The following is a 57,671-nucleotide window of genomic DNA, read 5'->3' as shown; positions in this document are numbered from 1 at the left end:
ATTCATACCGTAAGTATGATCCCAATGCCAATGAGTAATAGCTACATAATCAGGTAATCTTAAATTTAACTTTTCTATAGAATTATTGAATTTTTCAACATGATTTTTCGAGTTTCCTGCATCCACCATTAAGGAGTACTTATCTCCTTTAATATATCCAATTAACGCTCTATCTGTTTCTTTATCATTTTCAAGAAAATAAATTCTATCTGTAACTTTTGTTAAAGTCATAAAATACACCGCCTTTATTAATATAAAATTAAAAGATCCCCCATAGATGAACAATATCATCTATGGGGGATCTTGTTTGTATAAACACCTTTTACTATATTCAAATTTAACTTAATACACAATATATATTTATCCATATTGTAATGATAGTATAAATAAACATATATATTTTTTATATGCATGTACTTATAGTTATTTTATTTTTATATAAAAGAGTTTAATGGATGATATTATTCTTAAAATGCATCATTAACTAAAGCTCCATGATGGAACTTTAAAAGCATTTCAAACTATTTACTTTTATTAATAGTTTAGTTAAGAACAACTAAAATCATCTCTTCAAATCTCCTTTTCCTATAACTATAATTTTATTTAAGTATATAATTTATTATTCTTGTCGTCAACAAATTTTTCCTTATACAATAAAATATAATGATGATATAAAACTTTTAGTCCAAGTTGAACTATATTTAGTAATTAAAAAGAAAAAAGCACGGTTTATAAATTATCCTGTATATATCATTTCGTACTATCATCTAATAAATGTAAAGACTGCTGACTAAATATCAACAGTCCTTATATTTTATCTTAAGCAATTTCTGTTTTAGAATGAGTATCTTCTACGTCAAAACTTACATCCTGTAAGTTAACAACCTTTGTTTTATGTTTCTTTTTATAGCTAAACCATAAACCAAAGAATATTGGCAATCCTATATAAGATGCTATTATTCCATTCCAGTCAATTTTGGTAGCTTCAAAGTAACTAATACCTTGTCCTAAAATAACTATTATGCATAATACTAGCGCTATTATCGGACCAAGCGGGAATAGCTTTGCTTTATAAACAAGCTTATTTAAATCACGTCCTTGAGCAACATAAGCTTTACGGAAACGATAGTGACATAACGCTATACCAACCCAGGCAATAAAGCCTGCAAGTCCTGAAGCTGCAACCAGCCACACATAAACAGTGGTTTCAGCATAAAGTCCTGTTAAGAAACAAGCTGATGCTACTAGAGTAGTTAATGCTAATGCATTTACTGGAACTCCTCTTGAATTAAGCTTTCCTAACCAGCTAGGTGCTTTTCCTTCTTTAGCCATTGCATACAGCATTCTGCTTGAAGCATACATTCCTGAGTTTCCACAGGATATTACTGAAGTTAAAATAACTGCGTTCATTAGTGATGCAGCAGCTGCAATACCAGCTTTTTCAAATACTAATGTAAATGGACTTGTATTAACTCCAGCATCTGTATAAGGTATTATTGCACTTACAACAAATATTGTTCCTAAATAAAAAACTATGATTCTCCAAAATATTGTATTGATGGCTTTAGGAATAGTTTTTTCAGGGTTTTCACTTTCACCAGCAGCTATACCAACAAGTTCTGTACCTTGAAAAGAAAAACCTGCAATTAAAAATACCATAAAAATAGATTTAGCACCTCCAACAAATGGAGCATCCTTAATAGTAAAGTTTTGGAGTCCTATTGTATGTCCACCTAATATACCTAAAATAGTAGCAGTACCTATTAATAAAAATACAATAACAGTAAATACTTTAATACCTGCAAACCAATATTCTGATTCACCATAAGCTTTTGCGGATAATAAATTAAGGCCAACTATTAATACAAGGAATAAAACACTCCAAATAATAGCTGGAACATTAGGAAACCAAAATTTCATAATTAGTGCACCAGCCACCATTTCAGCAGCGACTGTGATAGCCCAGTTATACCAGTAGTTCCAACCAAGTGCAAACCCAAATGCAGGATCTATAAATTTTGAAGCATAAGTTTCGAAAGAACCTGATACAGGCATAAAGGTTGCCATTTCTCCTAAGCTTGTCATTAGAAAGTAAACCATAACTCCTATGCAAGCATAAGCAGTAAGAGCACCACCAGGGCCTGCTTGCTTGATAGTAGCACCAAGCGCTAGGAATATTCCTGTTCCTATAGCTCCCCCCATAGCAATCATATTAAGATGTCTTGCTTGTAAACTTCTTTTAAGCTTATGTGAATTAGAATCTTTTTCTTTTGTAGTACTCATTTTTCTTCCTCCTTATTACTTTTGTTTTCCGATAGGCGAATTAACTAAGACGAGCATAAAAAAATACCCTGAGACTCTACCTCAGGGTATTAAAGCATGTATTTAGACTACAAATACATGTTAATTCCACAACGAATGATAGCTCCCCACAAATTATCTTTGTGACAGTCCTGCATATATTTTATACAAAACCAACGATACAACATTAAAGCATTAGTTGTATGCTTCGGCGAAATTTCCTTTCAAACTGCTTCACAGTGCTTATCTCCACAATTTTACTCTTAAAGTTCGCTCCTCTACCTCAGTAATTCACTTATGATTATTTAATATACACTGTATTTCTAAATAAGTAAACACATTTTTATAAAAAAATTAATAATCATATATCTATTTACAAATACTAAAAATAAAAATATTAAAAGTGCTAATATTACTATACATAATTATAAAATAGTATTGGAAAAATAATTTTTAAAGAAGTTTCCTCAAAACAAACAAATTAATATCTAAAACAAGACAAGTTCTTTAATATTTATTTGCCTTTCGTTTTAGGAAGTAGTATATTAAACTTTATGGTATTTCCTTCACATTCAGCCCATAACCTACCATTATGGATTTCCACAAGCTTTCTAGCAATTGCAAGCCCCAACCCAGATCCCTCTCTCTGCGAGCTTCTAGACTTATCAATTCTATACATTTTTTCAAAAATTAACTCCAAGTCATCCTTTTTGATATGTTCACCAATATTTTCAAAAGAAATTAATACATTTGCTTCCTTTTCCTTTATATATACTTTAAAGCTTGTATTTGGGGAACTATATTTTTGGACATTATTTATAATATTCTCTATTATTCTAACCATTTTTTTTATATCAATTTCACAATATATTTCGTTTGATTCACTTTCGAATTCAATATTTATATTCTTTTCCTTAAAAAATAACATCTGTTCACCCAGAATCTGATTTACTAATATTGCTATATTAAATTCAACCTTTTCTAAAGAAACATAATCATTTTCAATTTTAGTATATTCAAAAAGCTCCTCAATTAGATTTTTTAAATCTATGGCTTTCCTATAGGTTATATCTATATATTCACTTGTTTTTTCATAACTTTGAATCTTTTCATTCTTTAACAGATCTAAATAACCTATTATAGAAGTTAATGGGGTTCTTAAATCATGTGAAACAGCAACTATAAAATCATTTTTCTCCTTCTCAATTTTCTTCTCCCTTTCATAATTATCTTTGAGCTTATTAGACATTACATTTATGCTACTTGCAAGTTCTGAAAACTCATCATCTCCATTAATATCAAGATCATCTACATACTGAATTTCTGATATTCTCCTTAATTTCAAAATCATATAATTTAAATACTGAACCCATTCATTTACAATAGATAAAATAACTAGAATACATGTTACAATTACTACAATAATAAATCCTAGAGAAACCGTATTATATATTCTAGCGAATTTTTTTGGATCCATATTACCATAACCTAATAAATAGCTCTCTATAAATTTTCTCATAATATTAAGAAGCACCATACTTGCAATAAAAACTATGCCTACTATAAAAATAAGCCTTAAACCTATTTTACTTATAAGCAAACCCTTATTTCTTATAATCTTAATTAATGTATAAATTAAAGTTATAGTAATTATTATAGATACTAACAATAAAATTATAGTATACTTATTAATTCGTATTAAGTCATAATTTATATACACCAATACTTCTCGGTATACATTGCCTAAAAATATAATAATCACACTTAATAGAAAAGGAATTACTAATAAAAGAAGTACCTTGACATCTATTTTTTTTATTAATAAATAAGCTTTTTTTATTTTATATAGATGAATGTATATAAAAATTATAATTATTGAGATCAAAATAGGTATTAATAGCACCTTAAGATTTATAAATTTTTCAGGGTTTAAATTATCACCTCTAAACAAACTTTCATATGTATCTATAATTACAATTATTAAATTACTTATTGAAAAAATAATTAATTGAACCATTAATAGTTTTAATAAACAACTGAGTCCCGAATTCTTGTTCATATCTTATACCCAACTCCCCAAACAGTTTTTATATATTGAGGAGCCTTGGGATCAATTTCTATTTTTTGTCTTATATTTGTTATATGCACCACCACAGAAGTGTCTGATACTACAAATTTTTCCTTCCATACAGTTTCATAAAGTTTTTCCACTGAAAATACTATTCCCTTATTCCTAGCTAGACACTCTAAAATATTAAATTCCTTTGAGGTCAATTTAATATTTTCACCTCTTACATTAACCTCATGAGTATCCACATTAATAACTAAATCCTCTATTTCGATTATATTTTTGCTAATTGTTATACTATTAAATTTTTTATACCTTCTTAACTGAGCCTTTACCCTAGCTAAAAGTTCCATAGATCCAAATGGCTTTGAAATATAATCATCTGCTCCAACGGTTAACCCCTGTATTTTATCAAGTTCCTCTCCTTTAGCAGATAAAAATATTATTGGCATTGTAAATTTTTCTCTAATTTTTATACAAGTTAATATACCATCTAGCTTTGGCATCATTATATCTAGTATTACCAAATCGTAATTATAATCTCCTATTAAATTTAATGCTTCTTCTCCATTAGAAGCATTATCAACATCATAACCTTCACTTTTTAAGTAAACTTCGATTAAATTTTTTATTGTTATATCATCATCAACCACTAATATTTTTTCTTTCATAATTCTCCCCCTATGAATGCATATTGAAAAAAATAACTAGTGGCTACTTTAGTTTATTTTGTATCATAATCAGTAGCAAAATTCAGAATCTTCTTAATAAATTGAAAATTTCACTTCTTGTCTAAATATAAAATATATCAAAACCCTTGGCTTGTTATTTTCTTTCATATGCTTAATCTGCATTTGAGTACATATGCAGGTGGTAAATTTAACATTATTTTCTTAACTTTAATACTATCAAAATAACTTTTAAACAATCCTTTTTTTACTAATGAATACTGAAAAGTTATAAATTCTCCCTCAACATTCAATACTTCTTTTGTGTTATTTAATATTCTATCTGAAATATTTTTAGGCAATGATGCAAAAGGTAGCCCTGATACAATATAGTCTGCTTGACTAATATTGAAATTCTTTAAATGTTCCTTTATTTTTTCAGCTCCATCATTTATTATTTTAACATTTTTTTTATACTTATAGTTATTTAAAAGATTATTACAAAACTCTTGATTCTTTTCAAAAACAATCAATAATGTATCTTCTTTCTTTTTTGCTATTAATTTTTCTGTAAATACACCTGTACCTGGTCCATATTCTACTATACATTTAGCATTTTGAAAATCCACATTTCTAACCATCTCTTCAGCAAGCTTTTGAGAACTTGGTAATACAGCCCCTATACTTCTCGGTGATTTCACATATTGTATTAAAAATTCTATATTTCCCATACTAAACCTCCCACATTTCTCATTTACATTGAAATTAATTTGTAGGTTAAGTATAGAAAATAACTATTAAAATTTCATCGAAAAAATTCTTAAGAATCCTTAAGAATCCTTAAGGATTTTTGAATTTATAATAAGTTTTATAAATAGTTACACATAAAAATCATCTTTCTCAACCAATGATAGCTCTTCATAAATTACTTTTGTGACAATCTTGCATATATTTTACACAAAACCAACAATACAACATTAAAGCATTAATTGTATCCTTCGGCGAAATTTCCTTTGAGACTGCTACTATATTTTTAAATAAGTAATCATATTTTTTACTCTACTATTGTCTATGATTTAATCTAAAGTATGCACAACATCAAATACCACTTTTTAGTTAAACTTAATTCTTGCTTTAAATTGAACCAAAAATAACAGTTAGTACACAAACTAACTGTTATTTTAAATAAAGTCATAATATCATTAAAAATGATATTATGACTTTTTGTTCATATTTTTATGCCTATATAAAAGGCTTTTCATTTTTACTACAAAGATACATTGATAAATTAGTTACCTGTATCTCCTTTTGCCCCATCTGTTGATGGTTTTTCATTTGTATTTTCAGGTGTTCCTCCACCGGTTGATGGATTCTTATCTCCATCATTGGTTGTTCCACTATTTGATGAATCTCCATCTGTTGTTCCGTCTGTTGATGAATTTCCATCCTTATCTCCACTTGTATCACCGGTTGATGGCTTTTTATTCGTATCTCCACTTGTATCACCGGTTGATGGTTTTTTATTCGTATTGCTATTTGTTCCACCTGTTGATGGCTTTTTATCTGTATTGTTACTTGAGCCACCTGTTGATGAATTTCCATCTGTATTTTTAGCTTTTCCATCTGTTGATGATTTTACATCTGTACCTTTAGTTGTTTTATCTGTTGATCCCTTTGAATCATTAGATTGTTTTGTAGCCTTAGTTTCTACACTTGGTGTTTTCGTATTAGTATCAGCAGGTTTTCCTTTAAAATAAAATCTTGCTACAACACCAACAATTACAACTAAAATAACTGATGCAGCGATTATCATTACTTTTTTATTTTTGCCAAGCTTATTGTTTTTATTTGTTATTTCTCTATTTCTTTCATTTATTGTTTCATCTTTTTTTGTTACATCAGAAATTATCTCTTTTATATTTTTAGGTATATTAGTAAATATTGAAAATATCCCTTTTCGTTCTTCAGAGCTTACTTCTTTAAACTTTTCAGGTGATCTAATTATAACAGCAGGTTTATTATTCACTCCATGCTGATTTTCTACATATACAGTAACTGAAAACTCATCATCCTTACTCAAAAAAGGTATACATACATCTAAAATATTATCTTCTATTGAAGAATCAAATTTTAAGCCCTTTGTTATTTTAGCATCTGTAATTTTTAAGTTACTTTGTGGGCTTTGTACATGTAAAGTTATATCATGAATTATTTTATTTGATACATTTCTAACAGTTATAATGTATGCATTAAATTTTTTATTATTTATATCTATAGGTATACCTTTTCCTATATTGCATAGTATTCTAGGTGCCAAATTTCTATAATGATCTAATAGTAACCCAGATATAAATGATATTATTATAGTTACAATTGCAGTTTTAATAACATTTATCATATTAATTCTCGCTTCCTTATTACTTCCATTATGTAATTCAATTATAAAGTAGATAGATATTTGTGTCAAACTTAAAAATTGGAACCAAGTTTTCTATTATCTACAGTATTTTCCTTATATTCAGACTAGGCAAAGCATTAGTTTAAAGGATTTAGACTTGCATCATGGCTAGCAATCATATACTAATAAAATTCACTGTACCTTAAAAGATTTAAAGATTAATTTTAGCAAGTAACCGTTGCTAATTTATAAAAGACATGGGCTAGTTTCCTCTAAAAAACTAGCCTGTTCTTTTAATTTAACTTATTCTTAAATAGCCTAAATAATTAAATTTTTTATACTTAATCCTAAATTCCTTTCTACATTGGTCTATCTGGTGCATCTATTTGAATCAATGTTAACTGACCACCTGGATATTTTCCATTGTTAGTAACCTTGTAATCATCATGATTGTGCATTGGATAAAATTGTGGAAAGAACTGATTGTTTGGATCTCTATGACACTGATTACATATTTCTATATAATTTATTAGTTGTGGATTATCACAGTTTACTGGTTCTTCTGGAATATTAAAAATAGCATTCTTATCAATATTATAAATCCCCTTAATCTGCTTACAAAGAGAATTGAAACCATCTTGCCCTTTTACAATATACCTTCTGTATAAATCTCTCTTATCGTCCGCAGTAATAATTAAGTCATAGGTTTCTCCAGACCCTATTGTATTAGTAAAACCCATTTCTGTTAGTTTATGATTAATGTGTTTAGAATTTTTACTAAGAGCTAGGAATGGGCTTAAATGACTATCTTTTCCAACCACCATAAAATGCCAACCATGAATATGCCATGGAACCACTTGATAACCCATATTAATCATTCGAAGTAGGAACTTTTCATTGGTTTTCACATGAACATAAGATTCATAGTTAATTTGAGTAAGATTTGGATTACTATTATCAGGTGGAGTTAAAGGATGTGGAAGAAGTGTATCAGGAAAAGCTCTTCCATTAACTAGCCAAAAATCCGGTTTAAAATCTACTGGATTAAAAGGAGGAGGTGGAGGATCCTGATTCTGGTTCTCAACGTTTTTATGCCACCTTGAATCTATATCAGATAAAAGCATTACATATTCTTTATCAAAATAGCTGTTAATATTATTATAAGCAAAATTTCGATTTGTAGCAGTTTTAGGAATATGGCATAGTTCTTCACCATATAGTTTCCAACGTCCACATTCATCACATTTTGTAATTCCATTTTCAGCCAAACTTTCCATAGAAGGATATATAACCAATGCCACATACATTCCCATTTGAATGTGCTCAGAAGCTTCTACATGACAGTGATACATTAAAGTTCCTGGATCTTCCGGATGAAAAAAATAGGTTGCAGTAGGTGGTGCTTTAAGCGGTTGATTTTCTTCTTTTTCCCACATAGGAACACCAAATGAACTTTCAGGGAAACCATCTAGCTGAGTAGCAACGTGGGCGCCATGCATGTGCACAGTATGAAAATCTTTAAGCTCAGGAAGATGTTTCATTCCAATATTAATAAGCGTAATATATATATGATCACCTACTTCTCCCCAAATCATAGGAGAAGGAATAGTAGCTTCACCTTTCTTCATAAAAATTGTGTCCCAATTAGCTGGATCTGTATAATCTAGATATTTATTTTCTTCTATTGTTATTCCATCTACTTCTAAAAGCCCACCTGTAAATCCAAAGATATAAACATCTTCTCTATCTGTAGTACATAAAACATCATCTTTGGGTAGACTTATTAATCCATCTGTAGCTAATAAAACATAATGTCTAATACTCATTTTATCATCCCCTAGTATTCTATATTATTTTCATTTGATTACTTTATTATATGCTGTTGATAATAAAAAGTTATATTGTGTAACAAAGATTTATTATATAAGTGAGCTGGGTTTATTAACTTTCTAACCCATAGGCTTAGATTAGTGCATTCCTCTGTAAGCATTCTTCCTTGTATTAAAGAATAGAAAATAAAAGACCCACAGCAACACTATAATTAGTATTGTGGTGGGTTTCATGGTGGAGGTGAGTCGTAACCTTTGAAATCCTCTACTCCATTTTAAACTACTATAATTAATTATCATATTTAGCTAAAAACTCTCGAGTTTCTTTCTCAATTTCTTGTGATTTTGTATAGTAAATATAATGACGGCCTTCCAAAACACAATATTTAAATTTGCTATAATCTTTAAATTCACTTAAGTTTTTATTTATTATTTTTGTGTATTTTTCATTATTTATATCCTTAATATATTTGATTGCAACAAATTTAAATATGGGTAAGTCCTTTGGCATTTTGCTTTTATTCACTGTTTCACAATTTTTCAATATCATATCAACTTCATTTTCCATAGTTTTATTAAATGGGTTTTTAACTCCCACCTTAACTAACTTCTTTTTATCACTTTCCGAAAAACAATTTTCATTTTTATAAATACTGTTATAGTATATTCTATCTATTCCTAAAAGATTTCCCAGAGTAGATAAAATCAATTGTTTTTTACCCATAGATAAATCAACTTTATCTGAATCCTCTAAGCATGCCTTAACTAAGGTTGTATCTAGCATAATTATTGCATCAACTTCATCTGGATAAGTTGATGCATAGTACTGAGCATATACCCCTGATATTGAGTGAGGCATAAGTATATATGGGCCCCTTATCTTTGCTTTCTTTAATGCCATTCTAGTTTCGTCAATAATATTTTCTACAGTTCGTTCCTCGGAAGTTTCTTCACTGAAGCCGTACCCAAAAGGTTCTACAACTACTACTTTAAAATCCTTTTTCAGTTCATTAATTAAAGGCTTAAAATCAATTGAAGGTGCTATGCTTCCTAATCCCGGCATTAAAACAATTGTTTTCTTTCCATGGCCCTCAGAATATACATGCATTTTTTTACCATCAACATTCACTAATATCCCTAAAGGCTTAACCTCATTCCTTTCTAAATATTTTCGGACTTGGCCTACTATAGAAATAATTATTAGCAATGCTAATATCACAATAAGAATGTTTCTTAATATTTTTATTATTTTTTTAAGCATTATTATCACCTTCTTCATAAACCATATTCACATAATTATTACTAATAAAAATATAGAATAAAATCATTGTTATTGAATATAATCCTAAAGAAATTATTAACTGAAGATTAAAAGAAAAATTCATTACTTGTTCTAACATTTTCATAGCAATAATGCTGTGTAATATTGCTGTACTACAAGGTAAAATAAATGAGATTGCAACTTGCACATATACAGATTTTTTTATTTCTTCTTTACTCATTCCTACTTTCTTCAATGTTATATACTGTTCTTTATCCATAAATGCATCCTTTAATATTTTAAAATATATTGTACTAAAGGTTGATAGTATAAATATTATAGACATTACCATCCCAAGGAAATGAAATATTTCCATTGCATAATAATCCCATGTATATTCATTAATAGGTGGATATACTTTGCCTTGATGTATGAGTTTCTTTATATCTAAGATTAATTGTTTTGAATCTATCTTCTTGCTTATTTGAACACAATTTAATGATATCTCATTAAAACCTTTCTTTACCTTTTCATATTCACTATCTTCTAATACGTATATATTTTTTGTTCCTAATTTATCTATAATTCCAGTGAAGGGAACTTCTTCTTGTGTTTTTATAACAAACTCTTTATCATTTATTTCCATTTCTTTTTCTACAACATTAAAGGTCGATGATAATGTTGTTGCACTTGCTATAAAAACAGCTTCTTTTCCCTTTGGTTCAATATTATCTTTTACTTTATAATGTAAAAATTCTAAGTTCTTTTTTAATGCTGAATAGCTTATTATTATGGCTTCACGATTGTAATCTACTTTTTTATGGTAGTCTTTATACTTAACCTTTCCTAAAAAAAATTTATTTTCATTAATTCCAATTAGCTGATGATTAGATTGTTTAATTATCTCTACTACTTTTTCTTTTGATTTTTCATCATCACTTTCATAGCTAAAACTATATGGAGATTGTTTAATAGCTTCTCTTTTGGCAACTTCATTAAAAGATAAGCTTGCTCCAAAGGCTGTTATAGCTGCTGCACATAATATTGCAGTCATAGCTAAATTTCGATAATTCCCCTTTAGTCTAAAATACACATTAGAAATGCTTACTAACATAACATTTTTGTATACCAGCTTTTTATTTTTAATTATCTTATTAAGAACTATAGACATGAAACTTCCAAAGAAAAGATAAGTTCCAGCTGAAACACATACTAGCGCTGTCACAGATGAAATCATCAAATCTAACTCCCATCTTTTAATCATAACGCCAACTATGTATCCAGCTAAAATTAATAGAACCCCTAAAATCCCTTTAAAATATCTTAGCCTTGGAAGATCTTCTTTTCTCTTTGCAGCATTAATCATATCTATAAGTTTACTTTTTTTTATTACTCTATATTTTCTATAACCTATTACTACGAAAATACATGAGAATACTAAAATGACTGTAAAAATGGAATCTAATGAAATTTTGAAAGGTATTTCTACATTTAAAAAGATGGATTTTGCTAAAAGCATAAAAAATAATTTAGATAAAATTATTCCAAATACAAGTCCACTAAATATGGAAACAACTCCAAGGAATAAACTTTCTATTGCAAATACTTGTCCAATTTTTGATTGAGTAACTCCCATTAACATATACAAGGCAGTCTCTTTTTGCCTATTTAATAAGAAAAACCTATCTGCATTAAATATAAAATATATTACTGTGCATACTAAAATAAAACCACAGGAAATACTTGCTACACTTGCTGCCTGAAATCTTTCGCTTACAGAAATAAATGCTTCATTATTTTCGATTGCTAAAAAGTTATAAAAAGCTGCAACAGAAACAATTGTAATAAGCAAATAAAGTTTATATATCTTTATATTATCCTTAAAAAGCTTAAATGATAGTTTAAATGAGTTCATTGCTTTCTCCTCCCATCACTGCTATCATATTAAGAATCTTTTTAAACATCTCACTTTTATTCCCGCTGCTATATAACTCACCACTTATACTCCCATCCTTTAAAAACATTATTCTATCTGCATAACTTGCAGCCCTGGCATCATGAGTTACCATAACAATTGTGGTATTATAATTTTTATTAATATTTGTAAAACACTCAAGAACTTCTACAGATGATTTAGAATCTAAAGCACCAGTTGGTTCATCTGCAAAAATTACCTTTGGAGATGTAATTAATGCTCTACAAATTGCTGCTCTTTGCTTTTGCCCTCCTGATAATTGATAAGGATACTTATCTAGATGTTTTTCTATTCCTAAGAGCTTTGTTAGTTTATTGATCCTTTCCAGTATTATCTCTAGCTTCTCACTATTTAGCGTTAGGGGTAGTGCAATATTATCTCTTATTGTCATACTATCTAACAAATTAAAATCTTGAAAAACAAAACCTATTACATCTCTTCTAAACTTAGCTAATTCATATTCTTTTAGACTACTTACATCTTTATTATCAATTATAACTTTCCCAGAAGTTGCTTTATCTATTGTTGACATGATATTTAAAAATGTGGTCTTTCCTGACCCTGAAGGTCCCATTATACTGATGAATTCTCCCTCATTAATTTCTAAATCTATTCCCTTTAATACCTTATGTTTATTAGTTACCCTTCCATAATCCTTAATTAATTTTGATGCCTCTATTATTTTTTTCATAAATTATCACCTCATATCTATAGTATAATTTTCACCTAAACATTCTTCCATCTATCCAGGTTACAAATTAGATGCTATTGTGACATTGGTGTAACATTAAAGTAATCTGCTAACTTGTAAAAACTTAAAACAAATTCAGTGTACTCTCCCTCTTCACTTTCTACCTTCAAATCTATATTTAAGTTATTACACATCTTTTTTGCATAATATAAACCAATACCAGTTGATTTAGTTCTTATCCTTCCATTCTTTCCAGTAAATCCTTTGTTGAATATTCTATTTATATCTTCCTCTGGAATACCAATTCCATTATCTTTGATGTGCAGATAATAAGCTTTACTATCCTCTTTACTAAAGATATATAGTTGTCCATTTTCATTAGTGTACTTGCTGCTATTATTAATAATTTGAGAAATTATATAGTAAATCCACTTTCTATCACTTATTATGCTAAACTCTTCAACTTCTAATATTATTTCAATGTTTTTGTTTATGAAGAACTCTGCATTTTCTTTTATTGCCTTTTTAATTTCATCTTTTACTGATACCTGCTCGCTTTTTATATCTAAATTATAATTGTTTGCCCTTGTAACATACAGAACTTGATTTACACTAAACTCCATTTGTTTCATTGCAGAAATTATCTTTTGGGATTGCTCCTCTTCAAAGTTTTCTAATAATAGATAAATAACAGCAATATTAATTTTAATATCATGAACCCATTTTGTAATATAATCTTCGAAATCATTTATATTGTTTTTTAAGCTTTCTTCCTTCTCTAAATGCTCCAGCTTTTGCTTTTCCAGCATATTTGAAAATACACTTAAATGAAAATCCTTTATTTTATTATCTAATTCATCGCTACATTTTAAAATGTTACTGTATTTATTCGTTTCTTTTATGAAACCATAGATAAAAGCTATAAGTACTGTTAATAAAATAAGTATATCCATATACACAATATCTTGGAAACTCTTATTTATAGTACTGCTACTATATAATATACAATTAAGAATTATGAAAATTATTGAATTGCTTATTAACCATATTTTATTAATCTTAATATAATCCATTATCTTCATCGATACTTTTCTCTCCCTTTAAAAAAAGCCAACTATTTAGAATTTTTATCTAAACAATTGACCTAATATCATAATATTATATATCCAATGCCTTTTTGGGTTACTATTAAATCTTTTATTCCAAATTTCTCTAATCTATTTCTTAATCTATTAATATTAACAGTTAAAGTATTCTCATTAACATATATATCATCATCCCAAAGCTTTTTCATTAGCTTGCTTCTAGAAACTCCTTTTCCCTTATTTTCCATAAGAGTTTTTAAAAGCAACATTTCATTTTTTGTAAGCTCTAAAGATTTTTCATTGTATAAAAGAGTTGCATTATCTAAATTTAATAATAAATCATCACATTTTAATACTTTTGCTTCTTCATTTTTATACTCATATGTCCTTCTTATAATAGCTTGTAATTTTGCAATTAACACCTCTGAGTTAAATGGCTTTTGTATGAAATCATCTCCACCATTATTGATTGCCATTACTATCTCCATATTACTATCCCTTGAAGATACAAATATAATTGGTGTTTTAGATATTTGTCTTATCTTTTTACACCAATAAAATCCATCACAGACTGGGAGATTAATATCCATAAGAACAACGTCAGGCTTATATTTTAAAAAACACTCTATTATTTTTTCAAAGTCTTTACATACATCCACTTCAAATTCCCATTTATTTAGAAGATTACTTAACACTTCACACATGTTTTTATCATCTTCAATTATTAATAATTTATATGTATTATTCATTTTAAAACCCTAACCTATACTAATTTATTGATGTACGTATCTTGTTCTTTTCTCAAGATATTGTTAATTATATCATTTTGGTGTACAAAACAAAAGATAGTTATATTGTAAAATATGAATACAAAAATGGGACTGTCGCACTAAGAATAAATCCTACAATATATTGTGTTAACTTTAAATTTGCAAAACAATATATTGTATGTAAATTTTTTAATGCGACAGCCCCATTAAATCATGTATTTGGACGCACACATGTATGATAATTTTTCAACCAATAATAGATTCTTTTTGTAATGATCTTACATATAGTTGATCCTAATTAGTGGTGGTTCTTTTCAGCAGCTTCTGCATCTGCTTTGGTTACATGAACTGTACCACGTGGATGTTGAGGTGGTGCATAGATAGAATATACTTTAAGTGGTTTATCGCCTGTATTAATAATATTATGCCATGTACCAGCAGGTATCATAATTGCAAAATCATCATAAACTTCTGCTTGAAAATTGGGCCTATCCTTATTGCTTCCCATTTTTACAAGTCCTTGACCTTCTTCAACACGTATAAACTGATCAACATTCGAATGCATTTCTAATCCTATATCATCACCAACATTAATGCTCATCAAGGTAACTTGTAGGTGGTTTCCTGTCCATAAAGCGGTACGAAAAGTATCATTTTGCTTAGTAGCTTCATCTATATCAACTACAAAAGGCTGTGGTCCATAATCCTTTAATTGAATTGCCCTATTGCCCTTTACTGATTGTGGAGAAGCAAATCTTGAACCATACTCCAATTCATCAGTAAAAGGAATATACCTATCATTAAAATTCATAGAAAAATCTGAATCATTATAACTTGGTGTGTTAACAAAGCAAGGACATGAATAAGTGTTATAAGGACTATACATGTCATATGAGTTATACATTGGTATGTCAGCACAATAAGGATATGCATACATCATATAAGTATTATACATATTATTCTCTCCTTTTATAATCTTATAACATTATAGTATGTTCTAAATTTTGGAATTGTGCTTGTATTCATTATAGCTGAACTCCTATTTTCAACAATATACAATAGAGAAGATCATAAAGATAGCAATAATATGCATCTATTTACAAATACTAAAACATGTTCCAAATAATATTATTAAAATCCATGAGGAGAAGGAAAACTTTTTTCAAACTGTAAAAAAGTATGCTTGAAACTGATTTAAAATTCACTTTCAAGCATACCTCTTATTTAATTATAAATTTATCCGATGACTATCTGCTCTAATACTTCCATATTTTACAGATATATTTTTTAAATTATTACCTTTGTACCATCAAATTTTGTAAAGGAAAAACCATGAAATTCCTCGTTATAGGTATTTCTATAATCCTGAAGTAATCCTATTGCTACAGCTTCTCCGAGTTTCATACCTTCTAGACAGTCTGAACGCCAGTGAACACCTGCAAAATCTCGTCCAAGAGCAATATTGGCAGCAAGCTTATTTAATTCTCCTCCTACTTTTAGATCACCCTCAAGATATGGTTCTAACTTAAGCCCGTCGGCACTAGCTACTACTGGATTAGGAATAATATAATCCTCATTGAAAAACGCTTTTAGAATAGTTACCCCCGCTCCAATGTGAGTTGCATGACCAGCAGGATATGCCGGATGAGTTGGGCATCCTTCAGTGTAGGCCATAGGTAGAAGATAGGTTCCATATTTTTTGAATACTATCTCTAATACCTTTGAATCTAATAATTCTGGATTAATAGGATACTTTGCGTCGCCTGTCTTAAGATTTTGTACGTATCCCCCAAATTCTTCGGGCCTTAATCTTCGATGCACCAAAAACTTTTGCAACCAGGCCGCTTCAAGGGCCATCCTGGATACACGAGTCATAAAATCTAAAACATGTGCGGTACCAAAGGTAGCAAATCCCTCCTGGGTTTTTGAAAATAAATAGGGATTACTCAAAGATAGAGCTTCCTGCCCAAAATCTAGTAATATCGAACAAGCCGTTAGTGACGCCTGAATGCTATTGTCTTTATGGACATATTGACCAAGATCTCTACCATTACTAATATATCGAGGTACTGGGTCAAGTTTTAATATTGAAGATGGTGCCTGTCCATTCTGTATATTAAGCCATTCATTATATGAAGCCATATAATCGATTTTTTCTACAGGTACAATATATTTCTGTGTTATAGTTTTTGCCCCAAAGGGAATATCCTTTAGGAGGAACTGTGAAACATATGGTCCTTCCAAAGTGTCAGGTATATTACTACGGAAGAGTGTTTCTGTGGTGACTTTACATTTGCACTTAGGACCGTCAAAAACCGAAAACTTTGATAAATCTTCAGCTGCAGCCTTAGTTTCAGGGCTGGTATCATAATCTACAAAAGGGACATCACGAGTTAAAGCCATCCAATAGTCTTCAGCCATTTCACTTGCTTCTATGGCACTGGAAAAACTCGGAGCCGGTGCTATAGTAAGATGATGAGAATCAGGTCCCACCATCTCATACGCATAGGCAGCCTGAGGGTCAACAAACTTTCTAGTTCCTCCTAGTGGTATTAACTCAAATTTTTCGGGATTTCCAGTGTTTAATGTGCTTATCCAAATGTTATAGGCCTCTAAATTTACCTCTCCTAACAAATTATGAGGTAACGCCTTTGTATAATTTCCAATCTTATTTGCATATAAAATCTCATCGTCATTACATCTTTGGCCCTCAAGAATCAAATTCTTCTGAAATAAATCAGACTGAATTCGCTTTTCAAAAGCCTCAATGCGCCTCTGTTCAGGTGTCAAAGGCCCAATCTCGCACTGATCTATTATTGTATTATATTTAGGGCATACGGGCTTAGTAATACAAACTTTATCTTCGCCTTCATTCTTTTCTCTATTTTTATCTTGCTTTTCTTCCACCTTAATCACTCCTACTATTTAATCAAAACTTTATTATATTCAAATTTAAATATACTATCTAAATCAATTCTTCAGTGTATTATATGTACCGAGTGATTAAATTTCTATTCTTAATCTCAAATATTATATAATTTAATTACTATAGTTTTAATTAATACATTACTTAAAAAAATCCACGACATTTCTGTCGTAGATTTTTTGGTAGAGGCGAAGCATGCTCTTAACCCCTATTACTATAAACAAACATTTAATTGCTGTTCAATCAAAATATTTACAACCTCTCTCTACACTAAATATATTTAATACATATTTCTATAGATTGGTGCTTAACATAATTTTTTCTTTTTAAAATTCATATTTTAGTTGTTCAAGGACTTCAACAATTGAATTGTACTTTCCTGTTGCTTGAGAACTTGCGAAAATATTGCTTGGGCTACTTGCTGGAGAATGCTATATTTGGTATAATTCATCATTTCCTTTGCCATGTCGGCATCCCTAATTCTTGATTCTGCTTCTGTCAAATTAATTATTGTATTTTCTAAATAATTAATTCTATGCTCTAACACATTTGATGATGCTCCTAGACTTGACCTAAAAGATGAAGTTTTATTTATAGCATCATCAAAGACTTTTATAGCTGCTGACGCTTTTCCTGGAGTAGAAACATCCACCCCATAATTATCCTTATCCCCTTTTATACCTAAAGCTGCAGAATTCATGTTTCGAAATTTCACTCCAAAAGATTGACCTTCATTAGCACCAATTTGAAGCTTTACTTCTCCTTGATCTACTGCATTAGCATTTAAAACCTTGATGGTGTTAAATTCCGTACCCTTTGCAATATCATCAATTCCTTTTGTCAACTCGTTAATTTCATCTTGAATATTCTTTAAATCTTCCGGAGAATTTGTACCATTAGCCGCTTGTACTGCTAATTCTCTCATTCTTTGAAGCATAGATTGAATTTCATTAACTCCGCCTTCTGCAACTTGTATCATAGAAATACCATCTTGAGCATTCCTTGATGCCATTTCTAAACCTCTTATCTGTGCCCTCATCTTTTCTGATATTGCAAGTCCTGCTGGATCATCAGCTGCCCTATTGATCCTCATGCCCGAAGCAAGCCTTTCCATGGCTTTTCCAGCTAAAGAACCATTTATCATAATATTTCTATATGCAATCATAGCATTCACATTATGATTAATTATCATAACAATATCCCCTCTCATGATATTACAAACTGCATATTCACATATGTCAACTATTTTTATTATATCATAATGTTTACATTTATCCCATAATACATATAAAAGTCTAAAAATAGTGCTTAACGCTAAAAAATCCTTAAGTTTCTTTAAATTTTTACTTATTTGAAAACTTGTAAAATATTTTTCTCAATCAATTTTCTATTATTGTTTCACAATAGTACAATAATTCTTTACCATCATTAAAAAATATAGATACTGATGGATATATATTACAGGATTTAGTAAATTTCTATCACCTGAATACAGAATTGGTACTTTGACAGCATCATATTCAATACTAAATAGGCTAATAGCTGCTAAATGTCTGATCTTAGAAGTCCATTATTAACTCAAGAAGCATTATTACCTTTTGTTCAATTGGATTTTATGAAGAAACATTTTAAAACTTTTATATAAACTTACTAAGACATACTGAATTTTTAAATATTATAATTATTTTCCCTTAAAATTTATCTACCTTGTTAAATTTGTAATATATATCCTGCAAAAATTTCATCCCTTTGGATAAATAAGAGTTGCAAATTTCATCTGCTTGTTTTTTCAAACCATTATTATAAAACATTGTTACTAGCATCCTTATTTCATCTTCATATCTAGGATATATTTCATTTTCAATCATTACTAAATAAATATCTGCAACCTTATTAGGTTCTTTTATTCCATGTTTTAATAATCCTTTAATAATCCAATATGTTTCATAATTGTGTCTACAATTCTTAATATATTTTTTAACCCACATAACTACATCTTCATCTAAAACATCTATAAAGTAAATCCATTGACATAATTCAAATAGCAATTTTTGAGCTTCTTCATATTCAGAATTGTTTTCTAACACTAGAATAAGCTTTACCCATAATTCTTTTATTCTCAATTTTATATTAGTATCAATATTTTCATTCTTTGATGTTAATATAAACTCTATTACATATTCTAAACTTTTTATCTCTTGCTTATCCAATAATTTAACTATTAAGCTTGTCTTTTCTTCTAATGATTCTTCTCCATTTAAATATCCAATACATACATGTTTTATCAGTCTTTCATTTATACCCTTATCATTAAAATTAGTTTTTAAACCTTTTTCATAGTGATTGTGCTCTTTCATCAATATATATATATCTAAATAAAATCTACTATACCCTAAATAACTCTCCATTGTAGCTTTCCAGTATTCTTCTAACTTTTTATCAAATATTCTATCTATATTTTGTACTACCCATTGCTCGTCCAAATACATTAGTTGTGGTAAATACATTCCTAAAACTGCTGAATAATTTAAAGATGTCTCTTTTTCTTTATCTAAATTATGCGTGAACAATTCTTTTACATCATTTTCCCATTTAATTTCTTCATTTGAAAATTTAACTTTTGCTACTTTTAAAGAATATTTAACTAATGCAATATAACAGTTTCCTCTTATCGTATTAAGTGCACTTGTAATATAATCACTACAAACTACATCTTCTTCTTTTACATTTTCAAGTATTTTAATTAAAATATATTTAATTTTCTTTAAAACCTTATCATAATACAAATTATCTATTTTTAACAAATAATCATCCATAAACCTTATTAAGGATATCAAACTTGATTTTATACAATCATTTTCTGAGTTTAAATTTATATAAAATTTTTCTGATAACTTTTCTAAAAAATCTAACATTCTTTCAATGTATACACTGTTATTTCCTAAATCTATTTTATTAAATGCGCTTATAACTGCATCTTGATATATAATAGGTATATCTAGATAATCATTTAAGTTATTTATTTCTTTTGAGAAATTATGAATTATATACTTTTCAAAAGTTTCTGCTAGACCTTCTTCACTAGGTTCTTCAAAATCGTTACTTCCTTTGAATTCATTTAAAAATTTACATATTTGTTCCACCGTCATTTTTTCTAAATCTTGAACTTTTAATGGACTAATATAATTAAAATCTTTTACTATAACTTTATGCATTTCTTCGGGATGCTCTATTGGCGTTGGATTTATTTTGTTATATTTATTATATAAACTAATTACTTTCTCATTTTTTGAATTTAATAATGGATATATAAATTCTTTTTTATTATATGCTATACCTATTTTTTTCATTTCTTCATCATTCTTGTGATTTTCTGGAATAAAGTATGTTTTATTTTCTATCCAATATAAAATTTTATCTATTTCACTATTATTAAATATTTCAGATTTATCTTCTAATAATCTATAAATTTCATATTTAGATTCATAATCTTCTAAAGGATTTTTCTCTAAGCCCCAAAAGATATCTTTTAGTTTTTCATAATGATAACTTATAATATGTATAGCTAATCTTCTATAAATTGCATAATTGCTATTTATCCTTGCTTTAATTTCTTCACTTATTTCTTTTGGTGAACAATATTGAAGCATATCTCTTGTAAAATTAATCAATTCCTTTTCATAAGTTATTCCTAATCCATCATCATCATTTTCAATAGAACCAGTGTGATTAATTAAATAACAAATATAAGACTCTTTATCATTTTTAATAATGCTTTGTATTTTATCTAATCCAATATTAGCTGCATCAAAAGGATATTCTTTACCTATTGTATCTTTATTTTTATTCAGTATTTGTTGAAGCCAATATATATCTATTTTTCCATAGCTATGTCGATTATCGCTAGGATTAATCTCTAATATGTTGTCCAACAACTTAAGCATTTGTTTCTTATTTAATATGTTTGCTAATTCATATTTAGCTAATGTACCTTCTAAAAATCCATTATTCCACTTAGATTTGAGTGCTGTTATTATAAAATCTATGTATTTATCCTTTATCTTATCTTGAGGTAAGTTCATAATAATCTTAATGATTATTTTATCAGTACGCCAGTTTTCTATTCTATTTTTTTCATCATCTTCATAATCAATAATTTCATCTATTATTTCTATTAATAATTTAGTAATATCCGTATCTTCATTTTTCTTATTTTTATCTGATACATTAAATAAAAAATCTAATACATTCCACTTATCTTCAATAGGTTTAGGATTCTTATTTGGCAAAAAATATCCTTGCTTTTTTAACTCTTCAAACCATAAATTAGATTTATCTGTTTCTGCTAACTGATTGAAAAATTCATCTTGTAATGATTTATTGTTTTTAATTTTTTGCAATACATTTTCTACATTTTTCTCATTGAAATTCTCTACACATTCCTTTATATATTTGAAAGATTGCTGTAAGACAATACTTAAAACATTTATATCTTTTCTCCACTTTTTGATAACTTCATATAATTGATCATATCCTAATGTATCTTTAGCATAAGGTACAATATTAATTCCTAGTTTTTTATAATAAAACTGCTCATATTCACAAATATTTTCTTCTCCTTTAAAATAAGGTACTAATGCATAATGTTTAGGCAGTTTGCCCTCTCCATCATAAAATTTTGTTACAAGAAAATCTAATATTTCAAACTCTGCTAACCCATATCCTATAAATAGAATTATATATCTACTTGAAATTTCTTTCATAAAGTCATTGAATTCTTTGGTATTGTATCGTTTAATATATTCATCTACCCTAAAAACCAAAGATTCTCTAACCTTTATAGAACCGTGTATATGATAAAGTTTCTCTTTATTTAATTTATCTTTATCTAAATCCTCTATTTTATATTTTATATTTCCAGGCAAAAATTTATTGTCAAAATGCTCATCTGCATTTGTTGTTATATACAATGCATTAAAATCTGAAATCTCATCATATATATTTTTATTTTCTATCTTTTGTTGATCTCCCTCTAATGCCTTTTCCATTTTTTCATAGAAAAGTTTTTTTTTATTATTAAAGTCTAAAATACCATAGCACATAGTTATAACTTTTTTTTGATCATTCATATAACCTATTGTCTCTTTTTCCTTAAAGTTAATGTACCCATTTTCAAAACAACAATTTACTAATTCACTTGCTAATCTATCCCATCCCCAACAGCCTAATAATCTTGAAACTCCAGCACCTATAAAAACTGCTAATTTTTTATCATTTACAGCTTGTATAATTCCATCTGGAATTTGAGGAATTTCAGGTATATCAAAAATTTTACATTTTGCCATAAAACATATCCCCCATTTTTAATTAAGTTATGTATTGTATCTATCAAGTAGCTACAACAGCAAATTTATTTTAAAATAAATTCTATGAACTTTTTGTATTGTATTTTTAGTTTTTTCTTTATCTTTTCTTCATCATAATCATCACTAATCACTGAATGTACAATTTCTAGGAACAATTTTTTATCACATAATTGTATAGGTAATTTATATGTATTATAAATATGTTCCACAATATCATCAGTAAAAACATCTTGGAATTTTTTAATAGCACCAACTATCCCTGGAGCAAGCATAATTGCAACATCAAAATCATCTATTGCTTCATTTTTAGTGTATAAGCCTTCCTTACATGAAGTATAAATAAAATTTCCCTCCACACCACTTATATCGTTATATAATACCATAAGTAATTTTTCTAAAGCATCTTTTCTTCTGCCTTCTTCAGCTAATAATTGATACATATTAAAATATTCATTTCTACCATAGTCCTGACTTTTAAGCAGTCTTTCATTAAAAATACCCCATACAATATCATAGAAATTATATCCTGGTTTTCTTCTTTTGTCATAATCTTTCCAATCAATATCCCAGTTCTTATGCTTATGAATTTTAACGTAGTCCAAATTTCTTTTCAAAAACTCTTTGCCTTTTTCAGAAATAGAATAATAATCTCCTGGACACCATTTCGTTATCATTTCATCATCAGCAACTTCTATAATTCTCTGTACTAGCTCATCTTTTTTTCCCGTTTTCTTTTCACCTAATTCAGAAAGAATAACTTTTAATTCTGAAACTTTTAATCCCTTAATTCTATCTGTAGAACTAGCTTTTTCTAAATATCCATTTTTAATCAATTCAAAATGATATTTTGAAGGCTTTTTTATGCCACATTCATAAAGTAAATATCGTTGATATTCGGAATCAGATTTTATCTGTGAACTTTTCTGATAAGCATTAAGAAAGATAGCTTTTGCATAGTCTCCTTGTAAATTTGGAATTTCTTCATCACCTTTATTTGTGGATGTTACAATATTTTTTATGTTTATAGTATTTTTATTCTTTTTATTTTTGATTAGTGAACTCTCATTTTTAGTTATCATTGTTAATATTTTTTTAAACAATCCCATATTGATAATCCCCCAATCTCTAATTCAAAAACAATTTTTTCTTGTCTTCTATACGTTTTTTCTTTTAATGCATAAATTGCTTGTTAAATCCATTATTTTCATATTTATTATAACACATGCCTATTAATGAAACATTCTAATAATTTGCAACACAAAAACACCCCCTGTAAAAAAATCAACCAATAAGGGGTGCCTCTAAAATATATAAGCCTAGAATTTCAACCTCGAAATCCTAAAAATTCCTACACCAAATCCTCCAAAAAGCACAAAAAGCCCCTGAAATCAAGGACTTTCTATTGTATCAATATTTGAGTTTATGTATGGTGGAGGCCAAGCATGACCTTTAAAATCCACTACTTAGTTAATTTTGTTTTTCTATAAAAAAGTTTCTGACAAATGTACTATTTACTACTTTTCAATTTTTTCTATTTTTAAGTTTAATCCTTCGAATTATTTATTATATTCTTTATTAATCACAGCAATAACTTCACCTATATGACTAATTTCATCAAGGCTAAACAATTCCCCCATCCTTAATGTTCACTACTCTATTACCATACTCAGCCGTTTCCATTGAGTGAGTAACCATTATAATCGTTTTTTTATTCTCCCTATTAATCTTTCTAAGTAGTTCCATAATCTCAGTTCCAGTCTTGCTATCAAGATTTCCTGTTGGCTCATCTGCAAAGATTATTTCTGGATTATTAATTAATGCCCTAGCTATTGCCACCCTTTGCTGTTGCCCTCCTGATAATTCCTTTGGAGTATGTTTTCTTCTTTCAGTAAGTCCTACAATCTCTAATATATTATCTAATTCCTTTTTATAATCCTTTGTTTTATTACCATCTAATAGCACAGGCAATAAAATATTTTCCTCTACATTCAAGTTAGGTATTAAATTATAAAATTGAAATACAAAGCCAATATTTCTTCTTCTCATAACACTTTGTTTATCATCACTAAACTTTGATATATCTTCCCCATTCATAAGTACCTTACCAGTTGAAGGCTTGTCTAATCCTCCTAATATATACAGAAGTGTACTTTTTCCAGACCCTGATGGACCCATAATTGATACGAAGTCTCCCACATTAATCTTAATAGAAATGTCTTTTAATATCATTAATGACTCCCTACCCATTTTAAATCCCTTAGTTATCTCTTTTCCTTCTAAAGCAATTTTTCCATTTATACTATTCATAATTAACTCCTCCCAAAAAAACTACTCTGCTTTTATCTTTTCAACTATTTGCATCTTAGTGTTCTTTATTATCGGAACAATTGAACCTACTAATGTTATAACTATTCCTATGAATCCTGCTATTAAAAATGTAGATAACTGAAAGTCTGGACTCATTGATATTCTAGGTCCTGCCACGATAAATATTGTTCTTACTTCTAAATAAGAAATTATCATACCAGCTCCAGCACCTATTATACCTGAAGTAAAACCTTCTATTAAGGTCATCTTTACACTCTGCTTTATACTAAGCCCCACAGCCTTATACATAGCTATTTCTCTTTGTTTTTGGATATAATTTATCAATAGATTGTTTATAATACCTATAGTGCTTAGTAATAAAATACAGTAAGTAAGACTATTTAATGGCCTTAAAAAGGCTGTTACCACTTCCAAGCCATCCTTAGTAAACTCCTTCACTGTTCTGCTGTAATTTTCCTTACCTCCATGCATACTTCTTATTTCTGCCATTGTCCCCTCTGGATCTTTTGAAGTGTAAACTACCAAGCCATAGGCATTTTGTCCAAAGTCACTTTCTAAATATTTAGATGGAAGTACTGCTTGTGAGTTATTAGCTCTAGATTTGTAGATTCCAATTACTTTATATTTATATTTACTATTCCCCATAGCTACTTGAATTTTATCTCCAACTTTAACTTTAAGCGTTTTTATAAAGTCATAATTTAATAATATATTCCTATCCTCATTGAATTTCTTAATTGCATTATTCTTCTTTTCACTATCCTCATATTTTAATGCAAACATATCATTGTACTCCTCTAAGCTATCGACTCCTTCAACTCTATTTGTACCAAATCTATCCAAAGTCATTGTTCCATTAATAACATAGAGTGGTAATACTGATTTCACATTATCACTCTCTTTTAATCTATCTACAAAGGCCTTATCAATATTCTTAGCTTCTGTAAAGCCATCTAGTTTAGCTCCTTTAAATACATCTCCAATATAAGTACTTACAAAACTTCCTACTACAGTAATCACAATAACAGCTGATATACTTATAAAAAGAAGAGTAATGCTTTGAGTAACATTCTTATTACCTCTCATATTTCTTGCAGAAAGCTTTCCCTCATTACCTAAAATCACAGCATATACTTTTTCTAAAACTAAAGAAATAGCATCTGTAATTATAGGTATTAGGATAAGAGCAGCAACTATTAACGTTATTAAAGATATTCCTCCTCCAATTAATAGCATATTCCCTTTTAATATATTAGGCAGCAAAATTGATATAATAAATAAACTTACTGCAACTTTTATCTTAAATTTATTAGTCACACACTTTTCCTCTACTGTTCCTAGTACAATATGCTTTACTGGAATTTCACTAGATCTTTTCACTGGAATATAAGCACTTAAAATTGACATAATAATCGCTACAAAGAATGTTATTATAACATTTAGAGTGGTAATAACCATAGGAATCTCTACTCCTTGTGTAAGATTTTCTGTCATTCCTCCCAACATAAACTTTAATACAATTATCCCTAGAGGTATTCCTATCCCACCCCCTAATATTCCATAAACTAAGCTTTCTAATATAAGTATCTGTGTAACTTTCTTCTTAGTTGCTCCAATACTACGGAATGTTCCTATTACAGGTAATCTTTCAATTGTAATAACTTTATAACTACTATATATAATAAAAACACTCATTGTTAATGAAAAAAAACTTATTAAGAGAAAAGGCATAGTTTTTTGTTTTGCATCCTGTTCTATTTGTTTTTCATCTACAACAGCACTAACCTTATATTTATTTTGAGATACATTTTTTGATACTTCTGTTATTAGGGTATTAGTATCAATATTTTCTTTAGGCTCTAAAAGAATTTCAGTGTATTCATCCTTTATATTTAAAATATCTCTTAAGGTTTCCTTTGGAATTAATGCATTAAATCCTCTAGTGCTTCTTAAAAATACTGTATCATAGGCTGCAATTCCATAGACTTGAAAGTTGATAGTTTTTTGATTAATTGTTATCTTTATGTTATCTCCCTTTTTTATCTTATATTTAGTTGTAAATTTCTCTGGAAGAATTATTTTATATCCACTAAAATTACTTAAATCATTATTATCCATAAGCCTTGGTTTATTAATAGTATTAAGTCCATCTAAATCTGCTGCCAATATATCAAAGTTTTCAAAATATCCATTTTCACAATATAATCCTGTACTTTTTATTATTCCTACCTTACTTTTAATTTTGTCTAGATTTTTTACTACATCTTCTTTAATAAATTTAAATTGTTCATTTTCATTCTTCGTTGCTTTTACACTTACTGTGGCAGTCCCTGAATATCCTTTTTCCATCTTTCTTTGAGCTGCTTTATAAGAATCTCCTATAGTAAGGGAAACAAATAATAAAGTAGTAGAAAATACTACAGATAGCAGCATAACAGCTGTCCTAGTCTTTCTTTCCTTAATGTTATTTAAAATATACTTAAATATGATTTTCATTTATTCACCCTCTTTTTTATTTTCATTTTTAATAAAATAGGAGCCGCTGCGCCACTAACTCCGTCTTATTTTTTTGTTTAACCATATTTTCTGTACAAAAAAATTGTTAGCTTATTAAAAATAATAGACTAACAACCTTAATATCCATTTCATTTAACCTTAAGACTACCTTAATGTTAAAACTCAATTATAAATTTTGTCCCTTCTCCTAATTTACTTTCCACATAAATATTCCAATTATGTCCTTGAATTATTTCATTGGCTATAGCCATCCCAAGGCCTGTTCCTTCTGTCTTCTTATCCGTATTTGCTCCTCTATAATATCTTACAAAGAGATTCTCTACCTCATCTTCACTCATGCCTCTTCCATTATCACAAATACATATTCTTGTGTTTCCACATTTCTCTATAAGTATTTTAATCTCTGTGTCATCATCATTATGAATAATTGAGTTATATATTAGATTCATTAACGCCCTTTTTAAAAGAAGACAATCATACTCTATATTAATAACTTCCTCATCACTATGAAAATTAATGTTTTTATGCTGAAATTCAGGATTATTTAATATATCAATTACAATTTCTTTGATAAACCTTACTATATTCCCATTCTTTTTGTTTAAAGGCAGCATACCATTTTCAAGCTGATAGGTTAATTTCAAATCATCAATAAGCTTTTCTGCATAGAGAATATTCTTTAATATAATTTTCCCATAAACTTGAGTCCTTTCCAAATTATTATTCCCAATTGGATTAGCTATTAACTCTGCATAGCCTTTAATAGGTGATAAAGGTGTTTTTAAATCATGAGTTATATTAGAAATCCACTCTTTTCTTAACTTGTCATCCATATATCTCTTTTTCTCTCTTAATTTAAGCTCATTGTCTAGCCTATTTAGATTCTCATAAATAACTCCAAATTCCCCTTTACTTTCTTTAGCTTCATAGTTTCTTAAGGATATTTTTTCTAAGCTCCTAATTATTTTAGACATTTCCCTGGTTAATCTAATGCCATAAACTCCACCCAAAACAATAACTATAAAAATAATAACTCCAAGTATAGGGAGAATGATTGATTTACCACTTATAAATTCATTATTGTCTAAATACATAGTTACCTTAGATATTTTATTATAAAAGCCTATTAGATAAACAAAGTCCTTTCCATTAAGGGTAACAGTGCTAATAAAGACTTCATTACTTTCTTGTTGCTTTAATAAATCAACCTGAGAATATCGTTGCTTTACATTTTTAGGTTTATTATAGCTTTCAATTTCATTGCCATCCTTATCAATTATCTGAATCCATAATTTATTTTCCTTAAGCTTTTCTCTTCCCTCTTCCGTAATAAAATGCTTATCTTTATTAACTGTAATTTCCTCTGAAAATTCCTGAGTGAAAATTCTTGGCCAATTACTCAATGCTATATTCCCATTAGGCTTCTTTATAGTAATAACTTTAAAAGTAACAACTATTATAACGACTAAAATAAGTATCAATCCAATAAATAAAGTAACGTAGGTATGTAATAAACGTTTATAATCTACTTTCATGAATTACTCCTATTCCTTTACTAGCTTATAACCTAAGCCCTTTACTGTTAGGAGAAGTTCAGGCATTGAAGGATTTATTTCAATCTTTTCTCTTAGGTGTCTTATATGAACCATAATAGTATTATCACAGCCTACTGCATATTCTCCACATATTTGTTCATATAGTCTCTCTTTACTTATTATTTTGTTTAGGTTTTGAGCTAAATAGGATAATATTTTAAATTCTGTACCTGTTAATTCTATTTCCTTTTCTTCCTTAAGTACTCTTCCCCCATCTATATCAATGAATAAATTGCCTATATTAACTATTTCATTGGTATTTTCTACGGATTTATTATAATGTTGTCTGCGAATTTGAGCTTTTATACGAAAGGATATTTCTCTTGGACTAAATGGTTTTGTGATATAATCATCCCCTCCACTACTAAGACCTAGTATCTTATCTATCTCATCGTCTTTTGATGATAGGAAAAGTATTGGAGAATAAGAGAATTCTCTTATTTTTTTACAAACCTCTATACCATCTATATCTTGAAGCATTATATCTAGTACAATGATGTGTGGTGAATATTTTTTTGCTAGATTTATGCCTTCTATGCCTGAGTGAGCTTTTTTTATTTCTTTAAAGCCATCGCTTTTTAGCACTTCTTCTATAAGATCAGTTATATCTAATTCATCATCAATAAGTAAAATTCTAGAATTAGTAAAGTTCAGTTCATTATGCATTACCATATAATCCTCCTTTATATGTAATAATAAAAAATGTTACTCTAACCAAATGAACATTTCCTTTATATTACTATTATATCTAATATCGTAATTCTATTAACCATACTTTGCAATTAACTTTTTAATAGTATTTCAGTTTTTGGGAAATTATGTATCCTAAGACTCTGTTCTGAATATCCCAATTCCGTTTCTTAATTATCAACTTTAAATCTTATGAAACCAATTATTATATTCTAAACTGCTATTTCTATAACATTTTCCCAATACCAATTATGATTTTCTATTAATATACAAAAATTAATATATAAAAACCCACGACATTTCTGTCGTGGGTTTCATGGTGGAGGCGAGGGGAATCGAACCCCTGTCCGAAAGCAGCAACCCCTGGGCATCTCCGAGTGCAGTTTATCCTTTTACATTCCCTCCTCTAAGCGCCGATAAGCAGGCTCTTAGATTTAGTAGCTTCATTAATTCCGTTCCTTACTCAAAGCTTTGTAAGGCTCGGTTCCCCACCGTCGACGCCAGACCCTAAGTCGTGGGACTCTTAGGCTGACGAGCTGCAACTATTAGGCAGCTAATGCAAAATTATCGTTTGCAATTATATTTAAGTTCCCAGTTTTTTAACGCAGGTACAGGATCCCTTCGACTCGCTTCCCAGGAGCAACTTGCCCCCGTCGAAACCATTGCGCCCCCATGTTATAAAATTTATATGGGTTTTTGCAACGATATTTAAATATTAAGTTTTTTAGTATCTATAGTTTACAATATGAAAATGTAATTGTCAAATACTCTTATCAGTAAAAATTGTAAATACTTTGAAAGTGAAATTATGAAATACTCCTTTTACATATTAGTGTAACTATTTTTTAATAATATTACTCTGTAGAAGATATTCACAAATTACTTCCGTAAACATATGATATAGTAATATTCTTTAAATTTCAATATATATTTTTTAACACTTTTAATAAAAAATTCTGAGTTTTTTTATTAAATTTATATTGACATATAGCTTTGTATTATTTATAATCTATTTAAAAATATTATTCAAATAGGAATACTAAGTATTAAAAGCTATGAATAGAGAAAGTACGTTAATAGAAACTTTCAGAGAGAAGTCTCCCCTGGCTGAAAGAGACTTTAAGTGAAAATTATCAGAAGTGCCTCTAGGAGCTCTTTTTCGAATTAAGTAGATTTTAGCGTGGACGCCCGTTATAGCGTTAAGGTATGTTTGTACCTAATATTTTTGAGTTATATGCATGTTTTTTATTTGCATATAAACAGAGTGGAACCGCGGAATATAACTTCTGCCTCTGTATTAGAGGTAGGAGTTTTTTTATTTCTCAAAATTTAAATAATAAGCAAATTTATCATTAAAGCTAAGATTTAATATTTATTTAGAAATTAAAATATTTTTCCATTTAAAATATTACGACTATATTATACAAGGGGGATTATAAAATGAAAAAACTTTTTAATAATTTAATTTTTAAACTCATCTTAGGAGTTATTGTAGGTATATTAATTGGATCCTATTCTTCTAAACCTACAATAGGTGTAGTAATTACCATAAAATATGTTTTAGGACAGATTATTTTCTTTGCTGTACCTTTAATAATATTAGGGTTTATAACACCATCTATAGCAAAATTAAAACAAAATGCTAGTAAATTTGTAGGTATAACAGTCCTCATAGCATACATTTCTTCTGTGGCAGCAGCATTTTTGTCTATGATGGCCGGTTATGCTTTAATTCCTAAGCTTTCTATAGCTTCTAATCCAGAGGGATTAAGAAAATTACCTGAACTAGTGTTTAAATTAGATATACCACCTATAATGAGCGTTATGAGTGCTTTAGCTTTAGCTTTATTACTAGGATTGGCTACTGGATGGACTAATTCTGATCTAATTGAAAAGATACTGGATCAATTCCAGAATATAATTCTAAGCATAGTAAATAAAGTTATTATTCCTATACTACCGTTTTTTATAGCAACAAATTTTGCTGCTTTAGCATATGAAGGTAGTCTAAGTACACAATTACCAATTTTCTTAAAGGTTATAATTATAGTCTTAATAGGTCATTTTATTTGGCTTACTGTACTTTATTTAGTTGGCGGAGCTATTTCAAAGGAAAATCCATGGGAAGTGTTAAAGCACTATGGTCCTGCTTACCTTACAGCAGTTGGAACTATGTCTAGTGCAGCTACTTTACCTGTAGCTTTAAAATCTGCTAAAAAATCAAAGGTTCTTAGAGAAGATATTGTGGATTTTGCTATACCATTATGCTCTAATATTCACTTATGTGGTTCTGTTTTGACAGAAGTATTCTTTGTAATGACAGTTTCTCAAATTCTATATGGAAAATTACCTGCTTTCTCAACTATGCTATTATTTATATTATTATTAGGTATATTCGCAATTGGAGCTCCTGGAGTTCCTGGTGGAACAGTTATGGCGTCTCTAGGACTAATAATTAGTGTTTTAGCATTTAATGAAGCTGGAACCGCTTTAATTTTAACTATATTTGCCCTTCAAGATAGCTTTGGAACTGCATGTAATGTAACCGGAGATGGGGCTATAGCACTAATGCTTACAGGTATCGCTAAGAAAAAGAATTTATAAACAAATTTCATATAAATATTTAATTTTAATATTGCGAAGATAAAAAAATACATTTCATAAACATATGAATAAGCTATAGTAGTTCTTAATATGGTGAAATTAAAAATTTTTGTAATTCCTCACAGGACGTGAGGAACCGGGAGTGAAGCCAAGGATGGCTTCTTGACCGGGTAAAAAATTTTTAATGGAACCATATTTAGAACTTCTTAGCAAAATGAATTAGTTTATGAAATGTATTTTTTATCGTAGCAGTATTAAAATTAAATATATTTTAATACACCTTCATTTACTTTTAATATCTACTTCTTTCTTTAATTTGTCTGTCCATTTCTCTCTTTGCTACCTTTTCTAGCATTGCATCTCTCTTATCGTAATTTTTCTTACCTTTAGCTACAGCTAAACTAACTTTTACTCTGCCATGTTTAAGATACAATGATAAAGGAATTAGGGTATACCCCTGTTGGGTTGTAAAGCCTACTAATTTATATATTTCACTCTTATGAAGTAACAATTTTCTATCTCTTAGTGGATCTTTATTATATATGTTCCCTTGTTCATAGGGACTTATATGCATGTTTCTAACAAAAACTTCTCCATTTCTAATCTCAGCATAACTATCTTTTAAGTTTGCTTTTCCTTGTCTTATAGATTTAACCTCTGTTCCTACTAATTCTATACCAGCTTCATAGGTTTCTTCTATAAAATAATCATGCCTTGCTTTTCTATTTTCTGCAAGAGTGTTGCTTCCCTTCTTTTTACTCATGAAATCACCGCCTAACGGAATAACTTTTTAGTTATAATAATACATAGTATATCATCTATGTATATTCATTTCAAACATAACTATTATAAATCACTTGAGTTCTTTATTTAAATATGTTTTATTTTGAAATAAAACATATTAATTCTATAAAAAATATCAATTGTGCTTTTCATAGTTACTGATTTATAATTTATCCTAAGAATAGTTCTTCTGTCTCTTCTAATATATTAAAATTAGTTAAATCATAATGTAGAGGTGTTAAGGTTACATATTTATTTCTTATATAATATACATCTGTACCCTCATAAATATCCTTATTTATATCTCCCTCTAATTTTAATACTTTATTACCCTCTTCATCTATTTCTTCTGAGAATCTAGTATTAAAAATTTTGTTACCTACTTTGCATACCTTTATACCTTTTATTTCCTCTTCACTGCAAAAAGGAATATTTAAATTTAATACTACATCATTTTTTAAGTCCTCTTTTTTAACTCTACTTAAAATTTCTAATGTATATTTAGCAGCTATTTCATAATTTTCTTTTTTATTTTTTATAAATTCAGCAGATACAGCAATAGATGGTACCTTATACATAGATCCTTCTATAGCGGCAGAAACCGTTCCTGAGTATAATATATCATTACCTATATTAAGACCTTTATTGATTCCAGATATAACTATATCTATATTATCTGGAACTAATTTATCTAAAGCTACTTTTACACAATCTGCTGGAGTGCCACTTATACTGTATGCCTCTATATTATAAGGCTTTTTCACCTGTTTTACTATTATGGGCTCATATATAGTTATAGAATGACTTGATGCACTTCTTTGATTTTCAGGTGCTACCATGGTAACATTATGATATTTACTTAATAGCTCAGCTAAGGTGTTTATTCCTTCTGCCTCTATTCCATCATCGTTAGTCAATAATATATTCATATTTTGCCTCCATTTTATAAATTTCTATTTTTATATTTGAAATTATCTACTTATAATATTAGTATATTTTTATTAATTTTACAATTGAACGTGTTCTCTGTCTAATTTAATATGATATAATTTTTCAAATAATTAAGTAATGAATTTTTATTATAGAGTTGTCCATGAATTATAATTTTTTAAAACTTATAAAAGAAACTCAGTATTAATTTTAAACTGAGTTTCTCTTAAATAATTTTTAACTTATAAATTAGTATTATACTTTTCTGTTTCTTCTATAAATTCAGCCTCTTCTTTATCTTCTTCATCATCTTTTATAATATCAAAATATATTTCATGACTAAATAAATCTACTTTTGAAACTTTAATTTTTACTGTATCTCCTAATCTATATATATTTTTGCTAGCTTCTCCAATTAAACTTAATCTTCTTTCATCATATATATAGTAATCATCAGATAATGTACTTATATGAACTAATCCTTCTATTGTATTTGGTAGTTCTACAAACATTCCAAAGTTGGTTACTGAGGATATTATTCCTTCGTATTCTTCTCCTATTCTTTCACTCATATATTCTGCTTTCTTTAAATCATCTACTTCTCTTTCAGCTTCTTGAGCTACTCTTTCCATTTCTGAAGATTGTTTAGAAGCATATTCTACTTCTGTTGTAAGCCTTGTGGCTCTCTTATCATCAATCTGTCCATTTATATATTCTTTTATTATTCTGTGTATTATAAGGTCCGGATATCTCCTTATTGGTGAAGTAAAGTGACAGTAATATCTTGCTGCTAATCCAAAGTGTCCTATACATTCTGGAGAATATCTTGCTTGCTTTAAGGAGCGCAAAAGTAATGTACTAACTACAGTTTCTTCTTTTTCTCCTTTTACTTTTTCTATAATAGTTTGCAATGATTTTGGATGAATATCATTACCCCATCTTATAACATACCCTAAGTTATGAACAAACTCGTTAAAATGCATTAATTTTTCTTCATCTGGATCTTCGTGTGTTCTATATACAAAAGGTAAATTAGACCAGAACATATGCTCTGCTATGGTTTCATTACAAACGAGCATAAATTCCTCTATTATTCTGTTTGCTATAGCTCTTTCATAAGGTTTTATATCTATTGGTTTACCCTTTTCATCTAATATTATTTTACATTCCTCAAAATCAAAATCTATAGCTCCTCTTTTTAATCTTCTCTTGTAAAGTATTTTGCAAAGTTCCTCCATAAGTTTGAAATAATCTACCAAATTACTATATTTATTTATAGTTTCCTCATCTTCATCTCTTAGTATTTTAGTTACATCTGTATAAGTCATTCTTTCAGTGCTTTTTATTATACTTTCTACCACTTTATGATCTACTACCTTACCATTTTTATCTATTTCCATAAAACAGCTTAAGGTTAATCTATCAATTTTAGGGTTCAAACTACATATTCCATTAGAAAGTTTTTTAGGCAGCATTGGTATTACCCTATCTATAAGATATACTGAAGTTGCTCTTTTTAAAGCTTCTTTGTCTAGTGGATTCTTCTCTTTTACATAGTGAGATACATCTGCTATATGTACTCCTAAATAATAGTTTCCATTAGGTAATCTTTCTAAAGATATAGCATCATCTAAATCCTTGGCATCCTCTCCATCTATAGTAACAATAGTTAAATCTCTTAAGTCTTTCCTTCTTTTATACTCTTCTTCTGGAATTGCTTCTGATATATTGTCTGCATAACTTTGTACCTTTGGTGGGAATTCCTCTGGTAATTTATTTTTCTTTATTATGGTTAATATATCTATACCCTTATCTTCTTTATTACCTAATATTTCTATAACCCTTCCTTCAGGATTTCTTCTCTTTTCTGGATAGGTTACAATTTCTGCTATAACTACTTGACCTGTTTTTGCTCCATTTTTATCTCCCTTTGGTATAAATATGTCTTGGTATATCTTTTTATCATCGGAAACCACAAAACCGAAGTTTTTACTATCTTCGTATATGCCTATGACTGTTTTATTGCCTCTTTCTAATATTCTTATTATTTCACCTTCGCATCTTTTTCCATTAGCTGATTCTTTAGTAATTTTAGCTAATACTCTATCAGTATGCATAGCTCCATTCATACTAGATGCTGGTATAAAAATATCTTCTCTTTCTTCTTCTGGTATAACAAATCCATAACCTTTTTGATGTCCTTGAAGTTTTCCTACAACTAATCCCATTCTGGCTGGTATACCATAGTGTTCCGTTCTTGTTTTAACTATTTGTCCGTCCTTTTCCATATCCTTTAACATTTTCTCAAAATCTTTATATTCATGTTTAGTTACTCCAAACACCTGCTTCAATTCTTTTATATTCATAGGTTTATATGCCTGCTCTTCCATAAAAGCTAATATTGTTTCTCTTATCTTCATAAAATCCCTCCTACTAATTAAAGGCTTATAACATATATTCTAAGCATTAATCTATTTTTTATAATACAATTAATGATTTTTATATGTTATTTATATCATAGCAAATTTATCCACTAATTGATTAACATTTTTTAAAATTTTTTATAAAAAAATAGCTGTTAATTATTCACATTAAACAGCTAATTAAATCATACTCTTTTAATTTTTATTATTTAGCTAATAAATTTTGTGCTAATACTATGATAGCAAATAATATAGAACATACTACAGTAATCCTTGATAATACTGATTCAGAAGTTCTAGTTCTATTTTTTGAATAAAAAGTTTCTGAACCTCCACCCATAAAACCACTTAATCCATTAGTTTTACTAGGTTGCATTAGGACTACTACTATTAATGTTATTGAAACTATAGTTAATAATATTATTGAAAATGTATACATTTTATATCCTCCTAATATGTAAAAGATTATATATCTTTACTGTTATAATTTTCTCATTTAATACACAATATACAAAACTATTTTATCACATAATTTACACTAACACAACGACTTAACTTTAAGGAATTCGTTTATATTTTAATTACATATATATTTTTATAGATTAAAGGACTACCCATACTATGAGCAGTCCCTTGTTTTAAAAATTATTATTTATTGATATTGTAGAATGCTTTTAATCCTCTGTATTCTCCCATATCATTAAGTTCTTCTTCTATTCTTAATAATTGATTGTATTTAGCAACTCTTTCTGATCTTGCTGGAGCACCTGTTTTTATTTGTCCTGCATTTACTGCAACAACTAAGTCAGCTATTGTTGTATCTTCAGTTTCTCCTGATCTATGAGATACTACTGCTGTATATCCAGCTCTTTCTGCCATTTCTATAGCATTTAATGTTTCTGTTAATGTTCCTATTTGGTTAAGTTTTATAAGAATTGAGTTTGCAACTCCTAATTTTATTCCTTTTGATAATCTTTCAGTATTTGTAACGAATAAATCGTCTCCTACTAATTGAACTTTGTTTCCTATTTTTTCAGTAAGGATTTTCCAACCATCCCAATCTTCTTCTGCCATACCGTCTTCTATGGAGATTATTGGGTATTTTTCTGCTAATTCTACATAGTAGTTTGCCATTTCTTCTGGAGTTAATACTCTTCCCTCTCCTGCTAGGTTGTATTTTCCATCTTCAAATATTTCTGATGAAGCTGGATCTAAAGCTATGAATATATCTTCTCCTGGAGTATATCCAGCTTTCTTTATAGCTTCTATTATAACTACTATAGCTTCTTCATTTGATTTTAAGTTTGGAGCAAATCCACCTTCGTCGCCTACTCCTGTATCATATCCTTGTGCTTTTAATGTTGATTTTAATGCATGATATACTTCTGAACACATTCTTAAAGCTTCGCTGAAAGAAGGAGCTCCTGCTGGCATTATCATGAATTCTTGAAGGTCAACATTGTTGTCCGCATGTTTTCCACCATTTATTATGTTCATCATAGGTACTGGTAAAACTTTTCCGTTTACTCCTCCTATGTATTGGTATAAACTCATTCCTAAAGAGTTAGCTGCAGCTTTTGCACAAGCTAAAGATACTCCTAACATTGCATTTGCACCTAATTTTGCTTTATTGTCTGTTCCATCTAATTCTATCATAGTTTTATCAATAGCTACTTGATCTAAAACATTCATTCCAACAAGTTCATCTGCTATTGTAGTGTTTACATTATCTACAGCTTTTAAAACACCTTTACCTAAGTATTGAGATTTATCTCCATCTCTTAATTCAACTGCTTCAAAAGCTCCTGTAGAAGCTCCTGATGGAACTGCTGCTACTCCTACTGTTCCGTCTTCTAATTCTACTTCTACTTCTACTGTAGGATTGCATCTTGAATCTAAGATTTGTCTTGCATATACATCTACTATTTCAATATAATTTTTCATGTTGGGTCCTCCTTATTTTTAAAAAAATTATTTTATCTTAAATATAGTTTCTCTATTATTTAATAAGACTATTCCCTGTCATTTCAATAGGTTTAGGAAGGTTCATAACTTGTAGCATTGTTGGTGCTATATCTGCTAATTTTCCGCCTTCTCTTAGTTCTTTACTATTATTAGATACATACATAAATGGTACTGGATTTGTTGTGTGAGCGGTCATAGGCTTTCCTGTAGAATAGTCTATCATTTCTTCTGAATTTCCATGGTCAGCTGTAATAAATGCAGTCCCATCTTTCTCCAAAATTTTATTAACTATTTTACCTACACACTCATCCACAGTTTCTATAGCTTTCTTTGCTGCTTCAAATACTCCTGTATGACCTACCATATCTGGATTTGCAAAGTTTAATATTACCATATCGTATTTATCTTCATCTAATTTTTCCAAAAGTTTATCTGTAACTTCATATGCATTCATTTCTGGTTGCATATCATAAGTTGCTACCTTTGGTGATGGAACTAAAACTCTATCTTCTCCTTCGTTAGGCTCTTCTACTCCACCATTAAAGAAGAAAGTAACATGAGCATATTTTTCTGTTTCAGCTATTCTTAATTGCTTTTTACCATTTTTACTTACATATTCCCCTAAAGTATTGTTTAAATGTTCTGGAGGGAAAGCTACCTCTACATTTTCTAAAGTACTATCATATTCTGTCATAGTAACATAAGTTAAATCTAAAGTTTTTCTTTCAAAACCATCAAATACTTTATCATTTATAGCTCTTGTAAGCTCTCTAGCTCTATCTGGTCTAAAATTAAAAAATACCACTGAATCTTTATTTTCTATTTTTGCTTTAAGTTTTCCTTCTTTTAATACTACTGCTGGTAAAACAAATTCATCAGTTTTATTGTCTCTATAAGATTTTTCTAACCCTTCTACTGCTGAGTTAACTTCTTCACCTTTTCCTAATACAATAGCATTATAACAAAGTTGTACCCTTTCCCATCTTTTATCTCTATCCATTGCATAATATCTTCCTGATATTGTAGCTATTTCCCCTACACCAATCTCTTTCATATAATTTTCTATGTCTTCTATATATTCTTTAGCTGATGATGGTGCTACATCTCTTCCATCTAAGAATGCATGAATATAAACTTTTTTAATATCTTTTTCTTTTGCTAATTTTATTAATCCTTTTAAATGGTCTATATGAGAATGTACTCCACCTGGTGATAAAAGCCCTAAAAGATGTAGCGTAGAATTATTTTTTCTTGCATTTTCTATAGCTTTATTTAAAGCTGCATTTTCAAAAAAATCTCCATCAGAAATAGATTTTGTTATTTTTGTAAGAGCTTGATATACTATTCTTCCTGCACCTATATTTAAATGTCCTACTTCTGAATTACCCATTTGACCTTCTGGAAGACCTACTTCCATCCCACTGGCACCTAATTGAGTATATGGATATTTTTTTAATATATTATCTAAATTAGGCTTATTGGCTGCTGATACTGCATTGCCATCCACCTTATTTGTTAATCCAAATCCATCTAGTATCATTAAAACTACTGGCTTTTTACTCATTTCTACCTCCAAATCTCATTAAATAAAATATACAAATGAGAAATACTAATCTAAAAGAACTCGTAACTTATAGCTTATCACTTTTAGTAATTTACTATAGCTGCAAAATCTTCTGCTTTTAAGCTTGCACCGCCTACTAACGCACCGTCAATCTCTTCTTTATTCATTTGAGCTTTAATAGTGCCAGGTTTAACAGATCCACCGTATTGGATTCTTACTTTATCTGCAACGCTCTCACCATACATAGCTTTTACTACAGTTCTTATATATCCTATAGTTTCATTTGCTTGTTCATCTGTAGCAGTTTTTCCTGTTCCTATAGCCCAAATTGGTTCATATGCTATAACTAATTTTTCTACTTGTTCTTTATTTAATTCCTTTAATCCAACTTTTATTTGTTCTTCTAAAACTTTTTCTGTTATGTTTCCTTCTCTTTGATCTAAGCTTTCTCCACAACAAACTATTGGAATTAAATTATGTTCAAAAGCTTTTTTTACTTTTTTATTTACAGTTTCATCTGTTTCATTAAAGTATTGTCTTCTTTCACTATGTCCTATAATTACATAATGAACTCCTAGCTCTTCTAACATTTTAGGTGCTATTTCACCTGTATAAGCTCCATTTTCTTCAAAGTGCATGTTTTGAGCACCTACTTTTATATTGCTTCCTTTAACTTCTTCTAATACAGCTGGAAGACATACATAAGTAGGGCATACAACTACATCACATTTTGCATCTTTAACAAGAGGTTTTAATTCTTTAACTAATTCTACTGCTTCTTTTACAGTTTTGTTCATTTTCCAGTTTCCCGCTATTATAGCTGTTCTCATTTTAAATCACGCTCCAATATATTTTATAAATACTACTGTATAACTATTTATTTTCTACTTTTTATTTATCGTTAAGAGCCGCTATTCCTGGTAGTTCTTTTCCTTCTAAGAATTCTAGAGAAGCTCCGCCACCTGTAGAAATATGAGTCATCTTATCTCCAAATCCAAGAATATTTACTGCAGCTGCACTATCTCCTCCGCCTATTATTGTTACAGCATCAGAATCTGCCATGGCCTTAGCCACTTCTATAGTTCCATTTGCAAAATTTTTAAATTCAAAAACTCCCATAGGTCCGTTCCATATTACTGTTTTTGCTGATTTTATAGCATCTGAGTACATTTTTGCTGTTTTAGGTCCTATGTCTAATCCCATATATCCCTCGCCAACATTTTGGTCTTCAGTTATAATAGGTTTTGCATCTTTATCAAATCTATCAGCTATTGTAATATCTACTGGTAGTAATAAATTTACACCTTTTTCTTTTGCTTTATTTATCATTTCTTTTGCATATTCTACTTTATCTTCTTCTAATAGAGAATCTCCTACAGTGTATCCTTGAGATTTTAAGAATGTATATCCCATTCCTCCGCCTATTATTAAAATATCTACTTTATCTAATAGATTATTTATAACATTTATTTTATCTGAAACCTTAGCTCCACCTAATATTGCTACAAATGGTCTTTCTGGTTTTTCCACTGCATTTCCTAAGAATTTTAATTCTTTTTGTATTAAATATCCACAAGCAGCTTCTTCTAGATAATTTGTAACCCCTACTGTTGAACAATGAGCTCTATGAGCTGTTCCGAAGGCATCATTTACAAATAAGTCTGCAAGAGAGGCCAATTCCTTTGAAAAAACTTCTTCATTTTTAGTTTCTTCTTTTCTATATCTAGTATTTTGTAGTAATACTATATCTCCATCTTTCATATCTTTTACTGATTTTTTAGCATTTTCACCAACTACATTATCATCATCTGCAAATATTACTTCTTTATTTAACATTTCTGATAATCTTTTAGCTACTGGTAATAATGAAAGTTCCTTTTTAGGTTCTCCCTTTGGTTTTCCCATATGGGAACAAAGTATAATTTTAGCACCCTTTTCCATTAAATACTTAATTGTTGGAAGTGCTCCTACTAATCTATTTTCATCTGTTATTTTGCCTTCGCTTAGTGGTACATTAAAGTCGCATCTTACTAATACTTTTTTGCCTTTTACATCTATATCTTCTATACTTTTTTTGTTATAATTCATTGACATTCACCTCTTATATAATATTATGGGGTTATTAGTATATACAATTAATTTATTTATGCTATACTATCTTATTCTATTTTAGCTTTATTGCTATAACAATGTCAATATTTACTATATATTTACAAGAAATTTATTCCTTATAATACTATATTAAATCAATATATTTAACTTAATATTAATAATGTGTAAAAAAGGTTTGGAATTATAGAGAAACCAAACCTTTTTTTATAAAAGGAGAACTTTTAATTATTAAATTATATTCAAACTAAAAGTATCCTCTATACTTTTTTATATTAAAGTCTATCAGCTACAAATTTAGTTAAATCTGCTAATCTGTGAGAATAACCATATTCATTGTCATACCATGAAACAACTTTAACTAATCTGTTATCTATTACACTAGTTGATAATGCGTCAACTATTGAAGATCTTTCGTCTCCTCTGTAGTCGATTGATACTAGTGGTTCTTCGCTGTATCCTAATATTCCTTTTAATTCACCTTCAGCTGCTTTTTTAAGTGCTGCATTAATTTCTTCTACAGTTACATCTTTTTTAACTGTGAAAACTAAGTCTGTTAATGAAACTGTTGGAGTTGGTACTCTTACAGCCATTCCATTTAATTTTCCTTTTAATTGTGGTAATACTAATGCAACCGCTTTAGCTGCTCCTGTAGTTGTTGGTATCATTGATTCTGCCGCTGCTCTTGCTCTTCTTAAATCTTTGTGTGGAGCATCTAATACTCTTTGGTCTCCTGTATATGCATGAATAGTTGTCATTAATCCTGATTCTATTCCAAAATTTTCGTCAAGAACTTTAGCAAATGGTGCTAAACAGTTTGTTGTGCAAGATGCATTTGATATTATATTATGGTTTGCTGGGTCATATTCTTCATGGTTAACACCCATAACTATTGTTTTATCTTCATTTTTAGCTGGTGCTGAAATTAAAACTTTTTTAACTGTTCCACCTAAATGAGCATTTGCTTTTTCTCCATCTGTAAATAAACCTGTTGATTCTATTACTATTTCTGCTCCTGTTGAATTCCAGTCTATATTTTTTGGATCTCTTTCTGCAAATATTTTTATTTCATTTCCGTTAACTACTATTGAAGTTTCTTTAGCTTCTACAGTTCCATCGAATTTTCCATATAAACTGTCATATTTTAATAAATGAGCTAGTGTAGCTGGGCTTGTTAAATCATTTATAGCCACCACTTGTAATTCATCTTTATAGTTCTTAACCAAAGCCTTGAACACATTTCTTCCTATTCTTCCAAATCCATTAATAGCAACTTTAACCATTATAAGTACCTCCTAAAATTATAAACATTTTTCTTTTTATATATATTTTTATCTTTTATAAATTAAATTATTTAGTATTATTCATTTTCTAAAATATTAATAATTTCTCTAGCAGCTCCCTCATCTGTTATTAATACACTATTTGTATTTCTAAGTTCTGCTGCCAGTATTGCTTTAGCCTTTTTTTTGCCCCCTGATACTGCTATAAGTTTGTTTGCATTTTTTATGCTTTCTCTTTTTATTCCTATAGTTGGGCTTGAATGTACTACATTACCTTTCATATCAAAGTAATATCCAAAAGCTTCTGCTACAGCTTTTTTTTCTTCTATATATGCTATCTCTTCTGATGCAATTCCTCTTCTAGTAGCCATTACTTCAGCTATTCCTATGCCATGTATTAGTATATTAACTTTGTGTATCATATCTAATACTTCTTTTATTGATTTTTCTTCCATAACAGCTTTTAATGCTGCCTCGCTAAGGTTATCCTGTACATGCATCAATTTATAATTAGCATTAATTTTAGAAGCTAAATTTGCAACTAAAGTATTAGCCTGTAATTCTACATCTCTTCCTATGCCACCTCTTGCTGGAACTACAACTGCATCCTTTAAGGTATTTATTTTTGGCATATTATCTACAACTTCTTTTACAGTACTGCCACCAGTTAATGCTATTATATCTTTATCTTGTACTATATTTTTCAAATAATTAGCTGCAGCTTTTCCTAATTCATTTTTAACTGTTATATCCTCATCTAAATTTCCTGGAACAATTATAACTTGAAATATTTCTAATTTATTTTTAATTGTATTTTCTATTTCTTTTAATCCCTTTACTTCATGTATAAAGGATTTTAACTTATCTATTATTTCTTCCCCTTCTTTTGTTACAGTCATACCTGAAGAATTAATATCTATTAAGCTTTGACTTTTTAGAAAATTAATTTCTGTCCTTACTATTCTTTCACCTATTTCTAAATCATTTGCTAAAACTCTTCTTCCTATAGGCTGTTTATAGTAAATAGTCCTTAATATGTTATATCTTTTTTCTAATAACTTTAACATTTCCGGAACTATCTTTTGCTGCAACTTTAGAATACCTTCCATTGTGAACACTCCTCAGCTTCTATTAAACCCTTGGACTTTTTAAGTCCCTTGTATCTTTTTTATGTCCCACTTATATTATAAGATAATCTTTCCTACTTTTAAAGGGTTTTTTTAAAATTTTTCAAAAATTTTTTTTAATTTCAATATTATTTCTAAAAATTCAAATTTATTTTTCCCCCGAACAGTATTTTTAATTCTATATCTTTAATTTTACATCTTTACATAATTCACCAAATTTAATTTATTCCATTGATAGTATTTATACTATCCTATCTTCTAGCAAAATAATATAGAATTGTAAAGCTTCGATTATTCAAAATCTTTATACTATCAATGACAATCACTAGATAAGCTATTCTAAGCAAACTCCGCCTAAAAATCTAAGAATCACTTAATATTTAAATAAAAAAAGCATGATAATCTATAACTCATGCTTTTAAAAACGCTTTCTACATTTTGAAGATTGTATACCTAGCTCTTCTCTGTATTTAGCCACAGTTCTTCTGGATATTTGTATACCCTTATTATTTAATATATTACATATTATTTGATCAGATATAGGCTTTTTCTTATCTTCTTTATCTATTAATTCTTTTATTTCTTTTTTTATAAATTCTACAGAAATATCTTCTCCTGTACTATTATTAGCAGTAATTCCTGTGGTAAATAAATCTTTTATAAGTATGGTGCCTCTATTAGTATTTATATATTTATCTCTTATAGCTCTACTTATAGTAGACTCATGCATACCTAAACTATCAGCTATCTCCCTTAAAGTCATTGGTTTTAAAAACTCAATTCCAAAATCAAAATAATCCCTTTGTATTTCTAAAATTTTTTCTAATACTCTATAAATTGTAGATTTTCTATTTTCTATACTTTTAATTAAAAAAATAGCACTATTTAATTTTTCTTTTACAAATTCTACTGCATTTTCATCCGTATCATTTAAAACTATCTCTTTATATAAATTATTTACTGTTAACTTAGGTAATAGTTCCTCATTCATAATTATATAGTATTCGTTATCTATTTTTTTTATATATGCATCTGGAACTATGTATTTTACTTCATCACCAGTATAAAATCCTCTTGAGGGCTTAGGCTGAAGAGTTTTTATAACATCTCCATATTCCTGAGCCTTTTTTATTGATATACCAAGTTTTTTAGATATAACGTTATATCTATTCTCTGCTACTAAAGGAAGATAATTGTCTATAATTTCACATATCTTGCTATTATTTATGGATTTCTTTTTTAATTGTATCTTTAAACATTCTTTTAAATTCCTAGCACCTATACCATCTGGTTCTAATGACTGTACTATATCTATGGCTTCTTTTATTGAATCTAATGGTACTTTTAATTCCTCAGATATTTCCTCATCGTTTACAGATAAATACCCTTTATCGTCTATGTTTTCTATTATGTATATGCATATGGACTTTATGTATTTGTTTTCATTTAATTCTATAATTTGCTCTTGTAAGTATTCTTTTAATGATTTTTCATTAGATATAAAATTAAAAGGTGAGGTTTCTTCTTCTTTATTGTAGTTACTATAACTACCATATTCATTTCCATTATCCTCTAAATGTTTGATTAATTTTTTATAGTTTATATCCTCTATACCCTTATCTTCTTTATGAATATTCTGAGAATCTAAAACAGGATTTTCTTGAACTTCCTTTTCAACATATTGTTGTAACTCATAGGTAGACATCTGAAGAAGCTTAATAGACAGCTGCATTTGTTGTGTCATTATTAACTTTTGTTCCTGTGTTAAGGATAAGCCAAAATTCATATTCATAAATTCCTACACCCCCCTTTCATTTTAATTATATCATAAAAAAAATTTTACTACATCAGACTTAAGAATTAAAAATACTTATAGCTCTAATATTAATTAATTTAGCTTTTATATTAGTATATAAAAGCCAATATAAAAAGAGCCCATTATTAAATATAAAATGGTCTCTCTTTTACTTATAATTATTTATTTTCTTAATGGGAAATAGCATTCTGGTGTTTCATTATTAATGGTCTTAAATTCATAACCTTTATTTTTATAGAATTTTATTATACCTGGCAAGGCCTTACAAGTATTGTTTTGCATATAATCACAATGCATAAGTAATATTATAGGTTCATTTTTAACATTACTTTTAGTAGCTTTTTTAAATATATTATTAGGTGACATCTTTGGTTTTATGCCATCTTGAGAATCTACATTCCAATCATATACTTTAAAATCTTTTTCCTCTAATTCCTTTTTAAATCCTTTATTTAATCTTTTTACGCTACCACCTGGAAATCTAATTATATTAGGCTTAGTACCAGTTACTTTATAGATTTCTTCCTGACATTTTAACATTTCATCTATAAAAGCCTGATTATTAGAATATATTTTTTTAAAATCATGAGTATACGTATGTAATCCTATACTATGACCTTCATCTTGTGTTCTTTTTACAACATTTTCCTCACCTTTAATTTGATTTCCTATAAGAAAAAATGTTGCTTTAACATTGTATTCATTTAATACATCTAATACTTTGTTAGTGTTTATACTAGGTCCATCATCAAAAGTTAAATATATTATCTTATTTTCTTCTGAATTATTATCTACTTTTGATTCTTCATTAAAAGCATATACATAACTACTTGATACACACAATAATAAAATCAAACTTATACTAACCTTAATCCCAAAATTTTTCATTGTATACTCCTTTTTATTAACATAATATCTAACACTATATTGTTTCAAAAATATTTATTTTTATTCAAAAAATAAAAACAGAGTTAGAAGCTTACTTCTAACTCCATTAAATTATCTACTATTTTTCTCATATGGCTGTCCGTCTGCAGCTGGTGCTGTAGTTTTACCTACAAATCCTGCTAATGCTAACATTGTTAATATATATGGTATGCTTGAATAAAATTCAGATGGCAAATTCCAACTAAAACCTTGAGCAAATATTTCGAAAGAACCTCCAAAAGCAAATAATAAACAAGCAAACATAGTTCCAAAAGGTTTCCAATTACCAAATATCATAGCTGCTAAGGCAATAAATCCACGACCTGCAACCATTCCTTCTCTATAAACAGGGGTTATACCTATTAATGCTGCTCCTCCAAGCCCTGCTAAAGCTCCTGATAACATAACACATAGATATCTAACTTTATAAACATTTATTCCTAAAGTATCTGCTGCTTTAGGATGTTCACCTACTGCTCTGATTCTTAATCCAACTGGAGTTTTAAATAAAACATAATGAGATATAACAACAAGTATTAAAGCAATGATCACAAACCAATTTATTCCTGATAATATAGGTCCTATTATAGGTATTGATTTTGCTGAGGGCGGTACATTGTAAGCTAATGCTTTAACTATATCTGTTTGCCCACCCTTTTTAAAAATTTTAAAAATTAAGAAGCTAGCTAATGCAGATGAAAATAAATTTATTGCTGTACCTGATATAACCTGATCTGCTTTTAAGGATATACTTAAAAATGCATGTAACAATGCAATCAAAGCTCCTGCTACTATTGCAAATAATATACCAATTAAAGGGCTTCCTGTTAAATATGTACCATATACTGAAAAGAAAGCGCCCATGACCATCATTCCTTCTAGTCCTATATTAACTACACCAGCTCTTTCTGAGAATACTCCTCCGAGTCCTGCGAAAACTAAAGGTGTGGCTGTCCTTAATGTGGCTGTTACTAATCCTATTATGATTAAGCTATCCATTGATTAACACCTTCCTATTCTTTTTCTCTGAGAAATATTTTACTATATAATCAGTTGCTACAAATATTATTATTATTGATTGAACAAGATAAACTATTTGTTTTGGTATGCCATTAAGTTGAAGCATCTTAGAACTACTGTTTAATGCTCCAAATAATATAGCAGAAGCTATACACCCTATAGGGTTATTTTTGGCAAGTAGTGCAACGGCTATACCATCGAATCCGAATCCAGGTAATACCATCATATCTTGTGCTTGATGCATAACACCTGCTACATGGGTAGCTCCACCTATACCCGCAATAGCTCCTGATAAAACCATAGCTAAAATTGTATTTTTAGCTATATTAATCCCGCCATACTCAGCTCCAGATGGATTAAATCCAACTGCTCTTATTTCATATCCTATGGTAGTTTTCCATAAAAGCCAATATATAAATATAGCAAACACTATTCCTATTATTAAACTTATACTAGCTCTACTCATATTACTAAACCTTAATAATTGAGCACTTTTTTGAATTATAGGCGTACTAGCTGAACTTTTAACCGCAAATCTAGATCTTAATATTATATAATTTCCCAAATATAATCCTAGATAATTCATCATTATTGTGTTTATAACTTCATTTGTTCCTATCTTAGCTTTTAAATATCCTGGTATTCCTGCCCAAATAGAACCAGCTACTATTCCACCTAATATTATTAATATCCCATGTACAACTGGATTCAATCCTGGAATAAGTCCTAGTATTGCTGCAGATATCATTCCTACTATAAACTGTCCTTCAACCCCTATATTAAATAATCCACATCTAAAGGCTATAGCATTAGCTACTCCTGTAAATATTAAAGGGGTGACATATATCATTGTTTCAAGAGTTTTTCTTTTATCTCCAAAGCTTCCTTGCCATATAGTAGTGAAAAGATCACTAAAAGCTGAAAAATATTGAGTTATTGAATATCCCTTTGCCCACATAACAAAGAATACGGATACAAGTATAGAAATTACAATTGCACCAAGTGGAAATGCTAAAGACTTTAGAACGTTTATGAGACCATTACTTATTGTTCTTTTCTTGTTATTGTCACTCACCTTATTTCACCTCTTTCTTATTATCTTCTAATTTTCCCCCAGCCATTAATACACCTAGTTTTTGTTCTGTGGCATCTTTTCTATCTAATATTTCTATTATTTTACCATCGTACATAACAGCAATTCTATCGGATAAAGATAATATTTCATCTAATTCTAACGAAACTAATAAAACAGCTTTACCATTATCCCTTTCTGCTACCAATCTCTTATGAATATATTCTATAGCACCAACATCCAATCCTCTAGTAGGTTGAGATGCTATTAACAAATCTGGATCCTTAGATATTTCTCTAGCTGCTATAAGTTTTTGTTGATTACCCCCGGATAATGCAGCTGCATTAACTTCATCATTTGGGGTTCTTATATCAAACTCTTCTATAAGTGTATTACAATGTTTCCTTATGGCTTTATAATCCATAACTATACCTTTACTAAAAGGTATTTTATGATGTTTTCCTAAAACAGAATTTTCATAAAGTGAATATTTAAGTATCAACCCTCTCTTGTGTCTATCTTCAGGAATATGGCCTACACCTTTATCTATTATTTGTCTTGATGATTTATTAAGTATTTCTTCTCCATTAAGATTTATACTTCCTCCATCAGCCTTCCTAAGACCTGTTAAAACTTCTATAAATTCGCTTTGTCCGTTGCCATCTACTCCAGCTATACCAACAATTTCTCCTTGCCTTACAGAAAGATTAACTTCCTTTAATACATTAACACCTCTTTTATCCTTAGCTCTAAGATTTTCTACCTTTAATATTTCCTTTCCTAGATTTTGAGATTTTTTATCCATTTGAAGATTAACTTTTCTTCCTACCATGAGTTCTGCCAACTCATCTATATTAGTTTCCTTTGTATTAACGGAACCTGTAACTTTACCTCTTCTTATTATTGTAACTCTATCACTCATTTTCATAACTTCTTTTAATTTATGTGTTATAAGTATAATAGATTTTCCTTGCTTTTTTAAATTATCAATAATTATACCCAATTCATCAATTTCCTGCGGTGTTAAAACCGCTGTAGGTTCATCTAATATAAGTATTTCAGCTCCTCTGTATAATGCTTTTAATATCTCTACTTTTTGTTGTTGTCCTACTGATATATCCTCTATAATAGATTTAGGATCTATTGAAAAGCCATATTTTTTTGATATTTCTTCTACATCTTTTATGGCTTTACTTATATCTAACTTAAACCCTTTTCTAGGTTCTGTTCCAAGTACTATATTTTCTGCTACAGTAAAATTATGAACTAGCATAAAGTGCTGGTGCACCATACCTATTCCTTGTTTAATAGCATCATTAGGTCCTAATATATTAACTTTTTCACCATTAACAAATATTTCGCCTTTTTCTGGCTGATATAATCCATATAATACATTCATAAGGGTGGTTTTTCCTGCACCATTTTCACCTAACAATACATGAGTTTCACTTTTATTCAAATCAAAGTTAACATCATCATTAGCTATAGTTCCAGGAAAAACTTTAGTTATTCCTTTCATCTCAATTACTTTTTCCATTCATTCTTTTCTAGTCGTAAGTTTATATACCTTCTAGACTAGATGCCTCCCTCCATGTATTTTTTATACTCTTAAATTTGTAAACGTTCCCTAGCTAAAATTATAATATATATAGTTTATAAAAGCTAGATGTTGAGTACATCTAGCTTTTATAACATTATATTTTCTAATATTACTTATATAAATTATTTGATTTCTGTTGGAGTAAATTTAACTAATTCTTCTCTTGTAGCTGGAACTTTTATTTTGCCTTCTTTTATAGCTGTTTTATATTTTTCTACTAAGTCTAGAACATCTTTTGTAGTATTTTTGTTAGATGTAGGTGCTATACCCACACCATCTTCTTTTAAGCCTAATTCTATATGTTTTCCACCTTTAAATGTACCATCTACAACTTCTTTTGTTGCATTAAAAGTTGCAGCATCAACTCTTTTTATCATACTTGATAGTATTATATCTGCATATTCTGGCACTTTAGCTGCTTGGTCTTCATCAACACCTATAGCCCATATTCTTTTATCTGGTTTATTTAATTCTTTTGCTGCTTTAAATAATCCTATTCCAACTCCACCAGCTGCATGATATACAACATCACAACCTGCGCCATATAATGATTTTCCTAATTCATATCCTTTATTTGTATCGGCAAAACTGTCTGCATATTTTACCATTGAACCTGGTTTATCCTTTGTTCCTATTAATCCCTTTGCTGCTTCTGGATTAACTGATTTAACACCAGCTATAAAACCAACTTCAAACTTATTTATAGCTGCAGAATCTTTTCCACCTATAAATCCAACTTTATTTGTTTTTGTCATTTTTCCTGCTATAACACCCATTAAAAAAGAACCTTCATTATCTTTAAATGTTAAACATTGAACATTTGGCTGTTTTACTTTATCAGTATCAACTATAGCAAAGTTTTTGTCAGGATATTTTTTTGCAACATTTGTCATAGCTGTTTCCATTTGATATCCTATACCAAATGTTAAACTTGATCCATCATTTACGAGAGCTTCTAAGTTTGATTCGTAGTCTTCCTTTTGTTTTGATTCAATTGGCTTATAATCTACATTAAGCTCTTTTTGTGCTTTTTTAACTCCTGCATCTGCAGATTGATTAAAGGATTTATCATTTAATCCTCCTTCATCTGTAGAAAGGCCTATTTTTACCTTTTCTTTCTTTTCTGCTGATTGTTCCCCAGCACTATCTTTACTCCCACAACCAGCAAATAATGAAACTGCCATAACCGCAGTAGCTAACAGCGCTATTATCTTTTTCTTTTTCATTAAATTCCCCTCCTATGATATAATTGGTAATTTATCTAGCAATGAATAAATTCTACAAATCATTTTTTTTCCCTTCTTTTTTGCCTGAATATATAAAATTTTATTAATCTTTTGTTAATTTTACCTTTTTATTTTATATATATTAATTATAATTACTATATATAATAAATTTCATATTTTTTATATAGTATAATTATATATTATTATATTTCAGATATGAAATCGTATACACTGCTCTCATATTTTTAGCCATATTCTTATAATTAGAATATAGCTAAAAAGATTTCTTAATTAATAATCTTCTATAAAGAATATACCGCAAGCTCTGGGTCCAGCATAAATTCCTACTACACAGCCTACCATACATTCTATAAAGTCAGTTTGATCCTGATTTAAGTGATCTCTTAAAGTACCTAGTATATCTTTGTTCTCTACATGTAATAAAATACAAGGTTCACCTTGCTTTAAACCTAATTTATTTATATATTCAAATATAGCTCTTATAGCTTTTTTGCTACCCCTTACTTTATCTTTAACTACCATTTCCCCATTTTCTACAGCCAATATTGGTTTTATTCCCAATACATTTCCTATAAAGCCTGCTGTTTTTGAAAGCCTTCCACCCTTTACTAAATAATCTAAAGTTTCGAAGGCTAGTACACTTTTAATGTGTGGTATAGTTTCTTTTACACCTTTTACTATTTCATCTATAGAAAGCCCTTCATCTCTTAATTTACAAGCCTTAATAACTAAAAGACCTAAACCTGATGTTACATTATTACTATCTATAATTGTAATATTATCACTATCTAACATATCTTTTGCTAAGCATGCTGATTGATAAGTACCGCTCATTTTAGAGGATAAATGTATAGAAAGTATGCTGTATCCCTTATCTATATATTTCTTATAATGTTCATAAAATCTTTGAGGATTTACTTGAGAAGTTTGTGGAAACACATTTTCCTTTTCTATTTTAGTAAACAACTGCCCTAATTTTATATCTATACCATCTTTGTAAACTTTATCGCCAAAACTTACAAATAAGGGTATTACCTCTATGTCGTACTTTTCTATTATATCCCTAGGTAAGTCAGCAGTGCTATCTGTTATGATTTTTATCTTCTCCATGCCAAGATCCTCCTATTTCATATCTGGGAAACCAACTTGTCTTAAAGCTTCATAGGTAACTATAGCTACAGTATTAGACAAATTTAAAGACCTAGTAGTTGTATTAATCATTGGAACTCTTATACACTTACTAGGATCACTATCTCTTATTTCATCTGGTAGCCCTGAAGATTCTCTTCCAAAAACAATAAAATCTCCATCACTATATTTAACATCTGTATAAAAATTATTGCCATGAGTAGTTGAAAAATAAAAATTTGAATCTTTGTACTTCTCTCTTAACTCCTCATAAGATTCATATATAGTTAAATCCAAATATTTCCAATAATCTAATCCTGCTCTTCTTAAGTGCTTTTCATCTAAACTAAATCCTAAAGGTTTTATTAGATGTAATCTAGAATTGGTAAGCACGCATGTTCTTGCTATATTACCAGTATTTTGTGGTATCTCTGGTTGAAATAATACTATATTTAAACTCAAAACATTTCCTCCCATTTTTATAATATATATTTAAACTAATAAGTATAAACAAAGTTCTTGGCTCCAAGGGGAGTTTTTACTCCCTGTGAAGCTTAGAAATCGTTATCCAGGGACGTACCCGCTCTTTGCTCCCACTTTGAAGAAGATGGGAGTATTAGAACGGGTAGTCATCGGATAAAAGTCTTATTACAATAACTATATTACTCTATTCTAAAGCTTTAGTAAAGAACATAAAGAATTAACAAAATGTTAATTCTCTATATAATATAATTAATATTATCTTCTCCAAAAAATTTTGTTATATTGTCTCTAAAGAACTTTTTTATATTCTGTAACTCTTCATCTTTATATATATACTTTCCATATCCAAACTGACCATATTTAAATTTTCTATTCTCTTCTACCATAGGTAAAGTTGTGTTTGAAAACACACTTAATATATTATCCTTAGCCCTTTTGGTAAATCTATGGGATATCACTTCAAATTCTACAGGAATACCTTTAAACATAGCATTTATGTTTTTTAATAACTCTAAATAATCTTTTTCCCAACCTTCATATATAAACACTGGTGCTATAATAAATCCTAAACTATACCCAGCTTTTGCTATTTTATGGGCAGCCTCCAACCTATCTGAAACTAGCGGTGTTCTATGTTCAAAATTTTTTATTACATTATCTGTATTTATGCTAAACCTAATAGTAGTATTTCTGTTATGATTTAAGTTGACTAAGCTATCTACATCTGTAAATTTAGTTACAAATCTAAATTTCATATTTGGCTTTTCACCAAAAAATTCTATAGTATCCCTTAAGGAATGTGAATACGGCTCTACTGGTATAGGATCTGATGTAGCAGCCCCTTCAAAAACTGTAATTTCAGGCAATCTTTCTTTTGAATATTTTTCAGCCTTATTTAAAATCTCTTCTGTATTTACATAAACTTTTGTGTAAGGTCTTTTCCCCATTTGAGTATTTAAATAACAATATTCGCACATTCCCATACATCCACTTACTAAAGGCAACTGATAATGAGCTGATGGTTTACAACTTTGAAAATCTAAGGACTTTCTTATGCCTATTACTAATGTATTTTTACCTTCAAAATACATTTCATTTGGAGTTCTATCTCCCCTTCCTGTTACTCTTCCTGTTTTTGAATATTTTATTTGTATATTTTTATTTTTTAACTCTTTTAAAATTTCTTTTCCTCTATCATATTCTAAAGCTTTTTCTTCAAATATAACTGTTTTGGGAATAAACATACTATCACTCCTTAATTATAGTATGCAATTTATTTCTAAAGTATATGTAACAACATTATATTTTATTTCTTAGTTCCTCTTTTTATAATTTTATCCACAGGTTTATAAAAATCAGTATATAACAATTCTTTTTTTACAACACTATCATTTTCTACTGTACTTTTATAAACTTTAACCTTATATCCTGTATGAGCTTCCTGTACTATTTCTGTTTTGCCTAATGGAATATTAGAATCATCAATATATTGCTCTTTAGGAGTTACAGTTTCATATATTTCAGAACTTATATTATATGTCTTGTTTTTTAAAGAACTATTAGAATATATATTAAAAATTACATTTGCTCCATCTGTTATTCCTTCTATATATATAGGATATTTCAATGTGTTTTTAAATTTATAGTCTATGTTACCATAATCTATTGTAGCATCCATTCCTATAGGAACATAGGTAGATGGAAATGTATGGCGAACTCTTTCTGTGGCATTTATATTTGCCTTTAACATAGCATTATATAATGTACCTGATACTTGACAAATACCTCCACCTAATCCTGATTCTATTTTGTTCCCAACAATAACAGGTGCTCCCTGATATCCTCTTTCTGCTGTTCTTGGTCCTACAGTATTATTAAAACTAAAACTTTCTCCAGGCATTAGTAAAGTTCCATTAATAGCCTTCGTTGATATTTCTATGTTGTTTGCTCTTTGTGGTGAAGATATAGATCCATAATTAGTAGTATATGATGATATATTTGAATTTACCGTTTCTAATTGTTTCTTTTTTATTTTAGATTCCTGAATCTTAACTGGAGCTTTTTCATTTATATCTTTTAAATTTTTACCATCTATCTTAGAGTATAATATTTTTTTCAAATTATCTTTTTCTAATTTAAATCCTTTTTTATCATCAACTATTGATATTGAACCTTTATTTACATTGATTTTAGCATTTTCAGCTTCTTTATTTATATCTTTTTCTATAGAACCTATAAATTCATCCATAACTTTTTTATCATAAGAAAACTTTAATGGGTAGTTTTGTACACTTTTAGACTTAATTATTTTATATTTACTAAATATATTTAAGTTTTTTCCATAACCATAAGCATTATTTATAGTTTCTTGTATATTATATGTAGGATTCAATTTAGCATAGGATAAATTATATTTTTTATTATTCCAAGTTATATTTATATTTTTCTTAACTATAGTTTTTGAGTATTTAGTTTCTATTATATTTTTAGCTTCATTTTTAGTTTTGGCTGTTAAGTCTATGCCTTCTATAGAAACCCCTGGATAAATAACACTATCAAATTCGCTCACTTCTTTATAAATATAATAAAATACTCCAAACAAAATTGACATTAATAAGAAAATAAGAGTTAATACTCTTCTAGCTTTTTTACTCTTCACACAAAATCACCTCATTAATTAATATTAAAATTATACTATAAAAATATATAAAAAATATATAACTTTAAATAAAAATTCCATGAATTTTACTATTAATTAATATTTATTATTAATTAATCCATATAAAAATAAGCCATCTCAAAATTAAATCTATTTTAAGAGGGCCTATTATAAAACTTAATTGTATTATTAATTAATTTATAATTACTATTATTTTGAATAAAGATTAAATACTACATTACCATTGCTTGTATAAGCCTCTATATAAACGGGACTTTGCAAATTATTTCTAAATTTATAATCTATATTTCCATAATCTACAGTAGCATCCATACCCTGTGGTACATAATGCACTGGTTTAGTATGGTGCGATCTTTCTACAGATTCTAAGTTGCAGCTTGCTACGGCATTGAATAAAGTCGAAGAAACTTGACATACTCCGCCACCTAATCCATTTTCTATT

General features: G+C 28.8%; 43 protein-coding genes, 1 other RNA gene, 2 riboswitches and 1 other annotated feature (2 of these 47 only partly in view). Of the genes, 1 reads left to right on the top strand and 43 read right to left on the bottom strand.

Annotated elements, in window-relative coordinates:
* From ACYUDJ_RS04375 to ssrA, 22 genes are all read right to left on the bottom strand, one after another.
* Positions 1-231: the 5' end (the start) of an MBL fold metallo-hydrolase gene (locus tag ACYUDJ_RS04375; RefSeq protein WP_003487668.1), read on the bottom strand. 504 nt of this gene lie to the left of the window's left edge; only the first 231 of its 735 coding nucleotides appear in the window; the start codon lies at positions 229-231; its stop codon lies off the left edge, out of view.
* A gap of 588 nt (positions 232-819) precedes the next feature.
* Positions 820-2,283, bottom strand: a complete 1,464-nt coding sequence (locus tag ACYUDJ_RS04370; RefSeq protein WP_043031007.1) for an amino acid permease — start codon at positions 2,281-2,283, stop codon at positions 820-822.
* A gap of 131 nt (positions 2,284-2,414) precedes the next feature.
* Positions 2,415-2,590, bottom strand: a riboswitch (Lysine riboswitch).
* A gap of 225 nt (positions 2,591-2,815) precedes the next feature.
* On the bottom strand, positions 2,816-3,820 hold the full coding sequence (locus ACYUDJ_RS04365; RefSeq protein ID WP_158001837.1) for a HAMP domain-containing sensor histidine kinase: 1,005 nt from the start codon (positions 3,818-3,820) through the stop codon (positions 2,816-2,818).
* 536 nt (positions 3,821-4,356) lie between these two features.
* Positions 4,357-5,040: a response regulator transcription factor gene (locus ACYUDJ_RS04360; protein ID WP_003487674.1), complete on the bottom strand. Its 684-nt coding sequence runs from the start codon at positions 5,038-5,040 to the stop codon at positions 4,357-4,359.
* A 164-nt stretch (positions 5,041-5,204) separates the two neighbouring features.
* Positions 5,205-5,768, bottom strand: coding sequence for a class I SAM-dependent methyltransferase (locus ACYUDJ_RS04355; protein WP_043031005.1), 564 nt, complete (start codon positions 5,766-5,768; stop codon positions 5,205-5,207).
* A gap of 172 nt (positions 5,769-5,940) precedes the next feature.
* Positions 5,941-6,107: riboswitch (Lysine riboswitch) on the bottom strand.
* A gap of 218 nt (positions 6,108-6,325) precedes the next feature.
* Positions 6,326-7,435 carry a membrane protein gene (locus ACYUDJ_RS04350; protein WP_043031003.1) on the bottom strand — a complete coding sequence of 370 codons (1,110 nt, stop codon included), beginning with the start codon at positions 7,433-7,435 and terminating at the stop codon, positions 6,326-6,328.
* Positions 7,436-7,794: 359 nt separating this feature from the next.
* Positions 7,795-9,261 (bottom strand): multicopper oxidase domain-containing protein, encoded by a 1,467-nt coding sequence (locus ACYUDJ_RS04345; RefSeq protein WP_460289526.1) that lies wholly within the window; start codon positions 9,259-9,261, stop codon positions 7,795-7,797.
* 292 nt (positions 9,262-9,553) lie between these two features.
* Positions 9,554-10,525, bottom strand: coding sequence for an alpha/beta fold hydrolase (locus tag ACYUDJ_RS04340; RefSeq protein ID WP_043030999.1), 972 nt, complete (start codon positions 10,523-10,525; stop codon positions 9,554-9,556).
* Positions 10,518-12,440: an FtsX-like permease family protein gene (locus tag ACYUDJ_RS04335; RefSeq protein ID WP_043030997.1), complete on the bottom strand. Its 1,923-nt coding sequence runs from the start codon at positions 12,438-12,440 to the stop codon at positions 10,518-10,520. The genes ACYUDJ_RS04340 and ACYUDJ_RS04335 overlap by 8 nt, the downstream gene beginning before the upstream one ends.
* Positions 12,427-13,191 (bottom strand): ABC transporter ATP-binding protein, encoded by a 765-nt coding sequence (locus ACYUDJ_RS04330; protein ID WP_043030994.1) that lies wholly within the window; start codon positions 13,189-13,191, stop codon positions 12,427-12,429. The genes ACYUDJ_RS04335 and ACYUDJ_RS04330 overlap by 14 nt, the downstream gene beginning before the upstream one ends.
* A gap of 74 nt (positions 13,192-13,265) precedes the next feature.
* A complete protein-coding gene (locus ACYUDJ_RS04325; RefSeq protein ID WP_043030993.1) occupies positions 13,266-14,273 on the bottom strand; it encodes a sensor histidine kinase in 1,008 nt (335 codons plus the stop codon).
* A gap of 68 nt (positions 14,274-14,341) precedes the next feature.
* Positions 14,342-15,025, bottom strand: a complete 684-nt coding sequence (locus ACYUDJ_RS04320) for a response regulator transcription factor (protein WP_043030991.1) — start codon at positions 15,023-15,025, stop codon at positions 14,342-14,344.
* Between the two features lie 319 nt (positions 15,026-15,344).
* Positions 15,345-16,001, bottom strand: a complete 657-nt coding sequence (locus ACYUDJ_RS04315) for a cupin domain-containing protein (RefSeq protein WP_043030989.1) — start codon at positions 15,999-16,001, stop codon at positions 15,345-15,347.
* 332 nt (positions 16,002-16,333) lie between these two features.
* Complete coding sequence (locus tag ACYUDJ_RS04310; RefSeq protein ID WP_043030987.1) at positions 16,334-17,953, bottom strand: vanadium-dependent haloperoxidase; 1,620 nt, start codon at positions 17,951-17,953, stop codon at positions 16,334-16,336.
* A 359-nt stretch (positions 17,954-18,312) separates the two neighbouring features.
* Positions 18,313-19,164, bottom strand: a complete 852-nt coding sequence (locus ACYUDJ_RS04305; RefSeq protein ID WP_043030985.1) for a flagellin N-terminal helical domain-containing protein — start codon at positions 19,162-19,164, stop codon at positions 18,313-18,315.
* Positions 19,165-19,663: 499 nt separating this feature from the next.
* A complete protein-coding gene (locus ACYUDJ_RS04300) occupies positions 19,664-23,317 on the bottom strand; it encodes an SIR2 family protein (protein WP_043030983.1) in 3,654 nt (1,217 codons plus the stop codon).
* 65 nt (positions 23,318-23,382) lie between these two features.
* Complete coding sequence (locus tag ACYUDJ_RS04295) at positions 23,383-24,444, bottom strand: SAP domain-containing protein (RefSeq protein WP_043030981.1); 1,062 nt, start codon at positions 24,442-24,444, stop codon at positions 23,383-23,385.
* Between the two features lie 514 nt (positions 24,445-24,958).
* Positions 24,959-25,645, bottom strand: a complete 687-nt coding sequence (locus ACYUDJ_RS04290; RefSeq protein ID WP_043030978.1) for an ABC transporter ATP-binding protein — start codon at positions 25,643-25,645, stop codon at positions 24,959-24,961.
* 21 nt (positions 25,646-25,666) lie between these two features.
* Positions 25,667-28,162 carry an ABC transporter permease gene (locus ACYUDJ_RS04285; protein WP_043030976.1) on the bottom strand — a complete coding sequence of 832 codons (2,496 nt, stop codon included), beginning with the start codon at positions 28,160-28,162 and terminating at the stop codon, positions 25,667-25,669.
* A 176-nt stretch (positions 28,163-28,338) separates the two neighbouring features.
* Entirely contained in the window at positions 28,339-29,718 is a 1,380-nt protein-coding gene (locus ACYUDJ_RS04280) for a sensor histidine kinase (RefSeq protein ID WP_043030974.1), read from the bottom strand.
* A 9-nt stretch (positions 29,719-29,727) separates the two neighbouring features.
* A complete protein-coding gene (locus ACYUDJ_RS04275; protein WP_043030972.1) occupies positions 29,728-30,450 on the bottom strand; it encodes a response regulator transcription factor in 723 nt (240 codons plus the stop codon).
* 335 nt (positions 30,451-30,785) lie between these two features.
* Positions 30,786-31,140: a transfer-messenger RNA gene (gene ssrA, locus ACYUDJ_RS04270) on the bottom strand.
* 374 nt (positions 31,141-31,514) lie between these two features.
* Positions 31,515-31,765: a binding site (T-box leader), on the top strand.
* Between the two features lie 143 nt (positions 31,766-31,908).
* On the opposite strand from ssrA, the gene ACYUDJ_RS04265 reads away from it, so the two are divergent.
* On the top strand, positions 31,909-33,072 hold the full coding sequence (locus ACYUDJ_RS04265) for a dicarboxylate/amino acid:cation symporter (RefSeq protein ID WP_043030970.1): 1,164 nt from the start codon (positions 31,909-31,911) through the stop codon (positions 33,070-33,072).
* A gap of 292 nt (positions 33,073-33,364) precedes the next feature.
* Here the strand turns inward: ACYUDJ_RS04265 and smpB are convergent, their stop codons facing one another.
* From smpB to ACYUDJ_RS04160, 21 genes are all read right to left on the bottom strand, one after another.
* Positions 33,365-33,835 (bottom strand): SsrA-binding protein SmpB, encoded by a 471-nt coding sequence (smpB, locus tag ACYUDJ_RS04260; protein ID WP_043030968.1) that lies wholly within the window; start codon positions 33,833-33,835, stop codon positions 33,365-33,367.
* Positions 33,836-34,025: 190 nt separating this feature from the next.
* On the bottom strand, positions 34,026-34,784 hold the full coding sequence (gene surE / locus ACYUDJ_RS04255) for a 5'/3'-nucleotidase SurE (protein ID WP_043030966.1): 759 nt from the start codon (positions 34,782-34,784) through the stop codon (positions 34,026-34,028).
* A 243-nt stretch (positions 34,785-35,027) separates the two neighbouring features.
* Complete coding sequence (gene rnr, locus ACYUDJ_RS04250; protein ID WP_043030964.1) at positions 35,028-37,205, bottom strand: ribonuclease R; 2,178 nt, start codon at positions 37,203-37,205, stop codon at positions 35,028-35,030.
* A gap of 208 nt (positions 37,206-37,413) precedes the next feature.
* A complete protein-coding gene (gene secG / locus ACYUDJ_RS04245) occupies positions 37,414-37,647 on the bottom strand; it encodes a preprotein translocase subunit SecG (RefSeq protein WP_043030962.1) in 234 nt (77 codons plus the stop codon).
* 209 nt (positions 37,648-37,856) lie between these two features.
* The gene (gene eno, locus ACYUDJ_RS04240) at positions 37,857-39,152 is read right to left on the bottom strand and encodes a phosphopyruvate hydratase (RefSeq protein WP_003487736.1); all 1,296 of its coding nucleotides are present in this window, start codon (positions 39,150-39,152) and stop codon (positions 37,857-37,859) included.
* Positions 39,153-39,207: 55 nt separating this feature from the next.
* Positions 39,208-40,737, bottom strand: a complete 1,530-nt coding sequence (gpmI, locus tag ACYUDJ_RS04235; protein ID WP_043030960.1) for a 2,3-bisphosphoglycerate-independent phosphoglycerate mutase — start codon at positions 40,735-40,737, stop codon at positions 39,208-39,210.
* Between the two features lie 83 nt (positions 40,738-40,820).
* Positions 40,821-41,567, bottom strand: a complete 747-nt coding sequence (tpiA, locus tag ACYUDJ_RS04230) for a triose-phosphate isomerase (protein WP_043030958.1) — start codon at positions 41,565-41,567, stop codon at positions 40,821-40,823.
* Positions 41,568-41,628: 61 nt separating this feature from the next.
* The gene (locus ACYUDJ_RS04225; RefSeq protein ID WP_042385882.1) at positions 41,629-42,825 is read right to left on the bottom strand and encodes a phosphoglycerate kinase; all 1,197 of its coding nucleotides are present in this window, start codon (positions 42,823-42,825) and stop codon (positions 41,629-41,631) included.
* A gap of 296 nt (positions 42,826-43,121) precedes the next feature.
* The gene (gene gap, locus ACYUDJ_RS04220; protein ID WP_003355926.1) at positions 43,122-44,129 is read right to left on the bottom strand and encodes a type I glyceraldehyde-3-phosphate dehydrogenase; all 1,008 of its coding nucleotides are present in this window, start codon (positions 44,127-44,129) and stop codon (positions 43,122-43,124) included.
* A 77-nt stretch (positions 44,130-44,206) separates the two neighbouring features.
* On the bottom strand, positions 44,207-45,238 hold the full coding sequence (locus ACYUDJ_RS04215; protein ID WP_003487740.1) for a sugar-binding transcriptional regulator: 1,032 nt from the start codon (positions 45,236-45,238) through the stop codon (positions 44,207-44,209).
* A 436-nt stretch (positions 45,239-45,674) separates the two neighbouring features.
* The gene (rpoN, locus tag ACYUDJ_RS04210) at positions 45,675-47,042 is read right to left on the bottom strand and encodes an RNA polymerase factor sigma-54 (protein WP_187116471.1); all 1,368 of its coding nucleotides are present in this window, start codon (positions 47,040-47,042) and stop codon (positions 45,675-45,677) included.
* A 192-nt stretch (positions 47,043-47,234) separates the two neighbouring features.
* Positions 47,235-47,960, bottom strand: a complete 726-nt coding sequence (locus ACYUDJ_RS04205; RefSeq protein WP_042385884.1) for a polysaccharide deacetylase family protein — start codon at positions 47,958-47,960, stop codon at positions 47,235-47,237.
* Positions 47,961-48,071: 111 nt separating this feature from the next.
* Positions 48,072-48,998, bottom strand: coding sequence for an ABC transporter permease (locus ACYUDJ_RS04200; RefSeq protein ID WP_043030952.1), 927 nt, complete (start codon positions 48,996-48,998; stop codon positions 48,072-48,074).
* Entirely contained in the window at positions 48,991-50,094 is a 1,104-nt protein-coding gene (locus tag ACYUDJ_RS04195; protein WP_003487744.1) for an ABC transporter permease, read from the bottom strand. Before ACYUDJ_RS04195 ends, ACYUDJ_RS04200 begins: the two co-directional genes overlap by 8 nt.
* A 1-nt stretch (position 50,095) precedes the next feature.
* A complete protein-coding gene (locus ACYUDJ_RS04190; protein WP_003487745.1) occupies positions 50,096-51,628 on the bottom strand; it encodes an ABC transporter ATP-binding protein in 1,533 nt (510 codons plus the stop codon).
* A gap of 185 nt (positions 51,629-51,813) precedes the next feature.
* Complete coding sequence (locus tag ACYUDJ_RS04185) at positions 51,814-52,917, bottom strand: BMP family lipoprotein (RefSeq protein ID WP_003487746.1); 1,104 nt, start codon at positions 52,915-52,917, stop codon at positions 51,814-51,816.
* Positions 52,918-53,208: 291 nt separating this feature from the next.
* Positions 53,209-54,048 carry a DegV family protein gene (locus ACYUDJ_RS04180; RefSeq protein WP_003487748.1) on the bottom strand — a complete coding sequence of 280 codons (840 nt, stop codon included), beginning with the start codon at positions 54,046-54,048 and terminating at the stop codon, positions 53,209-53,211.
* Positions 54,049-54,060: 12 nt separating this feature from the next.
* Positions 54,061-54,528 carry a tRNA (uridine(34)/cytosine(34)/5-carboxymethylaminomethyluridine(34)-2'-O)-methyltransferase TrmL gene (trmL, locus tag ACYUDJ_RS04175; RefSeq protein ID WP_030032978.1) on the bottom strand — a complete coding sequence of 156 codons (468 nt, stop codon included), beginning with the start codon at positions 54,526-54,528 and terminating at the stop codon, positions 54,061-54,063.
* 257 nt (positions 54,529-54,785) lie between these two features.
* On the bottom strand, positions 54,786-55,793 hold the full coding sequence (gene splB, locus ACYUDJ_RS04170; RefSeq protein WP_043030947.1) for a spore photoproduct lyase: 1,008 nt from the start codon (positions 55,791-55,793) through the stop codon (positions 54,786-54,788).
* 62 nt (positions 55,794-55,855) lie between these two features.
* Positions 55,856-57,208 (bottom strand): VanW family protein, encoded by a 1,353-nt coding sequence (locus ACYUDJ_RS04165; protein ID WP_003487753.1) that lies wholly within the window; start codon positions 57,206-57,208, stop codon positions 55,856-55,858.
* A gap of 210 nt (positions 57,209-57,418) precedes the next feature.
* Positions 57,419-57,671, bottom strand: partial view of a VanW family protein gene (locus ACYUDJ_RS04160; protein WP_080333474.1) — the final stretch only. The gene runs 884 nt beyond the window's last position; the window shows 253 of its 1,137 coding nt (coding positions 885-1,137); its start codon lies beyond the right edge, outside the window; the stop codon is at positions 57,419-57,421.

Source organism: Clostridium sp. CTA-6, assembly GCF_054768115.1.
Note: the sequence above shows the minus strand (reverse complement) of the source record. Positions and strands in the feature narration are given on the sequence as shown.

Bases quoted from the DNA above. Each gene is read 5' to 3' on its own strand.
- splB (WP_043030947.1), bottom strand. From the start codon at position 55,793: ATGTTTATTCCCAAAACAGTTATATTTGAAGAAAAAGCTTTAGAATAT.
- ACYUDJ_RS04180 (WP_003487748.1), bottom strand. From the start codon at position 54,048: ATGGAGAAGATAAAAATCATAACAGATAGCACTGCTGACTTACCTAGG.
- secG (WP_043030962.1), bottom strand. From the start codon at position 37,647: ATGTATACATTTTCAATAATATTATTAACTATAGTTTCAATAACATTA.
- ACYUDJ_RS04300 (WP_043030983.1), bottom strand. From the start codon at position 23,317: ATGGCAAAATGTAAAATTTTTGATATACCTGAAATTCCTCAAATTCCA.
- ACYUDJ_RS04285 (WP_043030976.1), bottom strand. From the start codon at position 28,162: ATGAAAATCATATTTAAGTATATTTTAAATAACATTAAGGAAAGAAAG.
- ACYUDJ_RS04275 (WP_043030972.1), bottom strand. From the start codon at position 30,450: ATGGTAATGCATAATGAACTGAACTTTACTAATTCTAGAATTTTACTT.
- ACYUDJ_RS04200 (WP_043030952.1), bottom strand. From the start codon at position 48,998: ATGGATAGCTTAATCATAATAGGATTAGTAACAGCCACATTAAGGACA.
- ACYUDJ_RS04340 (WP_043030999.1), bottom strand. From the start codon at position 10,525: ATGCTTAAAAAAATAATAAAAATATTAAGAAACATTCTTATTGTGATA.
- rnr (WP_043030964.1), bottom strand. From the start codon at position 37,205: ATGAAGATAAGAGAAACAATATTAGCTTTTATGGAAGAGCAGGCATAT.
- ACYUDJ_RS04225 (WP_042385882.1), bottom strand. From the start codon at position 42,825: ATGAATTATAACAAAAAAAGTATAGAAGATATAGATGTAAAAGGCAAA.
- ACYUDJ_RS04355 (WP_043031005.1), bottom strand. From the start codon at position 5,768: ATGGGAAATATAGAATTTTTAATACAATATGTGAAATCACCGAGAAGT.
- gpmI (WP_043030960.1), bottom strand. From the start codon at position 40,737: ATGAGTAAAAAGCCAGTAGTTTTAATGATACTAGATGGATTTGGATTA.
- ACYUDJ_RS04370 (WP_043031007.1), bottom strand. From the start codon at position 2,283: ATGAGTACTACAAAAGAAAAAGATTCTAATTCACATAAGCTTAAAAGA.
- ACYUDJ_RS04295 (WP_043030981.1), bottom strand. From the start codon at position 24,444: ATGGGATTGTTTAAAAAAATATTAACAATGATAACTAAAAATGAGAGT.
- ACYUDJ_RS04305 (WP_043030985.1), bottom strand. From the start codon at position 19,164: ATGATAATTAATCATAATGTGAATGCTATGATTGCATATAGAAATATT.
- ACYUDJ_RS04290 (WP_043030978.1), bottom strand. From the start codon at position 25,645: ATGAATAGTATAAATGGAAAAATTGCTTTAGAAGGAAAAGAGATAACT.
- ACYUDJ_RS04345 (WP_460289526.1), bottom strand. From the start codon at position 9,261: ATGAGTATTAGACATTATGTTTTATTAGCTACAGATGGATTAATAAGT.
- surE (WP_043030966.1), bottom strand. From the start codon at position 34,784: ATGAATATATTATTGACTAACGATGATGGAATAGAGGCAGAAGGAATA.
- ACYUDJ_RS04185 (WP_003487746.1), bottom strand. From the start codon at position 52,917: ATGAAAAAGAAAAAGATAATAGCGCTGTTAGCTACTGCGGTTATGGCA.
- ACYUDJ_RS04280 (WP_043030974.1), bottom strand. From the start codon at position 29,718: ATGAAAGTAGATTATAAACGTTTATTACATACCTACGTTACTTTATTT.
- eno (WP_003487736.1), bottom strand. From the start codon at position 39,152: ATGAAAAATTATATTGAAATAGTAGATGTATATGCAAGACAAATCTTA.
- ACYUDJ_RS04190 (WP_003487745.1), bottom strand. From the start codon at position 51,628: ATGGAAAAAGTAATTGAGATGAAAGGAATAACTAAAGTTTTTCCTGGA.
- ACYUDJ_RS04265 (WP_043030970.1), top strand. From the start codon at position 31,909: ATGAAAAAACTTTTTAATAATTTAATTTTTAAACTCATCTTAGGAGTT.
- ACYUDJ_RS04215 (WP_003487740.1), bottom strand. From the start codon at position 45,238: ATGGAAGGTATTCTAAAGTTGCAGCAAAAGATAGTTCCGGAAATGTTA.
- tpiA (WP_043030958.1), bottom strand. From the start codon at position 41,567: ATGAGAACAGCTATAATAGCGGGAAACTGGAAAATGAACAAAACTGTA.
- ACYUDJ_RS04350 (WP_043031003.1), bottom strand. From the start codon at position 7,435: ATGATAAATGTTATTAAAACTGCAATTGTAACTATAATAATATCATTT.
- gap (WP_003355926.1), bottom strand. From the start codon at position 44,129: ATGGTTAAAGTTGCTATTAATGGATTTGGAAGAATAGGAAGAAATGTG.
- ACYUDJ_RS04330 (WP_043030994.1), bottom strand. From the start codon at position 13,191: ATGAAAAAAATAATAGAGGCATCAAAATTAATTAAGGATTATGGAAGG.
- smpB (WP_043030968.1), bottom strand. From the start codon at position 33,835: ATGAGTAAAAAGAAGGGAAGCAACACTCTTGCAGAAAATAGAAAAGCA.
- ACYUDJ_RS04205 (WP_042385884.1), bottom strand. From the start codon at position 47,960: ATGAAAAATTTTGGGATTAAGGTTAGTATAAGTTTGATTTTATTATTG.
- rpoN (WP_187116471.1), bottom strand. From the start codon at position 47,042: ATGAATTTTGGCTTATCCTTAACACAGGAACAAAAGTTAATAATGACA.
- ACYUDJ_RS04325 (WP_043030993.1), bottom strand. From the start codon at position 14,273: ATGAAGATAATGGATTATATTAAGATTAATAAAATATGGTTAATAAGC.
- ACYUDJ_RS04320 (WP_043030991.1), bottom strand. From the start codon at position 15,025: ATGAATAATACATATAAATTATTAATAATTGAAGATGATAAAAACATG.
- ACYUDJ_RS04315 (WP_043030989.1), bottom strand. From the start codon at position 16,001: ATGTATAATACTTATATGATGTATGCATATCCTTATTGTGCTGACATA.
- ACYUDJ_RS04335 (WP_043030997.1), bottom strand. From the start codon at position 12,440: ATGAACTCATTTAAACTATCATTTAAGCTTTTTAAGGATAATATAAAG.
- ACYUDJ_RS04360 (WP_003487674.1), bottom strand. From the start codon at position 5,040: ATGAAAGAAAAAATATTAGTGGTTGATGATGATATAACAATAAAAAAT.
- ACYUDJ_RS04365 (WP_158001837.1), bottom strand. From the start codon at position 3,820: ATGAGAAAATTTATAGAGAGCTATTTATTAGGTTATGGTAATATGGAT.